Annotated in this window: 58 protein-coding genes (1 of these 58 only partly in view); 27 read left to right on the top strand and 31 right to left on the bottom strand. The window is 52.4% G+C overall.

From position 1 onward, the window contains the following. Window positions 1-216, top strand: a 216-nt coding sequence (locus ACRBCU_RS06180; RefSeq protein ID WP_431364506.1) for a hypothetical protein, incomplete at its 5' end; no start/stop codon positions are given. Window positions 217-473: 257 nt separating this feature from the next. Here the strand turns inward: ACRBCU_RS06180 and ACRBCU_RS06185 are convergent. The 10 genes from ACRBCU_RS06185 to ACRBCU_RS06230 form a co-directional block, all read right to left on the bottom strand. Further along, window positions 474-1,553: an EscU/YscU/HrcU family type III secretion system export apparatus switch protein gene (locus ACRBCU_RS06185; protein ID WP_431364507.1), complete on the bottom strand. Its 1,080-nt coding sequence runs from the start codon at window positions 1,551-1,553 to the stop codon at window positions 474-476. Beyond that, complete coding sequence (locus ACRBCU_RS06190; protein WP_431364508.1) at window positions 1,553-2,314, bottom strand: flagellar biosynthetic protein FliR; 762 nt, start codon at window positions 2,312-2,314, stop codon at window positions 1,553-1,555. Before ACRBCU_RS06190 ends, ACRBCU_RS06185 begins: the two co-directional genes overlap by 1 nt. Next, window positions 2,311-4,338 (bottom strand): flagellar biosynthesis protein FlhA, encoded by a 2,028-nt coding sequence (gene flhA, locus ACRBCU_RS06195; RefSeq protein WP_431364604.1) that lies wholly within the window; start codon window positions 4,336-4,338, stop codon window positions 2,311-2,313. The genes ACRBCU_RS06190 and flhA overlap by 4 nt, the downstream gene beginning before the upstream one ends. 84 nt (window positions 4,339-4,422) lie before the next feature. After that, a complete protein-coding gene (locus ACRBCU_RS06200; RefSeq protein WP_431364509.1) occupies window positions 4,423-5,169 on the bottom strand; it encodes a transglycosylase SLT domain-containing protein in 747 nt (248 codons plus the stop codon). 39 nt (window positions 5,170-5,208) lie between these two features. After that, window positions 5,209-5,997: a DUF1217 domain-containing protein gene (locus ACRBCU_RS06205; protein WP_431364510.1), complete on the bottom strand. Its 789-nt coding sequence runs from the start codon at window positions 5,995-5,997 to the stop codon at window positions 5,209-5,211. Between the two features lie 9 nt (window positions 5,998-6,006). Further along, on the bottom strand, window positions 6,007-6,411 hold the full coding sequence (locus tag ACRBCU_RS06210) for a flagellar biosynthesis repressor FlbT (RefSeq protein WP_431364511.1): 405 nt from the start codon (window positions 6,409-6,411) through the stop codon (window positions 6,007-6,009). Between the two features lie 2 nt (window positions 6,412-6,413). Then, window positions 6,414-6,770 (bottom strand): flagellar biosynthesis regulator FlaF, encoded by a 357-nt coding sequence (locus tag ACRBCU_RS06215; RefSeq protein ID WP_431364512.1) that lies wholly within the window; start codon window positions 6,768-6,770, stop codon window positions 6,414-6,416. Between the two features lie 69 nt (window positions 6,771-6,839). Next, window positions 6,840-8,054 (bottom strand): flagellin, encoded by a 1,215-nt coding sequence (locus ACRBCU_RS06220; RefSeq protein ID WP_431364513.1) that lies wholly within the window; start codon window positions 8,052-8,054, stop codon window positions 6,840-6,842. Between the two features lie 206 nt (window positions 8,055-8,260). Continuing rightward, window positions 8,261-8,614, bottom strand: coding sequence for a hypothetical protein (locus ACRBCU_RS06225; protein WP_431364514.1), 354 nt, complete (start codon window positions 8,612-8,614; stop codon window positions 8,261-8,263). Then, window positions 8,611-8,997 carry a rod-binding protein gene (locus ACRBCU_RS06230; RefSeq protein WP_431364515.1) on the bottom strand — a complete coding sequence of 129 codons (387 nt, stop codon included), beginning with the start codon at window positions 8,995-8,997 and terminating at the stop codon, window positions 8,611-8,613. Before ACRBCU_RS06230 ends, ACRBCU_RS06225 begins: the two co-directional genes overlap by 4 nt. On the opposite strand from ACRBCU_RS06230, the gene ACRBCU_RS06235 reads away from it, so the two are divergent. Next, window positions 8,996-10,663: a flagellar hook-length control protein FliK gene (locus tag ACRBCU_RS06235; protein WP_431364516.1), complete on the top strand. Its 1,668-nt coding sequence runs from the start codon at window positions 8,996-8,998 to the stop codon at window positions 10,661-10,663. The two genes, ACRBCU_RS06230 and ACRBCU_RS06235, sit on opposite strands and share 2 nt — an antisense overlap. Window positions 10,664-10,667: 4 nt before the next feature. Further along, complete coding sequence (locus ACRBCU_RS06240; RefSeq protein WP_431364517.1) at window positions 10,668-11,336, top strand: flagellar hook capping FlgD N-terminal domain-containing protein; 669 nt, start codon at window positions 10,668-10,670, stop codon at window positions 11,334-11,336. Between the two features lie 2 nt (window positions 11,337-11,338). Here ACRBCU_RS06240 and ubiB read toward each other — a convergent pair whose 3' ends face one another. Then, window positions 11,339-12,874, bottom strand: a complete 1,536-nt coding sequence (gene ubiB / locus ACRBCU_RS06245; RefSeq protein WP_431364518.1) for a 2-polyprenylphenol 6-hydroxylase — start codon at window positions 12,872-12,874, stop codon at window positions 11,339-11,341. Window positions 12,875-12,877: 3 nt separating this feature from the next. Next, window positions 12,878-13,630, bottom strand: coding sequence for a bifunctional demethylmenaquinone methyltransferase/2-methoxy-6-polyprenyl-1,4-benzoquinol methylase UbiE (ubiE, locus tag ACRBCU_RS06250; protein WP_431364519.1), 753 nt, complete (start codon window positions 13,628-13,630; stop codon window positions 12,878-12,880). A 96-nt stretch (window positions 13,631-13,726) separates the two neighbouring features. Here ubiE and mutM point away from each other — a divergent pair, with 96 nt between their 5' ends. The 9 genes from mutM (at window position 13,727) to ACRBCU_RS06295 (ending at window position 24,395) form a co-directional block, all read left to right on the top strand. Then, entirely contained in the window at window positions 13,727-14,578 is an 852-nt protein-coding gene (gene mutM / locus ACRBCU_RS06255) for a bifunctional DNA-formamidopyrimidine glycosylase/DNA-(apurinic or apyrimidinic site) lyase (RefSeq protein WP_431364520.1), read from the top strand. A gap of 64 nt (window positions 14,579-14,642) precedes the next feature. Next, complete coding sequence (locus tag ACRBCU_RS06260) at window positions 14,643-15,419, top strand: acryloyl-CoA hydratase (RefSeq protein ID WP_431364521.1); 777 nt, start codon at window positions 14,643-14,645, stop codon at window positions 15,417-15,419. 97 nt (window positions 15,420-15,516) lie between these two features. Next, complete coding sequence (rpsT, locus tag ACRBCU_RS06265; protein ID WP_431364522.1) at window positions 15,517-15,780, top strand: 30S ribosomal protein S20; 264 nt, start codon at window positions 15,517-15,519, stop codon at window positions 15,778-15,780. A gap of 529 nt (window positions 15,781-16,309) precedes the next feature. Then, the gene (gene dnaA, locus ACRBCU_RS06270) at window positions 16,310-17,686 is read left to right on the top strand and encodes a chromosomal replication initiator protein DnaA (RefSeq protein WP_431364523.1); all 1,377 of its coding nucleotides are present in this window, start codon (window positions 16,310-16,312) and stop codon (window positions 17,684-17,686) included. A 112-nt stretch (window positions 17,687-17,798) separates the two neighbouring features. After that, window positions 17,799-18,917 carry a DNA polymerase III subunit beta gene (dnaN, locus tag ACRBCU_RS06275; protein WP_431364524.1) on the top strand — a complete coding sequence of 373 codons (1,119 nt, stop codon included), beginning with the start codon at window positions 17,799-17,801 and terminating at the stop codon, window positions 18,915-18,917. An 8-nt stretch (window positions 18,918-18,925) separates the two neighbouring features. Then, window positions 18,926-20,038: a DNA replication/repair protein RecF gene (gene recF / locus ACRBCU_RS06280; protein ID WP_431364525.1), complete on the top strand. Its 1,113-nt coding sequence runs from the start codon at window positions 18,926-18,928 to the stop codon at window positions 20,036-20,038. A 90-nt stretch (window positions 20,039-20,128) separates the two neighbouring features. After that, window positions 20,129-22,546, top strand: a complete 2,418-nt coding sequence (gene gyrB / locus ACRBCU_RS06285) for a DNA topoisomerase (ATP-hydrolyzing) subunit B (RefSeq protein WP_431364526.1) — start codon at window positions 20,129-20,131, stop codon at window positions 22,544-22,546. 130 nt (window positions 22,547-22,676) lie between these two features. After that, window positions 22,677-23,336 carry a histidine phosphatase family protein gene (locus ACRBCU_RS06290; RefSeq protein ID WP_431364527.1) on the top strand — a complete coding sequence of 220 codons (660 nt, stop codon included), beginning with the start codon at window positions 22,677-22,679 and terminating at the stop codon, window positions 23,334-23,336. Between the two features lie 12 nt (window positions 23,337-23,348). Next, complete coding sequence (locus tag ACRBCU_RS06295) at window positions 23,349-24,395, top strand: saccharopine dehydrogenase (RefSeq protein WP_431364528.1); 1,047 nt, start codon at window positions 23,349-23,351, stop codon at window positions 24,393-24,395. A 10-nt stretch (window positions 24,396-24,405) separates the two neighbouring features. Here ACRBCU_RS06295 and ACRBCU_RS06300 read toward each other — a convergent pair whose 3' ends face one another. The 5 genes from ACRBCU_RS06300 to ACRBCU_RS06320 form a co-directional block, all read right to left on the bottom strand. Then, window positions 24,406-24,720, bottom strand: a complete 315-nt coding sequence (locus ACRBCU_RS06300) for a DUF3775 domain-containing protein (protein ID WP_431364529.1) — start codon at window positions 24,718-24,720, stop codon at window positions 24,406-24,408. A 79-nt stretch (window positions 24,721-24,799) separates the two neighbouring features. Further along, complete coding sequence (locus ACRBCU_RS06305; protein WP_431364530.1) at window positions 24,800-25,954, bottom strand: DNA recombination protein RmuC; 1,155 nt, start codon at window positions 25,952-25,954, stop codon at window positions 24,800-24,802. Next, on the bottom strand, window positions 25,954-27,792 hold the full coding sequence (gene mutL, locus ACRBCU_RS06310) for a DNA mismatch repair endonuclease MutL (protein WP_431364531.1): 1,839 nt from the start codon (window positions 27,790-27,792) through the stop codon (window positions 25,954-25,956). The genes ACRBCU_RS06305 and mutL overlap by 1 nt, the downstream gene beginning before the upstream one ends. Before the next feature lie 103 nt (window positions 27,793-27,895). Continuing rightward, window positions 27,896-29,218, bottom strand: coding sequence for an ammonium transporter (locus tag ACRBCU_RS06315; RefSeq protein ID WP_431364532.1), 1,323 nt, complete (start codon window positions 29,216-29,218; stop codon window positions 27,896-27,898). A 25-nt stretch (window positions 29,219-29,243) separates the two neighbouring features. Further along, entirely contained in the window at window positions 29,244-29,582 is a 339-nt protein-coding gene (locus ACRBCU_RS06320; RefSeq protein WP_431364533.1) for a P-II family nitrogen regulator, read from the bottom strand. A gap of 257 nt (window positions 29,583-29,839) precedes the next feature. On the opposite strand from ACRBCU_RS06320, the gene ACRBCU_RS06325 reads away from it, so the two are divergent. Next, entirely contained in the window at window positions 29,840-32,014 is a 2,175-nt protein-coding gene (locus ACRBCU_RS06325; RefSeq protein ID WP_431364534.1) for a transglycosylase domain-containing protein, read from the top strand. Window positions 32,015-32,017: 3 nt separating this feature from the next. Here ACRBCU_RS06325 and ACRBCU_RS06330 read toward each other — a convergent pair whose 3' ends face one another. The 3 genes from ACRBCU_RS06330 to ACRBCU_RS06340 all read right to left on the bottom strand — a co-directional run bounded on the left by ACRBCU_RS06330 (window position 32,018) and on the right by ACRBCU_RS06340 (window position 35,493). Further along, window positions 32,018-32,623 (bottom strand): MlaC/ttg2D family ABC transporter substrate-binding protein, encoded by a 606-nt coding sequence (locus ACRBCU_RS06330; protein WP_431364535.1) that lies wholly within the window; start codon window positions 32,621-32,623, stop codon window positions 32,018-32,020. 3 nt (window positions 32,624-32,626) lie between these two features. After that, a complete protein-coding gene (locus ACRBCU_RS06335) occupies window positions 32,627-33,337 on the bottom strand; it encodes an MlaA family lipoprotein (protein WP_431364536.1) in 711 nt (236 codons plus the stop codon). 224 nt (window positions 33,338-33,561) lie between these two features. Beyond that, window positions 33,562-35,493, bottom strand: a complete 1,932-nt coding sequence (locus ACRBCU_RS06340) for a lytic transglycosylase domain-containing protein (protein ID WP_431364537.1) — start codon at window positions 35,491-35,493, stop codon at window positions 33,562-33,564. A gap of 153 nt (window positions 35,494-35,646) precedes the next feature. On the opposite strand from ACRBCU_RS06340, the gene dapA reads away from it, so the two are divergent. Next, a complete protein-coding gene (gene dapA / locus ACRBCU_RS06345; protein ID WP_431364538.1) occupies window positions 35,647-36,522 on the top strand; it encodes a 4-hydroxy-tetrahydrodipicolinate synthase in 876 nt (291 codons plus the stop codon). 26 nt (window positions 36,523-36,548) lie between these two features. Here dapA and ACRBCU_RS06350 read toward each other — a convergent pair whose 3' ends face one another. Continuing rightward, the gene (locus tag ACRBCU_RS06350; protein ID WP_431364539.1) at window positions 36,549-37,580 is read right to left on the bottom strand and encodes a helix-turn-helix domain-containing protein; all 1,032 of its coding nucleotides are present in this window, start codon (window positions 37,578-37,580) and stop codon (window positions 36,549-36,551) included. 128 nt (window positions 37,581-37,708) lie between these two features. Here ACRBCU_RS06350 and ACRBCU_RS06355 point away from each other — a divergent pair, with 128 nt between their 5' ends. Further along, entirely contained in the window at window positions 37,709-38,746 is a 1,038-nt protein-coding gene (locus ACRBCU_RS06355) for an alpha/beta hydrolase family protein (RefSeq protein ID WP_431364540.1), read from the top strand. Window positions 38,747-38,785: 39 nt separating this feature from the next. Here ACRBCU_RS06355 and ACRBCU_RS06360 read toward each other — a convergent pair whose 3' ends face one another. From ACRBCU_RS06360 to ACRBCU_RS06390, 7 genes are all read right to left on the bottom strand, one after another. Next, a complete protein-coding gene (locus ACRBCU_RS06360; RefSeq protein WP_431364541.1) occupies window positions 38,786-40,090 on the bottom strand; it encodes a M16 family metallopeptidase in 1,305 nt (434 codons plus the stop codon). Next, the gene (locus tag ACRBCU_RS06365; RefSeq protein WP_431364542.1) at window positions 40,087-41,442 is read right to left on the bottom strand and encodes a M16 family metallopeptidase; all 1,356 of its coding nucleotides are present in this window, start codon (window positions 41,440-41,442) and stop codon (window positions 40,087-40,089) included. Before ACRBCU_RS06365 ends, ACRBCU_RS06360 begins: the two co-directional genes overlap by 4 nt. Window positions 41,443-41,563: 121 nt before the next feature. After that, window positions 41,564-41,998, bottom strand: a complete 435-nt coding sequence (locus ACRBCU_RS06370) for a DUF3035 domain-containing protein (RefSeq protein ID WP_431364543.1) — start codon at window positions 41,996-41,998, stop codon at window positions 41,564-41,566. A gap of 163 nt (window positions 41,999-42,161) precedes the next feature. Next, window positions 42,162-42,632 (bottom strand): signal peptidase II, encoded by a 471-nt coding sequence (lspA, locus tag ACRBCU_RS06375; RefSeq protein ID WP_431364544.1) that lies wholly within the window; start codon window positions 42,630-42,632, stop codon window positions 42,162-42,164. 25 nt (window positions 42,633-42,657) lie between these two features. Next, complete coding sequence (gene purH / locus ACRBCU_RS06380) at window positions 42,658-44,247, bottom strand: bifunctional phosphoribosylaminoimidazolecarboxamide formyltransferase/IMP cyclohydrolase (RefSeq protein ID WP_431364545.1); 1,590 nt, start codon at window positions 44,245-44,247, stop codon at window positions 42,658-42,660. Between the two features lie 20 nt (window positions 44,248-44,267). Then, window positions 44,268-46,010, bottom strand: coding sequence for a heparinase II/III family protein (locus ACRBCU_RS06385; RefSeq protein ID WP_431364546.1), 1,743 nt, complete (start codon window positions 46,008-46,010; stop codon window positions 44,268-44,270). Between the two features lie 87 nt (window positions 46,011-46,097). Continuing rightward, window positions 46,098-47,369, bottom strand: a complete 1,272-nt coding sequence (locus ACRBCU_RS06390; protein WP_431364547.1) for an RsmB/NOP family class I SAM-dependent RNA methyltransferase — start codon at window positions 47,367-47,369, stop codon at window positions 46,098-46,100. 80 nt (window positions 47,370-47,449) lie between these two features. Here ACRBCU_RS06390 and ACRBCU_RS06395 point away from each other — a divergent pair, with 80 nt between their 5' ends. Continuing rightward, window positions 47,450-47,623 (top strand): DUF1674 domain-containing protein, encoded by a 174-nt coding sequence (locus ACRBCU_RS06395; protein ID WP_431364548.1) that lies wholly within the window; start codon window positions 47,450-47,452, stop codon window positions 47,621-47,623. A 14-nt stretch (window positions 47,624-47,637) separates the two neighbouring features. On the opposite strand, the gene dapB is transcribed toward ACRBCU_RS06395, so the two are convergent. After that, the gene (gene dapB, locus ACRBCU_RS06400) at window positions 47,638-48,447 is read right to left on the bottom strand and encodes a 4-hydroxy-tetrahydrodipicolinate reductase (RefSeq protein WP_431364549.1); all 810 of its coding nucleotides are present in this window, start codon (window positions 48,445-48,447) and stop codon (window positions 47,638-47,640) included. 83 nt (window positions 48,448-48,530) lie between these two features. On the opposite strand from dapB, the gene rbfA reads away from it, so the two are divergent. Genes rbfA through truB form a run of 3 tightly spaced genes read left to right on the top strand, consistent with a single transcriptional unit; the run spans window position 48,531 to window position 50,669 of the window. Further along, the gene (gene rbfA / locus ACRBCU_RS06405) at window positions 48,531-48,962 is read left to right on the top strand and encodes a 30S ribosome-binding factor RbfA (RefSeq protein WP_431364550.1); all 432 of its coding nucleotides are present in this window, start codon (window positions 48,531-48,533) and stop codon (window positions 48,960-48,962) included. Continuing rightward, entirely contained in the window at window positions 48,959-49,702 is a 744-nt protein-coding gene (locus ACRBCU_RS06410) for a phosphodiester glycosidase family protein (protein ID WP_431364551.1), read from the top strand. Before rbfA ends, ACRBCU_RS06410 begins: the two co-directional genes overlap by 4 nt. Window positions 49,703-49,760: 58 nt before the next feature. After that, entirely contained in the window at window positions 49,761-50,669 is a 909-nt protein-coding gene (truB, locus tag ACRBCU_RS06415; protein WP_431364552.1) for a tRNA pseudouridine(55) synthase TruB, read from the top strand. Window positions 50,670-50,672: 3 nt separating this feature from the next. On the opposite strand, the gene ACRBCU_RS06420 is transcribed toward truB, so the two are convergent. Further along, window positions 50,673-51,041, bottom strand: a complete 369-nt coding sequence (locus ACRBCU_RS06420) for a VOC family protein (protein WP_431364553.1) — start codon at window positions 51,039-51,041, stop codon at window positions 50,673-50,675. An 85-nt stretch (window positions 51,042-51,126) separates the two neighbouring features. Here ACRBCU_RS06420 and ACRBCU_RS06425 point away from each other — a divergent pair, with 85 nt between their 5' ends. The 5 genes from ACRBCU_RS06425 to ACRBCU_RS06445 all read left to right on the top strand — a co-directional run bounded on the left by ACRBCU_RS06425 (window position 51,127) and on the right by ACRBCU_RS06445 (window position 53,925). Continuing rightward, on the top strand, window positions 51,127-51,645 hold the full coding sequence (locus ACRBCU_RS06425; RefSeq protein ID WP_431364554.1) for a DUF1643 domain-containing protein: 519 nt from the start codon (window positions 51,127-51,129) through the stop codon (window positions 51,643-51,645). Next, window positions 51,638-51,922 (top strand): DUF5665 domain-containing protein, encoded by a 285-nt coding sequence (locus ACRBCU_RS06430; RefSeq protein ID WP_431364555.1) that lies wholly within the window; start codon window positions 51,638-51,640, stop codon window positions 51,920-51,922. The genes ACRBCU_RS06425 and ACRBCU_RS06430 overlap by 8 nt, the downstream gene beginning before the upstream one ends. 75 nt (window positions 51,923-51,997) lie before the next feature. Further along, window positions 51,998-52,984 carry a calcium-binding protein gene (locus ACRBCU_RS06435; protein WP_431364556.1) on the top strand — a complete coding sequence of 329 codons (987 nt, stop codon included), beginning with the start codon at window positions 51,998-52,000 and terminating at the stop codon, window positions 52,982-52,984. A gap of 159 nt (window positions 52,985-53,143) precedes the next feature. After that, entirely contained in the window at window positions 53,144-53,413 is a 270-nt protein-coding gene (gene rpsO, locus ACRBCU_RS06440; protein ID WP_348495409.1) for a 30S ribosomal protein S15, read from the top strand. A 167-nt stretch (window positions 53,414-53,580) separates the two neighbouring features. Continuing rightward, window positions 53,581-53,925, top strand: coding sequence for an antibiotic biosynthesis monooxygenase family protein (locus ACRBCU_RS06445; RefSeq protein WP_431364557.1), 345 nt, complete (start codon window positions 53,581-53,583; stop codon window positions 53,923-53,925). 17 nt (window positions 53,926-53,942) lie between these two features. Here the strand turns inward: ACRBCU_RS06445 and ACRBCU_RS06450 are convergent, their stop codons facing one another. After that, window positions 53,943-54,371 (bottom strand): RrF2 family transcriptional regulator, encoded by a 429-nt coding sequence (locus ACRBCU_RS06450; RefSeq protein WP_431364558.1) that lies wholly within the window; start codon window positions 54,369-54,371, stop codon window positions 53,943-53,945. A 79-nt stretch (window positions 54,372-54,450) separates the two neighbouring features. Here ACRBCU_RS06450 and ACRBCU_RS06455 point away from each other — a divergent pair, with 79 nt between their 5' ends. The 3 genes from ACRBCU_RS06455 to pnp form a co-directional block, all read left to right on the top strand. Further along, window positions 54,451-54,606: a hypothetical protein gene (locus ACRBCU_RS06455; RefSeq protein WP_431364559.1), complete on the top strand. Its 156-nt coding sequence runs from the start codon at window positions 54,451-54,453 to the stop codon at window positions 54,604-54,606. Continuing rightward, window positions 54,607-55,005 (top strand): group III truncated hemoglobin, encoded by a 399-nt coding sequence (locus ACRBCU_RS06460; RefSeq protein ID WP_431364560.1) that lies wholly within the window; start codon window positions 54,607-54,609, stop codon window positions 55,003-55,005. Window positions 55,006-55,178: 173 nt separating this feature from the next. Beyond that, window positions 55,179-56,568: the 5' portion of a polyribonucleotide nucleotidyltransferase gene (gene pnp / locus ACRBCU_RS06465; protein WP_431364561.1), read on the top strand. 752 nt of this gene lie beyond the right edge of the window; the window shows 1,390 of its 2,142 coding nt (coding positions 1-1,390); it begins with the start codon at window positions 55,179-55,181; the stop codon falls past the right edge of the window.

Below are 56,568 nucleotides of genomic sequence, written 5' to 3' on the forward strand. Positions count from 1 at the left end.
TCTCAAAAAATCAACAAAATCAATGAGTTGGAGGGAGGGCAAAGCTTTGAAGGTCCATCCACGCGCATCCAACACAAGGCTGAATTCTACATTTGGTATGCACAGCCCCAAGACTCAGCCATATCCAGTGTTTTACTGAGTCTCTTTTCGAACGAGCGCCTCTGTTACACTTTTCCGACCAAAGGCTTTTCGCATTTCCGGCATATGAATCTCTAACAAGGCACGCGCCTTTGCCTCTTCCATGCCTAGGGCACGCACGTTTCGGCCCACCCAAGTTTGCCAAAGAAAATCACCATCATGCCAATGAGCCGGATGCGGTTGAGAAAAGTCACAAAGGGCTTGCTCGTTCATCTTGTTCAAACTCTGGCGGCGCTCAGCCAAGCTTTCCAAGTTTGTGCGTAACTCTGCTGTCTTCTTTAACTCTTGCTCATATTTGAGATTCGCGAGTGTCGCGAGCGAGTGCCACTTTGAAATCACCGTTCCAGTCCCTTTCCTCGTCGCAAGGTTTCCGCAAATCTGATTGCGATGGCTACGGCAGCGTAATGCTCAGGTTTGATTTCGCTTCCGATCTCAACGACCGCAAACAGCGCCCGCGCCGTTGGCGGATCAGAATGTATCGGAACCTGCGCGTCTTCAGCGATAGCGCGAATCCGTAATGCAATTTCATCGACACCCTTAGCCACGCAGATAGGCGCAGCGTCGCGCGCGCCTTCCCATTTTAGTGCCACAGCATAGTGGGTCGGATTTACGATAACGACTTCAGCGAAAGGAACATCAGACATCATCTGGTTCATCGCAACCTCTTGAGCACGACCTCGGCGGGCTTGTTTGAGATGCGGGTCGCCTTCGCTATCCTTCATCTCGTCACGCAGTTCTTTATGTGACATTCGATTTTTGCGTTGGTGTTCATAGACCTGCCATCCAAAGTCGATCGCAGCGATGATCAAGGCAATCAAAACGGCTAAGCCTAGGAAGGATTTCAACAGATCAAACAATACAAGAAGTGCATTACGATCACTACCGGCGGGTGATCCGACGATGACATCGAGATTCGCGCGCAAGAAAATCGCCAAACACATTGAATAGACCATCAGTTTCACAAAACTCTTGGCGAACTCAAACAACCCACTACGACCAAATTTGTTCTTGGCATTCTTTAGGATCGAAATCCGTGAGAGCTTGGGCTGCAGTTTACTAGGTGTGAACAACAAGGCTTTCTGCCCGATCAACGCCAGCACGATCAAGCTCGCAGGCAATGCCGCAAACATTGCCACGAAACGGCCAGCATCCAATAAGAACGGTGCAAAGTAGCCCGCGCTAAAGTTCAGAGGAGAATCCATGGCAAACGCTGTATTCAATGCCATCTGGAGACTAGCCGCGAGATCATTCGATTGCGTTGCAGCGAAAGTGCCCACAAATATCCAGACACCAAAGTAGGAAAGCGCAACATTCAGATCGTTGGATCGAGCGACCTCGCCCTTCTTTCGCGCATCATCCAGCTTTTTCTGCGTTGGTTCATGGCTTTTTTCGGCGCTGTCATCTTGGCCCGACACTACTGCAGGTCTCCCGTCGCGATAAAGCTGAAGAGTGCGGTCGCCCAGCTACTTAAGATCAAAGGCAGGGATACAGTTAATAATATAAGTGCGCCTGCCGTGATCACCGGAGCGCCGACAAAGGCGACCATCAGCTGCGGCATCGCACGGTTAATTACGCCCAAAGTCAAATTATAGAGCATAGAGAGGATGAAAAACGGAGCGGCAAGCGTAAACGCAAAGCGAAACCCCCAAGCGATTTGCGTGACCCCAGCGTCTACAAGGTCAGAGGCTTCGGGCAACGCGCCAAGGGGGAACATTTCATATGATCCGATGAGATACTTGGCTGCGCTCACATGCAGTCCTAAAGCCAAAGCCAGGGCTAACCCCGCCATTGTCATTATGTGCCCCATAGCAGGCAAAGGTTCGACCCCAGCGGTTCCCAGTATCTGAGAGAGCGAAGTAGATTGAGCTGCGATTGAACCCGCCGTCTGCAAGCTGAAGACAAAAACGCGCAACATCAGCCCGAACCAAAGACCAATGCCAATTTCTGAAATCACGAGTACGAACACGGTACTGTCATTCAAATCTTGGGCAGCAACTGGGGGAACCAAAGGGAACACGATTAGGGTCAAACAGATTGCGACCGCGAGCTTTACGCGTGTGGGGATTGAAACCTCGCCCAGCGCGGGCAGCAAAGAAACCAATGCTGCCACACGAAATAGAACTAACATGTAGCCCAAGATAAGTGGTTCGCTATAGATCGGCACAACCCAATTCACGCGGCGGCAACTCCGACAATCGCGGGTGCTGCATCCGTCCCGATCTCTTCAAATGAAAGCACGGGCGCGGTAATGCCTCGCGCAGCGATAATAGTACGCAAGAATCTTCGGCGCTGGGTGGATGTTACGATGGCAGACTGAACGCCCCGCTCCGATTGTTCTGATACCTGCTCGGCAACCGATGCAACGAGCTTGCTGAAAAGATCTGGTGGGAGCGCGACATTAGCGACCCCTTGTTCTGCATCTAATTGGTAGGTGTTGAACGTCTGTTCCCACTCAGGAGCGAGTTGGATCAGGGGTATCGTCCCGTCTTTCCTCTTTAAATTCGCGATCAGTTGGAAGCCCAACGCTTGGCGCACAAACTCACAGGTCGCTTCGGGGCTGCTATGGATCGGCCTCGCTTTTCCAATAGTCTCGATAATGATTGGAAGATTTCGGATCGACACCTGCTCAACAAGCAACAAACGAAGGACCGAGTGCAATAAATCCAAGGGAACTTTATCCGGAATAAGTTCATCTAGTAACCGCCGATTAGCGGCCGTGCGGCGCGGATCGCTTAGATTAACCAGCTCATCCAAAAGACGTTGCAAAGCCTTAAAGGTTAAAAGCCTGCCTAGGTTCGTGCGAACGCACTCCAAAAGATGGGTCGCGAGAACTTCGCACGGCGATACGACCGTTTGGCCTGCAAGTGACGCCGTCTCTTTTTCAGCGTTATCTATCCAAAGTGCCGGCGCGCCATAGACAGGCTCTTCAATAGAACCTTCGATTTTCCCCGGATCCGCATCATCCACCAGAGCCAACAAGCGATTGGGTTCCAATGTGCCAGACGCCTGTTCGACCCCGTGGATGTTTATTCGATACGTTCCAGATGCGAGTGAAGGATCATCTGTCAGTCGAATTTCAGGCATCACCAGCCCGAATTCCTGGGCGACATGTGTGCGCATATTTCTAATACGCGCATCGAGACCTGTTCCTGGGTCGAGGACCATATCCACTAGGTTCGGTGCAAATTGGACATGGATGTCATCCAAATCCAAAATGTCAGCCATAGTTTCCTCAGCTTCCGACGGCTCTGTCTCACTCTCGAGAGCGGTTGCCGTCTTAGAAATCATCTCTTGTCGTTTCCGCATGGACCAAGCGGCAAAAATCAGGACGCCGCCGCCAATCAAGAATGGCAAAATGGGCAACCCCGGAACCAAAGCAAACGCAATCATGAGCAAGCCGACTGTCAGCAAGGCTGCTGGATGTCGACCAAGCTGAGCGAAAAGCGTAATGTCTGTTGCACCAATTGCCCCGCCGCGTGCCAACAATAGCGCAGCAGAGATTGAGATGATAACTGCGGGAATTTGCGACACCAAACCATCGCCAACCGTTAAGATGGCGTAAGTTTCAAATGCTTGCCCCAAAGGCATACCATGAACAACGCTGCCCATGATCAAGCCCATAACAAAATTAAGAAGCGTTATCAGGAGCCCCGCAATCGCGTCTCCCTTCACAAACTTTGACGCGCCGTCGAGGGAGCCGAAAAAAGTTGTCTCTAATTGATCTCTTTCTCGCCGCGCTTTGGCTTCGTTGTGATCAATCGCGCCAGCGGACATATCACTATCAATCGCCAACTGTTTTCCTGGCATGCCATCCAGCGCAAAGCGGGCACCTACCTCGGCCATTCGCGTCGCGCCTTTTGTAATCACCATAAAGTTGACAATCAGCAGAACCCCAAACACCACCAAGCCAAGAAACACGCTCCCCCCCATGACAAAACTTGCAAAGCCTTCAATAACGCCCCCTGCCGCACCAGTCCCTGTGTGACCCTCGCCAATGATGAGTTTTGTCGACGAAATATTAAGCGACAAACGCAACATCAAAGATGCAAGCAAAATGGTCGGAAACGATGAAAAATCCAAAGGACGTTCGACGAACAAGGTTATCGTAAAAATAAGGATCGCGAGCCCGAACGAAACAGCGAGACCCATATCCAGAACAAACGCCGGCATTGGCAAGATCATCATTACGATGACCGCCATCAAAGCCAACGCAAGTAGTATTGTTGGATTAAGTCCCAGTTTAGCCAAGGCAATTTCCTTTTTAGGTAAGTGACAGGCTTCCCATTATTGAGAAACGCCGGGAACCAGCGAACCTAGTCTTGAGGTCGCTGGTTTCGCGACCAATAGCGGGTAGTGGTTTTCGCGAGGTTTTCGCGTTGACGCTTGAGCACTCAACGCGACCTTCTCAGGTTCAGAAGGTTCCTGATAATGTCGCAAGAATTTGGTTTTGTATGATTTCGCTAAGGTTGCAGTTCGCGAATGATACGCTCCTGCGGCATCACTCCAGTCGCCAAATTCAGAATATAGTGATTTCAGAAACTTAGCTGCATAGAGTGCATTGCCGCGCGGTGAAATCATTTCATCTAGGCTATCGAAGCCCTCGCTATGCCAATGATAATTCAACTGAAAGCAACCAACGTCGAAGCGTCTTTCGCCTTTTGAAATCAGGCTGAGCGCTTGCTCCAATAGATCTGCTTCAGTGGCCAGCCAGCTCCCTTTTCCAGCAACATTTATCGCCCAAGGCCAAGGTTGAATCACCCCATCCACTTCGCGGCCCGTTTCAGTCTTTGCGATCGCAAGCATAACAGTGTTGGGAACTCCAATCTCATGCGCGGCAAATTGTGCTGCACGAGCGCAAGAATCGTTAGCTTCTGACGATGCCTTTGCCCAATTTGGAATAGCCAACAGGCCAGTCAAAATTACCAAAGTCCAACGAGACGTTTGCTTAGCAAAATTTCTAGAGCCATCAAGAAGATGTCGGCTGAAAGGTAATACGGTTCCCATGGATCCACACATTTTTTGCGATTGCAATGAATGTACGGATCAGAGCTTTACAATTGGTAACCATGTTCACGTAGATAATAGCTGCAACGCAATATTCTGAGGCGAGAACGTTTGACCTTGCGAAATTTGCTCCATCAACAAAAACCGATCAATCAAATCCGAACGGGTATCTGTCTGAGCCAGATCATCAACTTGATCTGTTCCAAAATTCGAGAGCGATTTCTCCTGAAAGACCTCAAGCTGCTTTTCAATATCTAACTGACCAAACGAGCTAGGTAGGCCCAGAGCCGATTCTACGACAGATCGAAGCGGCGCGCTGCTCATAATCAGATACCATTTCGCATCATTACTGACATCAAGCGCTCCTAGACGCTCAAATTCTGTTTGCGCGTTAAGTGCAAGACGCAAGTTTTCATCGACGTTGCCAACTGCGACAGCAAAGGCCTGTTCGGTGAATTGGTTCGTTATATTCTCAGCAGTACTTGGCAATACGCCCACAAGTGAACTAAGACCATCCATCGCAAAATCTGAGGCCAACCGCTTATATCGGCTATCCGTCATCCGGTTAGCCAAAGCATCGGAATCGCTGGTCCCCTCTGACAAAACGCGCTTGATAAAGTACCTATTCTCTAGATCATCTTGAAGCCCATAAGCACCAAGAGCGACGGTCAACACTTGACGATCTGCCACCACGCTTTCCGCTGATTTCAGTGAGGGCGCTGACTGCTCAAAGTGATCCACCAGCCGCTTTTGTTCTGAACTCTCTGCAAAGGCATCAAGTTGGGTAGGCAAGGTGCGTTGCAAATTACGCCAAGCAACAAGCCCCGTTCCAAGTACAAATGGTTGAAATGTCATTTCAACACCTCAGCAGATTCGCCGTGAAAGAAGTTCTCTTTCAATCGGCATCAGTTGTTTAAGTGCCTTTAGCGCATTGTAAAACTTGCCTTGCCCTATCGAAACTTGTGCTAGCGCCAATTGCTCTTGGCAACCTTGATCGCTCAGAATCTTCGACAGCTCGGAAATTTGACCTAAAATTTGTGGCCTCAAAGATGAAGGATCCGTGCTTCCTGCCAAGATCAACTGCAGCTGATAGCAGACTCGTGTTATTGGAGTCGTGACCGCATCTGGATGAATTGCATCTTTCAATCGCAACACATTTGCACTTGGTGTCACAATCGAGAACCTTGAACGACGATTGCCATTTTCTAGGACGGCTCCGTTTATCAGAACCCGTTCCTTTGGACTTAGCTTTATCACCAACCCTGACATAGTTAGCCCTTTCCTTTTAGTCCGCGAAGAACAGCAACGTTCATTTCGACAAGGGTTTCTGACCCTGCCTCTCCGCTTAGAATTTTGCCCGTTTGTTGGATCACGAATTCGGCCATATAGAACAAACGCGCGCGCAATGCAGGCTCAAGCTGGTTGTTTTGGTCCGCCACCTGCGTCGCTATGCCGATCCACAACCGCTCATTTTTGTTCAAAATTTTGACACGACTTGGAAAGTCACTGTCCTGTTTTGAGAGTTCACGAGTCACTCCCAAGATCAGGTCATATTCGAGATCCTTTGCATTTCGGGTGTGTTCGCCAAGTGACGAGTATCGCCGAGCTGCCGTAAGCGCGCTGGTCATCAATCTTCTCCCTGAGAAATCAAACATTAGAGTGCGAGAGCGCCTCTTGCGGCGCTCTCATTTGGTTGATTAACGGAAGAGCGACAACAAACTCTGAGGCGATTGGTTCGCTATAGACAAGGACTGCACACCAAGCTGTTGTTGAACTTGTAGAGCCTGAAGTTTGGCAGAGGCTTCTTCCATATCTGCATCTACCAAAGAGCCGATGCCCGCGCGCAAAGAATCTGTCAGCTTGGAGACAAAATCACTTTGCGTCGTGATACGGCCTTCGACAGAACCCAAAGAAGACGCTGCATCAATAGCTGTATCGATAAGCGTCTCGATTGTGCCAAGCGCACTATCCGCACCAAGGGCTGTCGAAACGTCGATACTATCTAACGCGCCCAGTCCCCCAGATCCAGCATTCTGAAATTGGCCAGTGACAGCCATGTCAGTACCCGAATTGTTCGTGAAATCTAGCGTTCCTGGGCTACCGCTATCATAATCGACAACCAGATCTTCGATACCCAAGGCGTCAATCGCGTTCTTCAACCCGACCGCAACCATATCAGATCTCGAAGTCGCTACAGCATCGTCAGCAGTTACAGTATAGGACGCGGTTTGATCACCAATTCTGATTGTGACCCGATCACCTTCAGCAAAGTTGTCTTGGGCAGTATCGTCGATCACGATCGTGTCGGTGCCACCTGTATTATCAAGCGACAGCGCGACTGTATCGCCGTTCGTAGAAGGCGCACCGCCAGAGGACCCAAAGATGTCGTTCGCACTATATCCGCCAACAGCCAGATCTTGGCCTGTTACCTGAATGGTTGAAGCGCTCACTGCTCCTGTCGAATCGCGATCGAGCGAAGACAGGATATCCACGTTGCCGGACACACCATCAACAAGGTTCAGACCATTGAACTGAGCCGCCGCAACAACGGATTCGATTTGCTCACTTAGCGCGGACACATCTTCGTTGATCTTGGTGCGATCGACGTTATCTTCCTGCGCAGCAACAATTTTACCTTTCATTTCAGTAAGCAGTTCCGTGACAGTTTCCGCAGCTTGGCGCGCGACAGCAACTGTCGATTTTCCGAGCGACAAGCTGTCAGAAATCGCGTTGAAACCTTTCACATCAGATTCCATGACGCGTGAAATCGCCCAGACTGCCGAGTTGTCGGCTGACGATGCAATCGATTTGCCTGTAGAAATTTCGCTTTGTGTCTTGGCAAGGCCAGAGTTGATCGATTTGAGAGTTTGCAACGCAACCATGGCGCTGTTGTTTGTCAGAATACTAGACATTCATTTATCCTTTAGGCTTCGGCGCTTTGCGCCAATTCTTGTTCTCCGCCCTGAAGGGCGGCCAAAAGGTCGTACTGACGATGCAAGCCTTGCTTTGAGCAATCCTTGCGCCACTTGGATAACCAAGCGCATCGACCTTTTGGCAGACGAAACCTAACGGAAGCCTAAACACTCACCGCCAATTCCAAGCGTTTTAAGTCGAATTTTCAACTCCGCTTGAACAATGATCTCTCAGACTTAACTGCCACCATGCTCTTTTTGCCGCTCGGCTCATAAGTACGTAAATTGCAGGAAACGTCATTTATATCTTTCGCGCGAGTGATGGCAGCGCGCATCCCTTCGATTGCACTATAGGAGAGCATTTGGTTACGGGCCAACTTGCTACGAAGAGGATAAAATTTTTCGATGTTTCGCAATGAAGTCGAGCCGATTTCTTCAAGCATTTCAATTTTCTCGACCCCCATCCGCTCAATCATATTAATATCGCCCTTCAAAAGCCCTCGGTATTCGCTCTCCAAGTGACGCTCCAACTTTGCGACTAGAACCGAAAGCTCCTTCATCGCTTCGCACTTTGAAGAGCTTGCTCAAAGTGTGCGGCCAACCCTAGACCACCTGCTTGCACCATTTCTCGCGCCTGAGCTTCGCGCAAAAATGAAGCAAATTGATCCTCACCCGTTCCACCTCCAAACGCGTCCGGCGTCTCTCCTACGCCTGCGGCTTTCAGCATCTCAGCCAAGAACGCGGCCTCAAGTTTCTGTGCGGTATTGAAGGTCTTAGTCGGACGCACGGCATACGAATCTGTTGCAGCGGTCTCCGTTCCAGTTGGAAAAATCATAACAATTCGCTCTCTTTTCATTCGATTTTTCCAGAAATAGAGGATTGCGGTAAACAACTGGTAACTGCTGCCGAGTAAAAGCAGGGCATCCACTTTTGGAGTTGCCATGAATATTCTGTCAGACCTGCCTACAATTGTAGAAAACCGCCCGAGTGGCGATGCCTTGACGAAAGGCCTTTTGTTGATCGGCGAAGACCTATCGAGCCAAACCACCCGCGATTTCTCACATGTTTTAGAGCGTCTGAGGGGAGAAATTGATAGCGATCCAGTTCCGCCTTCAGAACCTTCGTTTACTGAAGACGAGCCTGTTCAAGAGGCAACGTTGCTTGAAATGCCTGAAGAAGTTGCCATGCCATTTCACCCCGGTCCGAATGCCAAGTTGGAACGGGAAGACCTGAACCTTAACATTACAGCCACCGTTTCCTCTCAAACGCTAATTGCCCAGCCAAAAGATCAACATTTTGTAATCGCGCCAGCGCCCCCGCATTCGAATAGAGAGGCAATCGAACTAAGCGGTTCGACAGCAAAGAAAGAAACGATTCCCGCAACACTCCATCAAGAGTTACAGCCTCAGTTAGTAGCCTTGGATTTTTCTCGAGTGGAACAGGCGCAAGCAGCAGAACCGAACGCGCAAAAGGAAGGCATTCGACTCGGCCGAGAGCAATTCCCTGCTGAAAATGTTCAAGCAAGAGCTCTAGCCCACAAAGGCTCGGATATGCCTTTCACCTCCATTCAAGCAAACACATTGTCCGAAGCGGAAAAGACTGCCGACCTTAATTCTGCAAAGATTGAAGATGTGCTCGCACCCACAGGTAGGCTCTATTCTTCAGAAAGTAGGTCGATCGTCGATGTCGCCGAGAATTTAGAATTGCAGCCGGAAAAGCTAAATCAAGACCCCAAAGCCGTCCATACAAAAGGTTTTGAAGACACGTCAAATCCGACGACAAAGCTAGGCTTTTCAAATGAGCGCTTGAGCGAAGAAAAAAGTATCGAGACATTTAGCTTCACGCAACTCAGCAGCAAGAACCTGAGCAAACCTGAAGCCAATGGAACTCAAATTGGCAGATTTGGAGCATACCAAAAGATGGCGTTGGAGCCTTTTTCTAATGAGAATCGCCCCAAACCCGCAACGACAGCTACATCTCATTTTGAACCGAGTTTCGACCACCCAACGGCAGTCAAAACAAGTGAAAATGTTGAGCTTAACACCCAATCCTCATTCTTGAACAACGGGGTTTTGAACCGACTCGAAAAGCTAGAAACAAGCAACGACTCACAAATATCGGCCCCGTTTATCAAGACTGATCCAACGAGTTCGGCACTGTTTCAGCCGCCAATCCACTCCATTCAGAACACCCCGACATTTACCACGCATCGTGCATTTCAGACAGCGAATGCGCATGCCATTACAGACGCCGTGGTTCATCTTCGTGACACTGGTGGTCAGGTTGACGTCGCGCTGTCGCCCGACGACCTTGGGCGCTTGTCTATTAAGCTGGAACAAACAAATCAGGGATCAGTTTTTACCTTCTCGGCAGATCGCGCTGATACCCAGGACTTAATCCGGCGCCAAATCGAACAGTTGCAAGAACAGTTTCGAGCCATGGGTTTTGAGAATTTGAATTTCGCCTTCGAGAATCAAGGTCAGGATCAATCTGCAAAGGCCTCAGAAAAATCTAACACTCCCACTGAGCAACCCAAACATGCGACGCAAGAAACGGTCCTTAAGGTTATGCTTACTGAACCTTCAAGCGGCTTAGATATTAGGATTTAGTCTAATGACCACAATCAATACCAGCACCCAAACCCAACCACTTTACTCGGGCCAAACGACAACTGACCAAAACACCTCTGCACTCAGCAGTGACTTTGAAACATTCCTGAAAATGCTGACGGTTCAAATGGAAAACCAAGACCCTTTGAACCCTGTTGATTCGGCAGACTATGCGGTTCAGCTTGCGACTTTCTCGTCTGTTGAACAGCAGGTTTTAACAAATGATCTCCTTACATCTCTGACGGCGAGCATGTCAGGCGGCGGCATTGGCGCGCTAGGGCAATGGGTCGGTATGGATGTTCGCGCTGGCGTCGCCGCCCACTATGATGGTGATCCTGTAGAATTGGCGGTGCCCGAATATGAAGATGCCGACCGACGCGTTTTGGTCGTACGCGATGGGCTAGGCGAAATCGCAACGCGCTTAGATATACCATTGGAAGGCGCGGAATTTACTTGGGACGGCGTTATGGCAGATGGCTCAAAAGCACAAAGCGGCATCTATCAATTCAGTGTCGAAGCTTTCAAAGACGGTGCCGTGCGTTCAAGCGATCCCGTATCCGCTTATAACCGCGTGCGCGAAGCAATCATTGAAAACGGCGAAACGCTACTGTTGCTGGATGGCGATATTCTTATCACCCCCAGCGAAGTATCCGGCCTAAGAAGCCCAGACTAAGGTTAGAACCAAAGCGATTCGATCAGAACAAAAAGAACAACACCAGCTGTTGCACCTGAGAGAAACCACAGGCTTCGACTGCGCGTTTTACTTGGCGAATGCGTTGGAGCTTCTTGGGATTGCCGAATCAATGCAGCTTCAACCAGCCCTGGCAATCTTGGTCCAAACCGCGCAAGAACCTTGGCTGTTTTCGCAAGATCACGACCAACCGCAACGGGGCCGATGCTGCCTTTGATGTAATCCTCAACAACGGGTTGAGCGACCTGCCAGATATTCATATGCGGGTCTAGAGAGCGCGCGACGCCTTCAACAACAACCATTGTGCGTTGCAAAAGAATCAATTCGGTTCGCGTTTCCATCCCGAACCGTTCGGTCACATCAAAGAGATAGCTGAGCAAGCTCCCCATAGAGATACGGGTCGCGTCCATTCCAAAGATTGGCTCGCCCACAGCGCGCAGCGCGCGCGCGAATTCTTCTACATCTTGATTTGCTGGGACATATCCCGCTTCAAAATGCACTTCGGCAACACGTTTATAATCACGGCGAATAAAGCCAAAGAGTATCTCAGCGTAAACACGGCGCGTGTATTCGTCGATGTGCCCCATGATCCCAAAATCGTAGGCGATAATATCGCCGTTAGGCGCGACCTTTAGATTGCCTTGATGCATGTCCGCATGAAAATACCCATCTCGCAGGGCATGTTGCAAAAACAGCTCCAGCACACGCGCCGCAAGTTTAGTGCGATCATGACCTGCCGAATCAATTGCGTCATTGTCGCCCAAAGCAACGCCGTCGGCCCAACCAAGCGTCATCACGCGCCGAGCAGATAGGTCCCACTTGATTGCAGGTAGCGAAAACCCGGCATCCTCACTGGTATTAGATGCAAATTCCGACGCCGCAGCGCTCTCGAGGCGCAAATCCAACTCGCCCAGGACCACACCTTCAAAGTGGGTGATCACGTCCATTGGGCGCAAGCGGCGCGAACTAGGCGATAACATCTCGACCATCTGCGCGCCGAAATAGAACGCGTCGATGTCTTTCTGGAACGCTTTTTCTATGCCTGGGCGCAACACTTTGACAGCGACAACCTCGCCTGTGCTGGCGATTGTTGCCTGATGCACCTGTGCGATAGAAGCCGCTGCAACCGGTTCGCTAAATTCAGTGAATACCTCATCAGCAGATCGGCCAAGTTCCTGCGCAACAGTCGCTTTAGCAACTTCAATCGGGAAGGGCGGCAACTTGTCTTGCAAAACCCGCATCTGCGCGGCCAGTTCTTCCCCAATCACATCAGGCCGCGTGGACAGAACTTGGCCCAATTTGATATAAGCAGGCCCCAGCGCAGTTAAGGCGCGCGGCGCAGGCGGCATGTTCACATCGCCCTTGTAACCGAGCCATTTGAAGGGCCACCCCAAAGTTCGCGCAGCAATGCGCAAAGAACGAGGGGCTTCCATCGCATCAAGTACGATGCCCATTGCGCCAGTACGTTCCAGCGTTGCGCCTGTCACTATAAGACGCCAAATATTGTGCGGACCGCGCATGTCTTAGATTTTCCAACCAGAATGCAAAGCGGCGATACCCATTGTTAGGTTGCGATACTTTGCATTTTCAAAACCCGCGGAACGCACCATTTCAAGAAACGTATCCTGATCCGGAAACTTGCGAATTGATTCGACCAAGTACTGATAACTGTCTGCATCATTAGCGATCAGTTTGCCCATCGGTGGAATCACGTTGAAGGAATACCGATCATACGCCCATTGCATTGCTGGGTTAGGGATCTGGGAAAACTCTAGAACCATCAACCGACCACCAGGGCGCAGAACCCGAAAGGCTTCGTTCAAAGCTTCTTGTGGCCGAGTTACGTTTCGAATGCCAAAACTGATCGTATAAACGTCAAAACTGTTGTCCTCAAATGGCAGTGCCATCGCATCACCAACCACCCAATCCAGAGAACCGGCCATTTTTCCAGCTTCGGCGCGCTTCCGACCCTCAATCAACATTGGCTCGGTTAGATCCAAAACGGTTGCATGGCCTTGTCCAGCACGGCCTAGAAACTTGAACGAAATATCGCCCGTCCCACCAGCAACATCCAACAATTGTTGGCCTGCTCGCGGCGCGAGCCAATCCATCATTGCTTCTTTCCAAATGCGGTGAATGCCCATCGACATGACATCATTCATGATATCATATTTGGACGCGACCGAGTTGAATACGCCTTGGACGCGCCCAGCCTTCTCGGATTCGGGCACCGTTTCAAAACCGAAATGGGTGGTATCTTGGATCTGATCGCTCATGAGGCCTTGCCGTCCTTTTATTTGCCCCTTCTTATAAAGCGCCGCGCACTCGTTACAATGCGCCCAATTGGACCGCATAGCTTGAAGGGACAAAACATGCCTGAACTGCCGGAGGTGGAAACAGTTCGTCGCGGCCTTGCGCCTGTCATGGAAGGCGTACGCATAGCAAAGACTGACGTAAACCGCCCAAATCTGCGCTGGCCCTTCCCTGAAAACATGGGCGAAAGGCTAACGAATGTGCGGGTTGAACGACTGCGTCGGCGATCCAAATACATTCTCGCAGACCTCGAAACAGGCGAATCGCTTTTGATTCATCTCGGCATGTCTGGACGCATGCTAATTTCTGGTGCCAAGCTTGGTGCGTTTGTTCACGATCACCCGAAGCCCGAAAAGCACGATCACGTGGTCTTTCACATGGAATCAGGTGCGCGTGTGACCTTCAACGATCCACGCCGATTTGGTGCAATGGATATTTTGGACACAAAAACAGCGGATCAACACAAGTTACTACGAGATATCGGGCCAGAGCCGCTCGGAAATCTATTTGATGAAGCCTATCTGGTTGAGGCGTTAGCCACTAAGAAAAGCCCGATAAAGACAGCGCTTCTCGATCAGAAGATCGTGGCTGGCCTCGGAAATATCTATGTCTGTGAAACGCTTTACCGCGCTGGTATCTCGCCCTTGAGAACAGCTGCGCAACTATCGAAACCGCGCAGAGCGGCCCTTGTTCCCATTATCAGGCAGGTCTTGAGCGATGCGATCGAAGCAGGAGGCTCATCGCTCAAAGACTTCCGACAAGCAGACGGTGACTTGGGGTATTTCCAGCATAGCTTTGATGTCTACGGACGCGAGGGCGACGCCTGCCGCACCCAAGAGTGCACTGGCCTCATCAAACGTGCAGTGCAATCGGGACGATCGACCTTCTATTGCGCGAAGTGTCAAAGATAACTTGAAACGGTTTGTGCACGTGGTAAGCAAACAGGTCTGAGCGCAACAACAAAGAGCATCGCACATGGCCTATGAAACGCTGATCGTCGACATCGAAGATCACGTCGCCCTTATTCGCATAAATCGCCCTGAAGCGATGAATGCTCTCAACTCTCAAGTATTGGGAGAACTCAGCGTTGCTCTTCAGGATGCAGACAAGAACGACAAAGTGCGTTGCATTGTGTTGACTGGGTCTGACAAGGCATTTGCAGCAGGCGCAGATATCAAAGAAATGTCTGAGAAGACCTTTGTTGAAATGTTCTTGTCCAACTTCTTTGCTGATGAAGGCGATGCCGTTAGCGCGACTCGCAAGCCTATTATTGCGGCTGTTTCTGGCTATGCCCTGGGTGGCGGTTGTGAACTGGCGATGATGTGCGATTTCATCATTGCATCTGATACGGCCAAATTTGGCCAGCCCGAAATCAATCTCGGCGTTGTCGCAGGAATCGGCGGCACACAGCGCCTGACACGTTTCGTCGGCAAATCCAAATCCATGGACATGCACCTGACGGGCCGGTTCATGGATGCGGAAGAAGCAGAACGAAGCGGCCTCGTAAGCCGGGTCGTTCCCGCGAAAAAGCTGAAAGAAGAGGCGCTTAGCGCTGCTCAGAAGATTGCTGAAAAGTCTGTTCTGACTTCTATGGCCGTCAAAGAAGCTGTTAACCGTAGCTATGAAACGACCTTGAGCGAAGGGATTCTCTTTGAGCGTCGTTTGTTCCACTCGCTCTTTGCGACAGAAGATCAAAAAGAAGGAATGGCAGCGTTTCTTGAAAAGCGCCAAGCACAATTCCGAGACAAATAGACCCCCATGCCCTTGGGGCCTGTTGACAGGGACGCGAGTCGGCCCTAAGACGCGGCTTCGAGATTAGAATGCAGCCCAAATAGCGGGACGATGAATTATGGCCAATACGCCTCAAGCAAAAAAGCGCGCCCGTCAAAACGAAGCACGCTTTCAAGTAAACAAAGCGCGCCGTTCGCGCATCCGTACTTTCCTACGTAAAGTAGAAGAGGCGATTACATCCGGTGACAAAGAAGCGGCAACTGCTGCTCTGCGCGCAGCTCAGCCTGAAATGATGCGTGGCGTGACCAAAGGTGTTTTCCACAAGAACACAGTGGCGCGGAAGATGTCCCGCCTTTCCGCTCGCGTTAAAGCGATCGGCTAAGTCTAGCTTTTTAGCTAAACTCTATAGATTTGATGCTAAGCGCCGCCTGTATAGGGTCGGCGCTTTCGTCGTTTGTACGCTGCCGTATTGATTCTACCAATCAATGAGCCACAACGCCCGTCAACTCCACAAAATGTAAATTGTCAGGTTGTGGGACTTCTGCTGCAATTCTCCCGCCCTCTGAGATTCTTTTCAGCCAATCAATGAGTCAAGGCTAATGATCTGTTGCCGCCCTGCACAGCGACTTGCTAGCAAGGACAAGCGATTCACATCGCCTTGGGATAGTTTGAAAATCACTGCTTTAACGGCATCAAATTTCTGTTGAGTTTGATGGCAAGTTAACTGTGCGTTTCAGCCTGCCTAGAGGACGAGAAACACAATGCTGTGACGTTAGAGGGACCTAACTGAAACACCGCGTGTATCTTGGCTTGGTTTTGGCATCACTCAGCCAGATCTAAGCGATGCGGAGCGCTCGGAATCTGCTCCGAGCGAAAAAATCGCGTGGGACTGTGGGTAAGAAAGAAGATCTATGACGGACGACGATTGGGGACTGCTGCAAGATTTGCTTCGCGCATCGGTAGGCAAGAACAACTACACAAATTGGATCGCCCCGTTGTCATATGTTGGCTCAAAAGATGGCATAGCCAGCTTTAGCGTTCCGACCAATTTTCTTGGCAATTATGTCTCGCAAAACTTCGGCGATCTAATCGTATACCAAGCACAGCAGGCTGGTCACAAAATCCAACGTGTTCATTTCTCGGTTTTGAAGAACGCACCTTCAAGCGTGAGCAAGCCGCAAGTAAGCACGCAGCCCAAGCCAGCCCAAGCCCCTGCAAAAACGCAATCGGCGACGATTCCCGACGCCCTTACAAGCGCTCCACTGGATAACCGCTTCACCTTTGACAGCTTTGTCGTCGGCAAGCCAAACGAACTCGCACACGCTGCTGCGCGCCGTGTTGCCGAAGGTGGCCCTGTAACGTTCAATCCGCTGTTTCTGTATGGCGGCGTTGGCCTTGGCAAAACCCACCTGATGCACGCAATCGCGCATGAGCTGAAAACAACGCGCCCGGACCTGAAAGTTCTATATCTCTCCGCCGAGCAGTTTATGTACCGCTTTGTTCAGGCGCTACGTGAACGCAAAATGATGGACTTCAAAAGCCTCTTCCGAGCAGTTGACGTACTTATGGTCGATGACGTGCAATTCATTGGCGGCAAGGGCAGCACGCAAGAAGAGTTCTTCCATACCTTCAACGCGCTGGTCGATCAAAACAAACAAATCATCATTTCTGCTGACCGCGCTCCTGGCGAAATCAAAGATATGGAAGATCGTATCAAGTCCCGTTTGCAATGTGGCCTTGTTGTGGATCTGCACCCAACTGATTACGAACTGCGTTTGGGCATCTTGCAATCGAAAGTCGAAGTTCAGCGTGCGCAATACCCGACCCTTCAAATCGAAGAAGGGATTCTGGAATTCCTCGCCCATCGCATAAGCACCAACGTACGTGTTCTTGAAGGTGCGTTAACACGCCTCTTTGCCTTTGCGTCACTCGTAGGCCGCGACATTACGATGGATTTGACGGTTGATTGCCTGTCGGACGTGCTACGCGCATCTGAGCGCAAGATCACCATCGAAGAAATTCAGCGCCGAGTGTCAGAGCATTACAATATCCGCCTTTCCGAACTCATCGGTCCTAAGCGTGTACGCAATTTCGCCCGCCCCCGTCAGGTCGCTATGTACCTCAGCAAACAATTGACCAGTCGGTCTTTGCCAGAAATCGGGCGTCGATTTGGCGGCCGCGATCATACGACAGTCATGCATGGCGTTAAACGTATTGAAGAGCTGAAAATTCAAGACGGCCAGATCGCAGAAGACATCGAAATGCTACGTCGCTCGCTCGAAGAATAGGGCGCACGTAACACATAACGCCCTTCACGCGCGCCAATGCGTGAAAAGGGCTTGAGGGGCGCGTTTTTTCAGGTAACTTGGCGCTCCAGAATGTCTTTCAGGAGCGAGACACATGAAAATCAGCATCGAACGCGCAACGCTGCTAAAAGCCGTCTCGCACGCGCAATCTGTCGTCGAACGTCGGAACACAATTCCGATCCTTGCTAACGTGCTTATCGAAGCCGAAGGAAGCGACGTTCGCTTTCGAGCAACCGATCTAGACATTGAAGTTGTCGACAAAGTCGAAGCGATGGTTGAGCGCGCTGGCGCAACGACTGTTTCGGCGACCACCTTACACGAAATCGTCCGCAAGCTGCCTGATGGCGCACAAGTTACACTGAACGACGATGGTACGTCTGGCCGTCTAACCGTCGAAGCTGGCCGCTCCAATTTTTCTCTCGCCACGCTGCCAAAAGAAGACTTTCCGGTCATGGCAACGTCCGAATACACCGCAAACTTTTCTGTCGTGGCAAGCGTTTTGCGCCGTCTATTCGACAAGTCAAAATTCGCGATCTCAACCGAAGAAACCCGCTATTACCTCAACGGCGTTTACATGCACATATCTGACGCTGAGGGCGGCAAGGTGCTGCGCTGTGTGGCAACAGATGGCCACCGACTCGCTCGTATTGATGCAGACTTGCCAGAAAACGCATCAGACATGCCGGGCGTGATCGTTCCCCGCAAAACTGTTGGCGAATTGCGCAAGCTCTTGGACGAGGACGACATGGAAATTGCCGTGTCCGTATCTGAAACCAAGGTTCGTTTTGCGACGCCAGAGATCACTCTGACCTCAAAGGTCATCGACGGCACGTTTCCCGATTACACACGCGTCATTCCACAAGGCAACACGCGTAAGCTGGAAGTCGATGCCGCTGATTTCGCCAAAGCCGTTGACCGCGTTGCAACTGTTTCGTCTGAACGTTCGCGCGCCGTAAAGCTCTCGCTTGATGAGGACCGTTTGATACTATCCGTCAATGCCCCCGATAGCGGCGCTGCGGAAGAAGAATTGGCTGTGGCCTATGGCGACGAGCGTCTCGAAATTGGCTTCAACGCGAAATACCTTCTCGAAATCGCGAGTCAAGTGGACCGCGAGAACGCTGTGTTCCTGTTCAACTCGTCCGGCGATCCGACATTGATGCGCGAAGGCAACGACACAAGCGCTGTCTATGTCGTCATGCCGATGCGCGTTTAAGGGTCTCAATGACCTCGCTCGCACTCACCGAGCTGACGCTTTCTCATTTCCGCTCGCACAAGCTGGCCCGCATTTCCTGCGGGCCTTTGCCTGTTGCGATCTACGGACCCAATGGGGCGGGCAAGACCAATATTCTTGAAGCTGTCTCGCTCTTTTCCCCCGGCCGCGGAATGCGGCGCGCCAGCGCTGAAGATATGACGCGCCGCCCTGAGGCATTGGGTTGGAAAGTGACGGGTCTGCTGCAAGCGCAGGATCAAACCCACGAGATAGAACTTTGGAGCGAAAACGGCGCTGCGCGCAGTACCAAGGTCAACTCCAAGCCCGTCCCCCAAAACCGCCTTGCAGAACTGACGCGCGTGCTCTGGCTCATCCCCGCGATGGATCGTCTGTGGATTGAAGGGGCCGAAGGGCGTCGCCGCTTCCTTGATCGCATGGCGCTTTCGTTTTTCCCGAACCACGCCGAAGCCTCGCTCACCTACGAAAAGACCATGCGCGAGCGCAACAAACTGCTGAAAGAAAACGTGCGCGATCCGATGTGGTATGGCGTTCTGGAGGCCCGTCTCGCGGAAACAGGCGCTGTGATCCACGAGAACCGCGTTCAAACGTTGGCATTCCTCAGCGGTGCGCAGATGCAAGCCGAAACGGCCTTTCCTACTGCGGACCTTGAATTGATCCACGCCGAAGATGCCATGCCAGAGAATAGCGCTGATCTCAAAGACGCGTTCGAGGCCAGCCGTTTTCGCGATCTCGCTGCTGGGCGTACCTTGGTTGGCCCGCATCGCGCTGATCTATACGGCGTGTTCACCGCTAAAGGCGTGCCTGCCAAGGACTGCTCGACGGGTGAGCAAAAAGCGTTGCTCATCTCCCTTATCCTCGCAAACGCGCGCGCGCTTGCTGCTCAGATCGGAGCGCCGCCCATTTTACTGCTTGATGAAGTCGCTGCGCATCTCGATGCAACCCGCCGCGCTGCGCTTTATGAGGAGATCAGCGCACTTGGCGCACAAGCATGGATGACGGGCACTGGGGCAGAGCTTTTTGACAGTCTTTCCAGCCAATCCGTGCATCTGGAAGTCACTGAAACTAGTGGCATTAGCGAGACTGTAACAAAGCACCCGAACTAACCTATATCCAAAGCACAAAATATAGGCGCAACGCGTGACAACCCCCCCAAATATCCGTATAAAACCTACAAATAGATAGGGGAGTTTCGGATGTCCGAAACGGAGCAGAACAACGCCGAATATGGCGCGGATTCCATTAAAGTTCTCAAAGGCTTAGAAGCCGTGAGAAAACGTCCAGGCATGTATATCGGTGACACCGATGACGGCTCTGGTTTGCACCACATGGTGTATGAGGTCGTGGACAACGGAATTGACGAAGCGTTAGCTGGTCACGCGGACGCTGTGACCGTGAAAATTCACGCCGATTCCTCTGTTTCCGTACACGATAACGGACGCGGTATTCCTGTCGGCATCCATGAGGAAGAAGGCGTTTCCGCCGCTGAGGTCATCATGACCCAACTTCATGCGGGCGGTAAATTCGACAGCAATTCCTACAAGGTATCCGGCGGTCTGCACGGCGTTGGTGTTTCCGTAGTGAACGCTCTGTCGAATTGGCTGGAACTGCGCATTTGGCGTGATGGCAAAGAACACGTTGCTCGGTTTGAACATGGCGATACCGCTGAACATCTAAAGGTCGTCGGCGATGCCGAGGGAAAGACAGGCACCGAAGTTCGTTTTCTGGCCTCGACCGAGACGTTCTCCAACCTCGATTACGTTTTCGAAACGCTCGAAAAACGCCTGCGCGAGCTCGCCTTCCTAAACTCTGGCGTGCGCATTATCTTGATGGATGAACGCCCAGCCGAACCGCTGCGCACAGAACTTTATTATGACGGCGGCGTTAAGGAATTCGTCAAATACCTTGACCGTTCCAAATCCTCTATCATGCCTGAACCTGTCTACATGATCGGTGAAAAGGATGACATCGGTGTCGAGGTCGCGATGTGGTGGAACGACAGCTATCACGAGAACGTGCTACCCTTTACCAACAACATCCCCCAGCGCGATGGCGGCACCCATATGGCGGGTTTCCGCGGCGCGCTGACACGGACCATCAACAACTATGCACAAACCAGCGGCATCGCAAAACGTGAGAAAGTGAATTTCACAGGCGACGATGCGCGTGAAGGTCTTACTTGTGTTCTATCCGTCAAAGTACCTGATCCAAAGTTCAGCTCGCAGACGAAAGACAAATTGGTCTCTTCCGAAGTCCGCCCCGCTGTTGAAAGCCTCGTGAACGAAAAGCTGGCCGAATGGTTCGAAGAGAACCCCAATGAAGCCAAAATTATCGTCAGCAAAATCATTGAAGCGGCCCATGCCCGCGAAGCTGCACGTAAGGCGCGCGAGTTGACCCGTCGCAAGACCGCGATGGATGTGAACTTCCTTGCCGGTAAACTCAAAGATTGCTCCGAAAAAGACCCGTCCAAAACCGAAGTCTTTCTCGTCGAGGGTGATTCCGCTGGCGGCTCTGCTCAGACGGGGCGCGATCGTCAAACTCAGGCGATCCTACCGCTCAAAGGTAAGATTCTAAACGTGGAACGCGCGCGCTTTGACAAAATGCTGAACTCACAAGAGATCGGCAACCTGGTCATGGCCCTTGGCACAGGAATTGGGCGCGACGAGTTTAACATCGACAAGCTGCGCTATCATAAGATCGTCATCATGACGGATGCGGACGTCGACGGCGCGCATATTCGCACGCTTCTATTGACGTTCTTCTATCGCCAAATGCCTGAACTGATAGAAGGTGGCTTTGTCTACATCGCCCAGCCGCCGCTCTATAAAGTGTCGCGCGGCAAGTCCGAAGTATACCTGAAAGATCAAGCCGAGATGGACGATTACCTGATCGAACAAGGCATCGACGGCGCAATTTTGCGACAGGGCAACGGCGAAGAAATCAGCGGCCAGGATCTGCGACGCATCGTGGATGAAGCACGTCAGCTCAAGCGCGTACTTGATGCATTCCCAACCCATTACCCGCGCCACATTCTTGAACAAGCGGCTATCGCAGGAGCCTTCGTTCCAGGCGTTGTGGATAGCGATTTGCAGGGCACCGCTGATCGTGTTGCCGAGCGCTTAAACCTGATCGCACTGGAATATGAGCAAGGTTGGCAAGGCCGCATCACGCAAGACCACGGCATCCGCCTCGCCCGCATTCTACGCGGCGTTGAGGAAGTGCGCACGCTGGACGGCCCAATGCTGCGTTCAGGCGAAGCGCGCAAAACGGGCAGTTTCACAAAGAGCCTGCAAGACGTTTACAACATGCCGGCGACGCTCATGCGCAAGGATCGCAATCAAATGATCTTTGGCCCGCTTGATCTGCTTTCTGCCATTCTGCAAGAAGGCGAAAAAGGGCTAAGTCTACAGCGCTACAAGGGTCTTGGCGAAATGAACCCTGACCAACTTTGGGAAACCACACTTGATCCCGACGCACGTACATTGCTGCAAGTCAAAATTGGCGATGTGGCCGAGGCGGATGATCTCTTTACCAAACTGATGGGCGACGTCGTAGAGCCACGCCGCGAGTTCATTCAGCAAAATGCTTTGAATGTCGAGAACCTCGATTTTTAAAAGACAGTTTCTTTCAAACATGCACAGGGCCGATCAATAGATTGGCCCTTTTGCTTTAAAACCGAACGTAACGCATCTTTTAACCCAGTCGTTCGAGCGCTACATTTCAAACCAACAAGCAGGGATACGCATGGCACAGATTACTTTGGTGCGACACGGTCAGGCCAATTCGGGCAGCACGGATGAACACAGCTATGACAAGCTTAGCCCGCTTGGGCACGAACAAGCCGCGTGGCTGGGGGCACATTTGCGCGACACGCACCAAACGTTTGATAGTGTCTATTCTGGGACGCTGCGCAGGCACGTTGAAACTGCTAGTGGCATGCAGGCCGAACAATACGCCCCAGTCAAAAACGATCCTCGATTGAATGAATTGGCCTATTTCGATCTATCCGTTGCGTATGAAGCATATAGCAAGGAACCTCTTCCTACGACACGTGAAGGATTTGTGCTCCATATGCCTCGGCTGTTCACAGCTTGGCAAGAGGATCGCCTCAAAGACATTCCAGAGAGCTTTGCTGCATTTGAAGACCGTGTGAACGCCGCTCTCGAAGATATAGCAGCCCGCTCCGATCGCGCGCTGGTTGTCACATCTGGAGGCCTCATTGGAATGGTAACGCGTCAGATTTTGGATTTAGATCTGCAAGGTTATGCACGCATGTGCCTGTCGATCATGAACACCTCGACCCACCGCGTAACCCGCATCGGCGAAACCCTTGCATTGACGCAATTCAACAACATTGCCCATCTCGAAGAGACAGGGCGCCATCATGCCCAAACTCATATTTAGAAAGCCGTTTGAATGACACATCTGTGGGTGCGCGCAGAGCAGCGCGAGAACGAAGAGCGCGTTGGATTAACGCCAGCCGGCGCGCAGGCACTGATCAATGCAGGCTTCCGCGTCAGCGTTGAAGAAAGCTCTGTTCGCGCCATTGGAATCGACGGATACAAAGATGCTGGATGCGAAATCGTCTCAGAAAACAGTTGGCCAAACGCGCCCAAAGACGCAATCATCTTTGGCCTTAAAGAGCTTCCTGAGGACGGCACACCGCTAGAACACCGGCACATTATGTTTGGCCATGCCTATAAAGGGCAACCATCGGGCCGTGTGCTGTTGGATCGATTCAAGGCGGGTGGCGGAACGCTCTATGACCTAGAATATCTAGTCGACGAGATCGGTCGCCGCGTTGCCGCTTTTGGCTATTGGGCAGGTTACGCAGGCGCAGCCGTTGCCATGCGCTGCTGGATCGCACAACAACAAGGTTCCGTTGCCGGACCCGTCGATGTTTTCAATAGCGCCGATGCGCTACTGGTCGATCTTAAGGCCCATCTAAATGTGCTGGAAAAGGAAACGCCCAGCGCGCTCATCATTGGGGCATTAGGGCGCGTCGGTACAGGTGCCGCCGATCTTCTCGAAGCGATTCAAGTGCCAGTCACAAAATGGGATATAGACCAAACCGCACGCGGTGGACCGTTCCCAGAAGTGCTAACGCATGAGGTGTTCCTAAATTGCATCCTTGCACGGCCAGGCACGCCAGTGTTTGTGCCACAATCTGCGATGACCGCGCAGCGTAAACTATCAGTCATCGGAGACATCGCATGTGACCCTGACAGCGATTTTTCCCCGATCAAAGTCTACGACAGAACGACGACATGGGCGTCGCCAGCCTCGCGGGTTCATGACGCGCCGCCCCTGGATGTGACCGCAATTGACAACTTGCCTTCCATGCTTCCGCTTGAAAGCTCAGAAGACTATGCAGGTCAGCTTTTGCCGTCTCTGCTCGAACTAGGTGCTTTGAATGCTGGGGTTTGGGCGCGTGCGGAGCAAACGTTCCAAGACAATATCTAACTGCAATTCCCTACATAAGCTCGTTTTCAAGCTCCATCGCAGACACATTTAGCGCTTCCAAAGCGGTCTCCAAATGGTCTGAAAGATGCGGTGTCCCTAGCAAATAGCTTGCTGTGGGCGTGCTTGCCTCTGCAAATGCCATTTTAATCGCTTCGCCGAGATCTTCGATCTCATAGCTTCCGCGTCCGACCCACATAAGCGCTACCAATTCAGCCTGCTCATCCTCGCTTAAACGATCAACAAAGGCGATAAACTCTCCTTTTGCACGATCCAATTCACGAGCTAAAACAATAACTTGTGCGACTTTCGTTGTGCTGATCTCCATATCACTCTCCAACTTTTTAGGTTGGGTTTAGAATGACATACCTGTGAAGGTCGTCTTTGATCTGGCGCAATGCCAATAGTTAGACCTTCGGTGCACTCAATGGCACGATCTTGCTATCTGACTCAGGCGCCAATTCTTCGAAGTCAAAGTTATCTAGCCGCCGCGCGCGGCGCCCTGCTTTATCCGCACTGATTTTGATGTCCGAAATATCTTTTGCGGCCTGCCCAAAATGGCGATCTAGGTTTTCAACCCGCGTGCCAAGCCGCTCAACATCCGCAAACAATAGCCCCAACTCTCGCCTGATAGCGCCAGCTTGTTCCTGCATTCGAGCGTCTTTGAGGATAGCGCGCATAGTGTTTAGCGTTGCCATACAGGTGGTTGGCGAAACGATCCAAACTCGCGCAGCGAAACCTTCGCGCACCAATTCTGGGAAGTTGGCGTGTAGCTCTGCATAGACCGCCTCTGACGGTAGGAACATGAGCGCCCCATCTGCGGTCTCGCCGTCAAGAATATACTTCTCCGAAATCGCTTTGATATGCGCCTTTACCGCTGCGCGCATCATGCGCGCCGCGTCATTAAGTTGCTGTTGCGTTTCAGAATTGCGCAGCGCCTCATAAGCTTCCAAAGGGAACTTGCTATCTACGACAATCGGACCCGGTGGATTGGGTAGATGGATCAAACAATCCGCGCGCTTTCCGTTAGACAAGGTTGCTTGCCATGTATAGCTATCTGCCGGTAACGCCTTGGAAACAATGTCTTTCAATTGAATTTCGCCAAAGGCACCGCGCGTCTGTTTGTTGCTCAAAATATCTTGAAGGCTAAGAACGTCGCCAGAAAGTTTGGTAATGTTGTCCTGCGCTTTGTCGATCGCTTGCAGTCTTTGTTGCAACTCTCCGAGGCTCTGGGCAGTGCGCCGCGCAGAGCCTTGAAGGTTCTCATTCATAGTTCCGCTCACTTGCGACAGTCTTTGCTCCATCAGTTGCAACATATTGGCTTGGGACGCGGCCTGCGCTTCAGAGACGTGATTGAGGCCGCCAGCAAGTTGCTGTTGCCCGTCCGAAATTGACTGAACGCGCTGACCCAGCATGCCCATTTGATGCGAGAGCGGCTCAGCCAAGCGCGCACTACGTCCAGCCGCTCGCATAACGACGATAAGCATGACAAAGATCAGTAAAAATGCTGCGATTCCTGCAATCACAGCCAAAACGAACGGGTCTTCAAAATCTATCGTCATCAGGTCCGTCCAAACAGTCGCTCAATGTCAGCGAGCTTTAGTTCCACATACGTCGGGCGCCCATGATTGCATTGCCCAGAGTGCGGCGTTGCCTCCATTTCTCGCAGAAGTGCGTTCATTTCTTCGCCCCGCATTCGACGCCCTGAACGAATCGAACCATGACAGGCGACACGACTTAGAATTGCCTCCACCTTAGCTTGCACCAGTTGGCTTTCGCTTTGATCGGCCAGCTCGTCAAGAATATCCAAAAGCATCGCTTTCGCGTTTACTTCGCCCAAAATGGCAGGCGTTTCACGCACAGCAATGGCGCTACCTCCGAAAGGCTCGATGCCAAGCCCAAAGCGGGATAGCTCATCAGAAATATCCATGAGGCGCGCGCAATCTCCAACGGACAGCTCGACGATCTCAGGGATCAATAGTGCCTGCGCCGCGACGCCATTCTCGGCCATTTGTTTTTTCAGTTTCTCATACACGAGCCGCTCATGCGCAGCATGCTGATCAACGATCACCATACCATCTGCGGTTTGTGCAATGATGTAATTTTCGTGCACTTGTCCGCGCGCTGCGCCGAGTGGGAACTGCTCAACAGGCATATCTGGCGCTGCGGGCTCGACCACATCAACGCGGCCAAACACGCCTGCTGTTTCTGCAAATCCGGGCGCTTGCGCTTCAAAGCTTGATCGCAAAGCACCCTGCGAAGGTCGCTCCATTTGATAAATTCGCGCTGGTCCGCTTGGTTCGGGCCGCATAGCCCCCAAAGTCGCACCTGCAACAGTTGACGAGGCGCGATGCCCCGCTTCGGCCAAGGCGTGCCTTAAGGCTGAAACAATCAACCCGCGCGCCATTCCTGGATCACGAAAACGGACTTCGGACTTCGCCGGATGCACGTTCACATCGACCAAATGCGGATCACAATCTAGGAACAAGGCCGCCGCAGGATGACGATCCCGCGACAGGAAATCAAAATACGCCCCACGCAACGCGCCAACCAGCAACTTGTCCCGAACGGGACGTCCATTGACGAACAAATATTGCGCGATTGCAGAACCTCGGGAATAGGTCGGCAAAGCTGCAAACCCCGTTAGATGCAATCCTTCGCGCTCTGCCTCAATGCGCAGTGCGTTTTCCGCAAACTCGGTGCCAAGAATGCGTGACAATCGCCCATGAAGCGCATCAAACAAATCGCCACTTTCAGCGTCAGCGCGAAAGCTTACGCGTCCTTCGCCGCCACCAGAAACATCGCGCAACGTGAACCCGATGAATGGCTCAGCCATTGCAAGGCGTTTGACAACATCGGTGATCGCCTGCGCCTCTGCGCGGTCAGTGCGCATAAACTTCAAACGGGCGGGTGTTGCGTAGAATAAATCGCGCAATTCAACAACAGTGCCCTGCGAAAGAGCAGCTGGCTTAACCGCGCTCATTGCGCCGCCCGAAACCGCAATTTCAAAAGCATCGTGCCCGCTCGCACGCGATGTAATCGTTAACCTTCCAACAGCGCCGAGCGAAGGCAGTGCTTCGCCGCGGAAGCCAAAGGTGTGGATATTTAACAGATCAGATCCATCAATCTTCGACGTCGCATGGCGCGATAGCGCGAGCGGCAATGACTCTGGTGTAATTCCGCATCCATCATCGACAACACGGATCAATGTTTTTCCGCCATCCGCATAAGCGACTTCTATTCGCTTTGCACCGGCATCAATGGCATTTTCGACCAGCTCTTTAACTGCGGAGGCCGGGCGCTCAACCACTTCACCCGCTGCGATACGGTTAATCGCAGCATCGTCCAATTGCCTAATTATTGGCTGGGTATCGCTTATTTGGGGGGCAGCATCATTCATGCCGCAACACTTAGCATATGCTAACGCGATTCTGCCACGCACCTTACAACAAATAAGGCCCGGGCATTTCTGCCCGAGCCTCGCTTCATGAAATTCTTAGAATTTAGCTACGGCCAAACTCTGGGTAGGCTTCCATACCAAGCTCGGACATGTCCAAACCTGTGATCTCATCTTCTTCGCTAACACGGATACCCATGATCGCTTTGAGGATGAACCATACCACACCAGACGCTACGAAGGTAAAGATACCAACTACAACGATGGAATAAAGCTGCGTGCCAAGGCTCGCGTCGCCGTTTGTAAGAACTACCGCGATTGTGCCCCAGATACCTGCGAAGAGGTGAACAGGGATCGCACCAACAACGTCGTCGATCTTCAGCTTGTCGAGGAAAGGTACACCGAAGACAACGATTACGCCGCCGATACCACCGATAAGTGTCGCCATACCAAGGGAAGGTGTGAGCGGCTCAGCAGTGATGGAAACAAGACCAGCAAGTGCGCCGTTCAGAACCATCGTAAGGTCAGGTTTCTTGTACATTACCTGCGTCAGGATCAGAGCAACAATTGCACCGCCTGCAGCAGCAGCGTTTGTGTTAGAGAAGATGCGGGATACGTCTGCGATGTCGCCAACTGAACCCATTGCCAGCTGTGAGCCACCGTTAAAGCCGAACCAACCCATCCACAGGATAAACGTACCCAGTGTTGCAAGTGCAAGGTTTGAACCTGGCATCGGAACAGTGCGGCCATCTTTGTATTTGCCGATACGTGGTCCAAGGATCAACGCGCCAGCCAAAGCTGCCCAGCCACCTACAGAGTGAACAACTGTAGAACCCGCGAAATCAAGGAAACCCGCTTCGTCAAGGAAACCACCGCCCCATTTCCAAGATGCTTGGAATGGATAGATAACGCCTGTCAGGATGACAACGAAGACAAGGAAAGGCCAAAGCTTGATGCGCTCAGCAAGTGCACCAGAAACGATAGATGCTGTCGCCGCACAGAACATCAACTGGAAGAAGAAGTCAGAACCGGTGGAGGCATATTCGCCGTCATCTGCACCAGCAAGATCGATGCCAACAGCTTCGAGAACACCAGGACCAAAGACACCAGAAAGCACACCTTCAACAGCCCAGCTGCCGAGCGGGTACATTAGGTTATAGCCAAATGCCCAATATGCGATTGTCGCGAGAGAAAAGAGAGCGACGTTTTTTGTCATTTGCATTGTTACGTTCTTGGAACGAACCAAGCCACCTTCGAGCATCGCGAAACCAGCCGCCATGAAGAAAACGAGGAAGCCACCGATCAAGAACAAGAGCGTGTTCATGATCCAGACCATCTCTGCCGAGACGGCAGCGGCGTCTTGCGCCAAAGCAGCAACAGGCATCGCTGAGATGACCGCCGCGGTTATAAGAAGTTTAGTTTTTGTCATTTCCGTATCCTTCAATTCGCGCGATTTAAATCGCGTCGCCATTGGTCTCGCCTGTTCGCACGCGTACCGCTTGGGCCACGTCCAGAACAAAAATCTTGCCGTCACCGATTTTCCCGGTCCGCGCAGTATTTGTGATCGTTTCGACCGCTTGATCCGCCATTGCAGCGCTCACAACGAGTTCAAGCTTCACTTTGGGTACAAAGTTCACTGCGTATTCAGCGCCGCGATAGATCTCTGTGTGACCTGACTGCGCTCCGAAGCCTTTGATTTCCGTGACCATCAAGCCGCGAACGCCGATATCTGTGAGCGCTTCACGCACGTCCTCGAGCTTGAAAGGTTTGATCGTTGCTATGATGAGTTTCACCTGAAGTGCCTTTCGTTGGAATGAGGGAAAGCACCCTCGTGTTTGCACCTGCAGAAAAACGTTTCGATCGAGAGTATGGAAGGCAAGCGCCGAATTTCGGAGCAGTTCGGCAGTGGCGATGATCAAAAAACAGGCATGCGCGCCAAAGCGCCTAAAATTTGCGCTCAATGATGTTTGTACTGCATCGAAACGCCCCTAAACTTCCTCTTAGGTTCCCTTTAAGGTACTAAAAAATGGGTACCGAGCAGGTTCGATAAATGGTCAAAAAGAAACGCGCTTCATCCAAGCTTGTTGCGGACAAGCGCTATGGAAGCGCTAAAAAAGCAGCGCAACCAGCGCGCAAAACGCGTAAAAAACAGGCGGCGCGAAAACTTCCGCGCGGCCCAATTGGTTGGATATTGGGACTGTTTAGATGGATTTTTAAGCTAATCTGGGGTTTCACATGGCGCATTGGCTTCGTCACTGCCGTGATTCTTGGCCTTGCCGTCACCTATTTTGCCCTTCAACTGCCTGACCCGAACGCATTGTTAGATGGTCGCGCGCGAGGTTCCGTGACCCTGCTTGATCGCAATGGCGAAGTTTTTGCATGGCGCGGTGACCAATTTGGAGGAGCAATCACTACTGACACCGCCTCTCCACATTTAAAGAACGCAATCATTGCGACAGAGGATAAGCGCTTTTATTGGCACATCGGCGTCAGTCCGCGCGGCATCGCAAGCGCGGTACGTATCAATTTGCGCGAAGGGCGCGGTCCACTTTCAGGGCACGGTGGCTCTACGATTACTCAACAAACGGCCAAGCTTTTGTGCCTAGGTGTTCCTTTTGATCCTAAGGTTTGGAAAAGCGAAAAGGAATATGAAGCGGATTGTCGACGAACAACCATGTGGCGCAAAGCCAAAGAAGCGTTGTTCGCAATGGCGATGGAAGCAAAGTACACAAAGGATGACATTCTAAATATCTACATGAACCGCGCCTTTCTCGGCGCGGGTGCGCGCGGTTTCGAAGCTGCAAGCCAGCGATATTTTGGTAAATCCGCCGCAACTGTAAACGCCGCCGAAGCAGCGATGCTTGCTGGCTTGCTCAAGGCACCGACCCGCTATGCTCCGACCAACAACCTAGCGAGATCGCAAGACCGCGCCTCTGTCATCATCGGTCTCATGGCAGACCAAGGATACCTAAGCGCCAAAGAAGCAGATATCGCGCGCATTGCACCCGCGCAGCTTTCCAAGGCCGCTGAAGCCAAATCTGGTGGCTACTTTGCAGATTGGGTGATGGATAGCGGACCAGAGTTCTTTACCCGCGATACCACCGAAGACGTCATTATAAAGACGACACTTGATCGACGACTTCAGGCTGCATCAGAAGAGGCGATGCAGTTCATCTTTGAAAACAAGGTCCGCACAGGCTCAAAGGCCCAAGCCGCGATTGTGGTCATGAGCGCGGATGGCGCAGTGCGCGCGATGGTGGGGGGGCGGAAAACCAAGGTGTCCGGCGCGTTCAACAGAGCGACGCAAGCCCTTCGCCAAACCGGATCAGCCTTCAAACCCTTTGTCTATGCGACCGCAATCGAACTTGGCTACAGTCCCAGTGATCATATTATTGACGCCCCTTTGACCATCAACATTCCCGGTTCTGGCCCTTGGTCTCCGAAGAACTATACAAAGGAATTCAAGGGGTCTGTCACGCTGACGGACGCACTTAAACAATCGTTGAACATCCCGGCTGTAAAACTATCCGAAGCCGTTGGACGTGAGAATGTCCGCAATGTTGCAAGTGATTTTGGGATTGATAGCGACCTCGCAGCTGGCCCAGCTTTGGCGCTTGGGGCGTCCGAGAGCACATTGATTGAAATGACTGGTGCCTATGCTGGCATCCTTAATGGCGGTTCTTCGGTCACTCCTTATGGACTTGTCGAGTTAAGCCTGCTTGGAGATAGCGAACCTTTGATGGGATCAGGTGGCGGTATCGGCGAGCGGGTCATTCGCGATGAAGCAGCAGGGCAACTCATCTACATGATGGAGAAAGTTGTCAGCCAAGGCACAGGCAAGCGCGCCGCTCTCGCAGATCGCGAAGCCGCAGGCAAAACTGGAACCACACAAGCCGCACGTGATGCTTGGTTCATTGGCTTTACCGCTGACTATGTTGCTGGTGTTTGGATGGGGTACGATGACAACACCCCACTCACTGGCGTGACGGGTGGCGGCTTACCTGCCGAAATTTGGCATGAAGTGATGACCCGTGTTCATCTTGGCCTACCTTCGCGCCCATTGCCTATGGCCACACCAAAGGCACCGACACGCTCAGGGGATATCGAACCGATCCCTGCTGACGACATTGCAGATACCGTGCTTCAACGTGTTTTGCGTGGATTCGGTCAAAGCAATGGATCTAAAACCAATGACCTCATCAAAAATGGCAGTGAAAATCGCTAAAAGCTATTTGGCGGTTCTTAGATCGGCGATCATCTTATCCAAGTTTCCGCCGCGCCGATCAATCATCGCACCAATTTCGGTGCGCTCGGTAAGCAACAAATTAATCCCCTCAATGAACATATTGAAGAATTTGTTGCGACCCGTTCTGTCCGAAACAAGGAAAGTGACGGTAAACGGAGAGTCCCCGCGCAAGAACGCCGTGGTCTTGACCTCGTACCAGCTTTTCACAGGCCGCACGCTTTTTACTTCCAAGCGGCCGCCGATAAATTCACGAAAGCGGGAACCATATTTTCTAGAAATATATGTCTGAAACTCTTTCGAGAACTTCTTCTTCTGGCTTGCACTCGCGCGCCGTCCGTCATTACCCATCGCATAGGCAGAAATGTAAGACGTGTCACCGTATTTGGCGAAAACCCGTTCAAAGTCGCGGTACATGGATGTCTCTGATTTACCAGAGGCGATGATCTTATTGATGTCACCGACCAGAGCATCAACCAACTTTTTTGCACCCGCTTCATTCAAGGCAAGCGCTGCATTTGGCGCAACAGTAAATCCAGCGATCGCCGCACCTAAGAGGCTAGAAGCTTGACGTCTCGTGATATTTTTCATGTCTTAAAAGCCCTCTGTATCAAGCTCAAATGGATCTATGTCTTCCGCAGCATCGCCATCGCCGAGCTTAAACCGTCGGTTTTGCAGATAGAGGCCCTGCGCTTGTGAATAGCTATCAGCGCTATTGTAGAGAATTGAATCAATCGTATCGGCATACCGGCCACGATCGCCAACCTTTGATGCAACGCCAGCCGCTGTTCCAATATACTTCTCGGGACTTGGCAACACATAGCTCAGAGGATTGGTAAACAGATCAACTGCTTTACCAACTGCTGCGCGTTCAGTTGAAGGACCAAGCACAGGGAGCTCTACATAAGCTCCCTCGGGCACGCCCCAAACATAAAGCGTTTGACCAAAATCGCCGTCGATTTCTTCAATTCCAAAGTCGCTTGCAGCATCAAACAACCCGCCGAATCCTAACGTCGTATTTACTACAAACCGAACAGAGTTGCGGAAGGCTCCTTCAATATTGCCCTGCAATACATTGTTTACGACCGTTCCAGGCAAACCAAGGTTAGAGGCAAAATTTCCAACACTGTCTTCCAGATCATCCGGAAGAAAGTTTGAATACCCAACACCAACGGGGCGCACAAATTTTCGATCAAGCGCTCGGTTTAGCTCATGGTTCTGTCGGTTCACTGTCTCGTGTGGATCATACACGCCATCTACAGTGTCATTGGGGCCGGGCCGCGAACAACCCGTCGCTACAAGCATTGACGCCACAAGCGCCAAAATAGCTCTACGCGATCTACGATGTAGAATATGCTGACTCACAATGCCCACCAATGCCAAATTCTCAAGTCGTACCTAATGCCACTTTCCAAAAGAACCAGAGTTGATCCCGTCTAACAGGAGCGATGTGACTCTGGCGTGGCAACAATTTTCAAATGCGTTGCGATATCGTCGCATATTCGCAGACAAAGGTGAAGGTTTGAAAGTTAACGTATCTGTATCAGTTCCTTCGAAAAGGGCACTGGTAGCGGCTTTTTCCCTAATCTTGCGCGATAAACAGGCAGGCTTTCGCTTACCCTCATCGCGTAATTGCGGGTTTCGCGAAACGGAATGTGTTCAATCCAATCGACGATATCGATGTGGCCACGACGCGGATCACCATAGGTCTTCATCCAAGATACGGGGCGACCTGGGCCGGCGTTGTAACCAGCTGCCATCATAACAGGATTACCGCCAAATTGCTTTTCCAAACGCGCAAGATACGCCGTTCCAAGACGCGCATTGTATTGCCAATCGGACGTGAGCTTTTCTTTGGCGTACCCTATCCCAAGTTCGTTTGCGACGTTTTGGGCCGTGGCAGGCATCACCTGCATCAAGCCTCGCGCACCGGCACCCGAAATTACGACAGGATCAAATTCGCTTTCACGTCGCGCAATCGCCAATGCAAACTCCGTCGCAATTGGGTGCTTGGATTTCGCTAGGTCGTGGATTGCATAGTAGGGCGCAGGGATCGTTATGCCTTTGCTCGCCGCTCTCTTACCTATCATGACAGCGATATGAGGCTCATTCAAATCAATTGCGACCTGCCCTAGCTGTGCAGCTTCAAGTGGGCTGAGGCTTTCGGTCAGATGAGTCAGGAAACGCTCCGATACCGTTAACTCGCCTGCTTGAAGCGCAAGAACCGCCGCTTGAAACACGCTTGAACCCATGAAGGAAGCGCCGCGCCAATCAGGTACGACTGCCGTGCCGGCAAGACTTTGATCGAACGAAACACCAGCGCGTTCCGCAGCCAAAAGGCCATAAAAGCTAGATTGGTATTCCGCCCCATCCGCATATGAGAGGTTAGCTGCCTTTGAATCGCCCAAGGCTTCATGTGCGCGTCCTATCCAGTACCCTGCGCGACCACGCGAAATAGGTGTTACCACAGCGCCTTGATGGGCTTTGAAGTGTGTTAGTGCTTGGCTGGGTTTATTCAAAAACCGCAGCGCAATATAGCCGCTGAGCCATTCCAAATCCGCAAAGGACGACCCTTCTTGCAAATGATGTTGGCTCGCAAGTGCGTACGCGCGCTTGTATTCCTTGTTTCGCATCAATTGACGCGAAAGCGATCTGCGCCGGTTGGCCCATTGCTCTGGCTCGCCCAGAGATTTTGCGCTCTTGCTTGCACTCAAGGCGAGATCAACGGCGTCTTTGGTTAACCCTTTGCGCGCGCGCCAAACGAAACGCTCGTAAGACAGACCTGGGTCGTCCTTGAGCGATGCAGGAACCGCCGAAACCAAACCATCAATGCCCTTCACGCGCTTGCGCAATCCTTGCCTCGCTTTTGCAAGCTTTTGGTAATCCTCAGAAACCAGCGGAAGCATGCGTTCTGTGTTGCTGTTCCAATCGTTCCACAGAACCATATCAAGGCGTGCAACATGGTGATCTTTGAGCAGATTGCCGTACTCCCGCAACATGCGCGCATGCGTGCTAGGCCCGATCGCCATGCTGCGCCACGCAAGCACCAAACCTGCTTCAGCGCTGCCATTTTGACCATTGGCCTTTAAAGCTCGCGCATGTGCCAACGCGCCTTGCGCTGTTTGAGGGAGTTCATTCTTGAAGAACAGTAAAACATCTTCATTGCTCGCATCCTCCATCGCCGGTTCGCTTTTTTTGCGCAGCCAAGGCAAACCCGGCCAATCTGGATTGAGGTCAAGGAAAAGCATCACCTCTTCCGCTGTTCCCTCACCCGCCCGCAAGCGATGCCACTCGATAAGATCGTAAGCGATGGGGCTAACATCGCTAGAAATAGTACGAGCACTCGCCCAATCACCCGCACGCATTGCTTCAAAGGCGCGGGTTAGCGGAGCATGGCTATCCGCCTGCGCCAATAGTGGCGCAAATATCGTAAGAAAAAGCAAAAGGGTAAAACGTATCATGACTTGCAATTCATTTGATGACAAAGGATAGACACCGAACAACCTAGTCTTTGCAGCGCGAACCGCAATTCACAATTGCAACATCATTTGCGCCGCAAGCGAACTGTTATTCTATCTGGGCTTTACGCCTGCCAAAACGAAAAGGAGCGTGTCATGTTTAAAGGTTCTCTAACCGCACTGATTACGCCGTTCAAGAACGGCGAGCTGGATCTGGATACGTTGAAAAAACTTGTTGAGTGGCATGTTGGTGAAGGCACCCATGGCTTCGTTCCTGTTGGGACGACAGGCGAAAGCCCGACATTAACCCATGATGAGCATGATACAGTGGTCGAAACTGTTGTGCGTGCTTCAGCAGGTCGTCTGCCTGTTATCGCGGGCGCAGGTAGCAACAATACGCTTGAATCCATTCGCCTAGTGCAAAGTGCGCAAAAGGTTGGTGCGGATGCCGCTTTGGTTGTTACGCCTTACTACAACAAACCCACACAGCGCGGGTTGATTGCACATTACACTGCGATCCATGACAGCTCGGATTTGCCGATCTTCATCTATAATATTCCGGGCCGTTCTGTGGTTGATATGACTCCAGAGACAATGGGCGAGCTGGCAAAGCTACCTCGTATTGCGGGCGTAAAAGACGCGACCGGTGATTTGGCGCGCGTGCCTTTGACCCGCCTAACCTGCGGAACAGAGTTCATCCAACTATCTGGAGAAGACGCGACCGCGCTAGGCTACAACGCGCACGGCGGTGTGGGTTGCATTTCTGTGACAGCAAACGTCGCGCCAAAGCTCTGCGCACAGATGCAAGAAGCAACGCTTAAGGGTGACTTCGCGACCGCATTAGAGATCACTGATCGCCTGATGCCGCTTCACAAAGCAATCTTTACCGAGCCGGGCCTAGTAGGCGCGAAATACGGATTGTCCAAGCTCGGCCTTTGCAGCGACGAAGTACGTTCGCCTTTGACCAGCCTGACCGACGAGACCAAAGCAATGATCGACGCGGGCATGCGCCACGCGGGCCTGATCAACTAAATCACTTAGGGCAGGATAACCCTGCCCTATTTGCCTTGGCGGTACGCGGCTGGCGTTTGCCCATAAACCCTTTGAAATTCACGGTAGAAGTTTGAGCGCGTCAGAAAACCTGATTGCGCCATGACTTTCGCAACACTTTCATCAGTTCCGCGCAGCAAGTCTGCCGCATGTTCCATGCGAAAGCGGTTTACGTACTGAGACACATTCATATCTTGGGTTTGATTGATCGCCACTGACAACGCGCGAACTGGAACGTGAAGTCTACGCGCCAAGCGTTGAACCGAAAGATCGGGTTCCAAATAGAGCTGCGTTGCGTCCAGCAACTCACGCGCCTTTTGCTCTAACGCTTCGTTGTCATCGCCCTCTCCTTGCAAAAGCACAGCGCCCCTATTGCTTGGCGCGGCTATCATCGACGGCAACACAAAGATGAAGCCCAACAACAACAAGATAAACGGAATCGAAGCGAGTGAGATGAGAGCTTTGGCGTTGCGCCCACCATTTAGCATAAAATCAAAGGCGATGACGGTATCCGTCAGCAGGATGATCGAAAGCAAGACAATGCCTCGCAACATCCAATTTGATACTTTCTGAACGACATCAAAGTGGGCGTGGACCAAATAATCTGGCCCCTTTCGCCACAGCCTCCAAAGCAGAACAAGATAGCAAATGTAACTTAGCGAAATCACCCAATCGAACGCATAGATTGGTCTTACGGACAGTATCACAACGGCGATAACGCCAAAGGCAATGCCGAAATGCAAGATGACAGGTCGGTTAAAACGTTCTTTCGGCAAAGCGAAGGCGGCAAACCCTAGATACAACAGTGGCCCGACCAACATCGGAGCAGCGCGTTGGACGAGAATGAGATCGTCCATACCGTACCCAAAGCGCAGGCCAACAAGCAGCGAGCTAAAGCTAAGCAAAGCAAAGAGCAACGAGAACAAAACCGTTGCTTTCCGACTCCCTAAATCAAGCCGAAGGATCAACAACGCTATCGCGCCGCCCAGCAATGCAGTCAAAATTGGAAGCGGTAGAACCAACATCGCGTTGTCCTGCATGTGTCCTCTTTCACGTTTTCTCTGTCCTAGATCAAGTTTCAGGACAGGTTTTGACCTCTGACGCCGTTGCTCACGAGGGCCACGCCGCGCAATTCCATGGGTATCACGCAAACACATCGGAGTTCGATATGAAACATTTGATCCACACCCTTGCCCTGACACTTTGCATTGGCGCTGCCCATTCCGCGACAGCCGGCGAAACCTATGCCCCAGCTATGCGCGACATTGCGATTAAAGACGGCAATACACGCGCGCTCGATGGCATTCTTTGGTATCCGGCGGAAGCTGGCACAGCGTTAAAAACACAGCACACAAATGCTGTTTGGGCTGGTGTTCAAGCCGCAGCAAATGCAGAGCCTATAGCCGGAAACTTCCCGCTCGTTGTGCTGTCGCATGGCATCTACGGAAACGCGCGCAACCAAAACTGGTTGGCTGTTGAATTGGTAAAGCAGGGATATATGGCTGTCTCGCTCAATCACCCGGGGTCATCCACTTGGCTGCGCGATCCGGACGATGCGCGTCAAATTTGGCAGCGGCCAAAAGACGTGACGCGCGCAATCAGTTTTCTTCTGGAGAACCCAGACACCAAGCAACTCATCAATCCGGAACGCATCTATATGGCAGGCCATTCGCTTGGTGGGATGACTGCAATGCAATTGGCAGGTGCACGCTATTCTCCCGAGAAAGTAGACGGGTTCTGTGAAGCTAACCCCGACGATTTGCTGTGTGGTATCGTGCAGATGTGGCAGCTAGGCCAAACCGTTGAAGACAAAGACGCGATCAAGCAAGACCTGCATGATCCGCGCCTCAAAGGGATCGCTGTTTTTGATCTTGGCGCCACGCAAACTTTCTCACCCGAAAGCTTACAAGCCATAAACGTTCCGTTGCTTGTTATCGGTGCCCCACAAGAAAACGCGGGTAGCCTTAATCTTGATCTGGAATCGCGCGCTCTGGTGGCACACCTACCGAAAGCCACGACCACCTACATGGAGCCTAGCTCTTTGTCGCACTTTGATTTCTTAGGGAAATGCACCGACAAGGCTATCCCAATTCTTGAAAGCGAGGTGCCGGGTGACGGTATGATCTGCGAAGATGGCGTTGAAGAACGCGTTATTGATCACGCTTTGATTACTGAGGCAGTGCTCGAATTCTTCGCAGCGCATTGATTAGCCAGCGCGCCACGTTTCCTCGTGGCGCGCTGATTTCTAAAGACCTTCTGGCTGGCCAACGACAGTGAAATGTAACTCTTCCGGAAGGTAGATTTCTTTGATCACGCGATTGATTTCATCCAAAGTGACTGCGTTCACCTTGTCGTTTCGCGTATTGATATAATCAATCGACAAGTCCTGCATTTGCATTCCCTCAAGAATGTTTGCAATCGGACCGTTACCATCAAATCGTAGCGGATAAGCACCCGTCAAATATGTCTTGGAATGATCCAGCTCTTCTTGGGTCACACCTTCGTTTGCAATGCGCGCCCATTCTGCTTTGATCACCTCAATTGCTTCTGCGATCCGATCGTTCGCAGAGGCGACCTGACCAACAACCAGCTCGGCATGATCTTTCGTCGCAAGATACGAATACACACCGTAGGTTAACCCGCGCTTATCGCGAACCTCGTCCATCAAACGGCTTTCAAAACCGCCGCCACCTAGAATGGTGCTTGCGATATAAGCAGCAAAGAAGTCCGGATCGTCGCGCTTGATCCCGCGATGTCCGAACAAGGCCACAGACTGCGGTGTCTTATAAGGAACAACGTTAACGCCCGCTTCCAACCCTATCTCAACGCGCTCGGTCATGGGGGCACCGGTCTGAGGTAGATCCGCCAAAAGCGTATCCATCAGCGCGCCAAGCTCTTGCGGAGAGATATCGCCAACTGCGCTCACGACAACACGATCCTGCGCCATGCTATCGCGGTGCGCCGCCAGTATATCGTCTCGCGTGAGCGCCTTAACGCTCTCAACAGTTCCACTATGATCACTCCCATAGGGATGATCCGCAAACGCCGCTTTATCAAATGCCGCGCGAGCGATTTTGTTAGGGTCTTTTAGGTCAGATTGCAGGATCGAAAAAATCTGCCCTTTGACCCGATCAATTGCGACTTGATCAAAGCTAGGGGCCGTCATCGCACCTTTCAAAAGGGCGACAGCTTGGTCTCGATTTTCGGTCAGCATACGCGCGGAAATGCTGACGGAATCGTCGGACGTATCAAACTTGAAAGTCGTAGAGAGTTCATCCACCGCTTTCGCAAAGTCACGAGAATCCATCTCGCCTGTACCTTCCTCAAGCAAAGCCATCATCAAGGAAACAGCCCCGCGTTTCTCAGGTCGATCCAGCGAAGCGCCACCCTTGAAACCAACGCGCAGCGCCATGAACGGTATGGTGTGATCTTCAACAAGCCATGCTTTGAACCCCATTGGTGAGGTGACTTCTTGAATCTCCACGTCGGCACGCAAAGGAGCAGCGAGAATGGACAGCATCGTAACGAGACTTAGAAAAATACGGTTCATTGTGACACCTCCACACCTGACGTCAGCCAGCCGGTCACCGAAGTACGCTCTTGGAGCACGTCTTTAAGAGCCGCTTTTATGTCCTCTTCCGTCACGCTTTCAACAACATCAGGCCACTCGAGAATGTCCTTTATCGTCAAGCCAGAGGTCAAAGCGCGACCATAGCGATTGGCGAGCCCCTGCACGTTGTCTTTGGCGAATATGTCCTGAGCGCGAAGGTTACGTTTGATCCGATCAAGGTGTTCCAGATCAATTGGCGTTGCCATGAACTCTTGCAATACGCGATCCATGCTTGCTTCCGCTTCGCTCAAGCTCACGCCAGGAACAGGCACGACAATTGTTGTAAAACGCGTGTCATCTAAAGCTGTGCCGCGATAGTAGGCGGTTGAGTACACTGCACTTTTTTCTTCAAATTCAAGCTTTTGCTTCATGAACGACGTTTGCCCATCGCCTAACAATGCCGCCCCTAGCATCAAAGCCGCGGCCGCCTTTTGATCACCGCTATCGCGTTCTGGCGCAAGATATGTGCGACTAACATATGGCTGGGCGACGCGCGGATCTTTGTATTCCAAACGGCGCGCTGCGTTATGCTGTGGCTCTTGCGGGCGCGCGCGTTCTGGCAAATCCGGGTTTGCAGCCAATGGCGCGTAGTGGCGCATCGCTAACTCTTTAACCTCGTCGGGCGTTACATCACCTGCGACAATCAAGATTGCGTTGTTAGGCGCATAGTATTGTTTGTAATAGGCAAGCGCATCTTGCAGACCGAGCGTTTCCATCTCGTGTCGCCACCCGATAATCGGAACGCCGTAACGATGATTTAGATAGAGAGAGGCGCTTGCTTGCTCGCCAAACAGTGCGCTTGGATCATTTTCCGTGCGTTGATTTCGCTCTTCAATAATAACTTCGCGTTCCGTCAGAATATCTGCTTCGGACAAGCGAAGATTAACCATACGCTCCGCTTCCATTTGCATCATCAAATCGAGGCGATCCGCGGCGACGCGTTGGAAATAGGCAGTATAGTCATATGACGTAAAAGCGTTATCAGAACCCCCGTTGGCCGCGACGGTCTTGGAAAACTCACCGCTTTCCATGTTGTCCGTCGCTTTAAACAACAAATGTTCGAGAAAATGCGCTACACCTGACACTCCGGGTTTTTCGTCAGCTGAGCCAGCGCGGTACCACATCATATGAACGACTACGGGCGCACGGTGATCCTCGATCACCACGACCTCCATCCCATTGTCCAATTCAAACGTGCTCACCTGATCGTCCCAGCGCACGGTCTCAGCAATAGACAAACTTGGTATTGCGATCAGCGCAAACAGCCCAACCACACGACGTCCGAAATGCATAAAAGCTCCCCACAAATGGCCAATTAGTACAACGATCTGGGGTCGGCCCAGTCGATCTTGAACTCAACCTACGCGCAAGAGGTCATGTTTCAAGCGCGTTGACAGCTTCGTGAAAGAATATTCAGTTTGCGGGCGGCGCTGTCGGCGTTTTGCGACCAGCGCGGCGGTGCGCATCCAGCGTCCGTTCGGCATCCAGAACATGACGCTTGTAGACTTGCGTATAACTGTCAGTCTTAAACAAACGGATGTTCGTCAAGCGCCCTCGCCGCTTGCGGAAAGCAGCATCTTCAGCCGTGGTCGTTTCGCGAATATTTCCTGGCACACCATAACGCGATGCACTCGCAATAAGCGCGCTATCGCTGCGCGGCACGCTTTTATCGTTCAAACGCGCAGGATTTCCGCCCAGCGCTACGATTGCATCTTGCTTAGGCGTCGCATCAACCAAATTTGCTTGGCCCGGCGTAGGCGTTGGCAAAGTCTTGTAATTGTCAGGCTTTTGCAAAGGTTTGTTTGGCAATACGTCAAACTCTTCCGGACCTGCCGTAAGATCGGTCATATCGCGCAAACCCTTGTTGTCCCCGCAACTTGCGAGACCAAGGGCCAAAATTAGTATCAAACTGCTCGCCGGTCGCATGGTTCAACTCCGCTCCGTTCGTCGTGCTTTTACCCTATAGAAAAGGCGGCGTCACCTATGCTTTTCAAAAGTCGCAAAACGACGCCTATTTCTCTTCGCTTTCGCCTGCAAACAACACCATTCCAAACGCACCTGCAAAGATCGCGATGTCAGCAATGTTGAACGAAAACGGATTACTAAAGCCGCAGCAACTCATGTTGAGAAAGTCAGCAACGGCACCATAAAGAATACGGTCGATGATATTGCCCAAAGCACCGCCAACAAGAATGCCTGCACTAATGAGGCCGACGCGCCCGAAATTCTCCTTGCGCAGCCAATAGAGAACAAAAGCAACAATCATCAGCGCAATGCCAATGAGAATCCAGCGCGTTGCGTCCGTATCGCCAGAGAACAATCCGAAATTGATCCCATAGTTCCACGCCATACGCAGGTTCAACAATGGGGGCAGCACATCAATGCTGCCCACTTCGCGCAGGTTCATCCAGTGAACCACAAGATATTTGCTCGCTTGATCCGCGAGAAACACCCAAAACCCTGCCCAAAAAACCAGACGCATCTGCGTCCTCCTTTAGATTTCCACCTTAGTGGCGGAAGTGGCGCATACCAGTAAATACCATCGCAAGGCCAGCCTCATCCGCTGCTGCAATCACTTCTTCGTCACGCATCGAGCCGCCCGGCTGAATGACGCAGGACGCGCCAGCGGCAGCGGCTTCCATCAAACCGTCCGCAAACGGGAAGAACGCATCCGACGCAACTGCGGAACCAACACTGAGAGGTGTTTCAAGTCCAAGAACCTCTGCCATGCGCTCCGCCTTTTTCGCAGCGATCAGAGCACTATCAAGACGGTTCATTTGACCTGCGCCAACGCCAACCGTTGCGCCGTCCTTCACATAGACAATCGCGTTGGATTTGACGTGTTTTCCGACTTTCCAAGCGAAGAGAAGATCCCGCATTTGCGCGTCAGTTGGAGCAACCTTAGTCACAACCTTCAGATCATCCATGCCAACGAAACCAACGTCTTTGTCTTGCACCAGCATACCGCCTGCAACCTGACGATAGGTCAGACCACCTGCGCGATTGTCTGGCAGGCCGTCGGTTGTCAGCAAGCGCAGGTTCTTCTTGGCCGCGAAGACTTCGCGCGCGGCATCGGATGCACCGGGCGCGATGACAACCTCGGTAAAGATGCCAACGATCTCTTTCGCGGTTTCCTCATCCAAGGGTTGGTTCAACGCGACGATACCGCCGAACGCAGAGGTGCGGTCACAATCAAAAGCGCTCTTATAGGCTTCGATCAGCGAGCCGCCCAGCGCAACGCCGCAAGGGTTTGCGTGCTTGATGATCGCGCAGGCTGCGCCATCGGCGGGATCAAACTCAGCGACCAATTCGAACGCCGCATCCGTGTCGTTGATGTTGTTATAGCTCAGCTCTTTGCCTTGATGCTGAACAGCTGTCGCGACGCCGGCACGCTCGGTACCATCCGTGTAGAACGCTGCCGTTTGGTGCGGGTTCTCACCGTAACGCAATGTCTGAGACAGAGTGCCCGCGAACGCGCGGCGACGCGGCGCAGTGTTGCCCAGCGCATCGGCCATCCACGTGGAAACCGCCGCGTCATATGCTCCAGTGCGCGCATAAGCTGTCTGTGCCAAACCTTGGCGGAAGGCATAAGTGGTTTGGCCATCGTTAGCATCAAGCTCTGCTAAAAGCGCGTCATAGTCTTCTACGTCCACAACGACGTTCACAAAGGCATGGTTCTTCGCAGCCGCGCGGATCATCGCTGGGCCGCCAATGTCGATGTTTTCGATGCAATCCTCGTAATCGCCGCCCTTAGCAACCGTCTCTTCGAACGGGTAGAGGTTCACAACCAGCAGGTCGATCGCGCCGATGTTGTGTTCGTCCATTGCCGCCACATGCGCATCATTGTCGCGCAGTGCCAGCAGACCACCGTGAACCGCGGGGTGCAGCGTTTTCACGCGACCATCCATCATCTCAGGGTAGCCCGTCACATCCGCAACATCACGCACCTCAAGGCCAGCATCGCGCAATGCTTTTGCGCTTCCACCTGTTGATAGTAATTCAACTCCGCGCGCAGACAGCGCACGGCCAAGATCAATCAGCCCCGTTTTATCAGATACAGATAGCAAAGCGCGGCGAATGGGGGAAAGATCGGTCATGGCAGTCAGGATCCTGAACTCTAAAATTGCATTTCGTCATCCGGAACGAGATCACGCACGCCAACCGCAGTATCTTGGGTTTTCGAAAGCGACCACCGGATGCGGGTCGCATAGTCCATTGCGCGCCCAGTTAAAACAATCTGTTTTGTCGCGCGTGGCTGCAAACGGCCTTTTTCGAGAAAAACACTCGGTTCGAGGCTAAGTTTGGCCACTCCATCGTGGCGAAACACCCAAAGTTCCCCGCTTTTTTGCGCCATCGACACGGCAGCGCCCCCCATATCAAGCGCGGCGTCCACGTCAGGATGCAAATGGAATCGGATGGAGAAAGCAACGCCTTGCAGGCTCAACTCATCCATGCGCGCGTCAAAACGCTTCTTGGACGAATCCTCTAGCGCAACAAGCATATCTTCGCCAGCGAGGCCGCGTCCGTTAAACGTTAGCTCCAAGGTACGCGCATGGGTTAATCCGTGCGTGCTGTCATATCCGTCATGCCCTGCTTGCAAGCGAACGCCATCAGGCGCTTGGCTAACCTGCGCCGGAACATGTTTGGGCGTATCGACAAGCAACTCAAGTTTGCGCTTTTTGCTGCCCGACGCCGCGAAACGCGCGCTGGAATACCCATCAATCGACAGAACCGAATGCGATTGGGTCGCCCGCCCTGCACGACGCCATTCTTCACCAAAGGCTTTTCCTGATCCGCAATTCACAATTAACGGCCGACGACCCGAAGTTAACTCAAAAGCGAGCGTCGATGCATGGGCATTATGTGACGCCAATCCCTTTGGGGGCGCATTTGCATCAACGACAATGCTGGTTCTACCGCCAGAAAGACGTGCAAAGCCCATCGAAAGGCCCTCCGACTGAGTCCTTCGCACTTCCGAATTAACGAGCGATTGATCAAGTCGCCCATCAACGCCGCGCCCTCCCCCATGAAACCGCGCAAGGCTCCCGTCTGAATGCCGCAGTGTTCGCAACGTCGGCGCGATTCGCTCAATCGCGTCCAAATGCGCTTGGGATGGGGTTATTCCCGCCTCTCGCAAGCTTACAGCGGCCCAAGTGATCAATGTGAAAACATCCAGCAATTCTTCTGGATTGCGGGTGGGAATGCCACCTTCAACGTCAATTTGATCTTCGCAAGCCTGCGCGAGTGCTTTCACCGCGGGGGCAACATGTGCCTCCATGCCGCTCAGCGACAATCCCGCATAGATCATTCCTGTCAGTGCCTCAAAACGCGCCAAACCCGGTTCCGTCTTATGCCATCTACGCGCAAGGAACTTGGTTTGTTGCGTAAGCGAGCGGTAAAACTGCTTTGCTTCCTCAGCCTCTTGGCCGCGCAGCAAAAACAATGCGTGATTGATCCAACGAATAAGACGGCGCCCCGTCAAACCCGGCACCCAGCCCGGGCCTTTTCCGCGCCCATAGGTGTCTATCCAGTCCCAAACCCATGTCTGCGCCGCTTCACGCGCCGCAAGATCGCCAACGGCTGCAAGATCATCCAGCCAGCTAAAGCCATGTGCCTCATCGGCAAAAGCCGCATCAGGGGATGTAATTTGCCAAAGGCTCATCTTGGGCGCTTCGACCAAGTGTCCCGCGAACATGATATTGCCCGCGCTGAGCTGACGTCCTTTTGCAAAGCTACCGATTGTTCGAGGTTCGGGCTGCGAGACGAATCCGTTCGCCGCCGTTTGACGGGTCACAAGACGCGCGTGAACGCGGTGCATGGCACGGTTAACCCGCGCTGACCATTTATTCCCTCTGGACATCTGCTCTGCCTTTTACGCTCTTGTGGCGCGTTTTCTCGACAGCACTCTACCGCGCGCGCGGTCCAAAGTCACCGCCGAAATCACGCGCTAGAGAGGTTTGCGAAGCAGTGCGATGTAAAATCCATCCATACCGCCCTGATCGGCCCAAAAGTCAGGACGCAGGCGCAATCCACCTTCTTCGGTGATCCATTCTTGGCTTATTCCGTCCATCTTCAGCGCTTCGCGATCAACTTCGAGCTCTGGATGAACCTCCAACAGATCTTCGATTTGGCATTCGCCTTCATCAGGAAGCAAAGAACAGGTGCAAAAGAGCAAACGCCCCCCAGGTTTGAGCAACGTTATCGCATGCGCCAACATCTGCGCCTGCAATTCGATCAATTCACCGAACTCTGAACCATCTTTAACCAACGGCAAATCTGGATGGCGACGAATCGTTCCAGTCGCTGAACATGGTGCATCAAGCAGAACCGCATCGTATTGCCCCTCCACTTCCAACGCGTCACCAACGACCAATTCTGCGTCCAACTTGGAGCGATCCAGATTTTCGCGCACGCGCTGCATCCGGCGCTCGGATGTATCAACCGCCGTTACATCAGCGCCACTTGCAGCAATCTGCATGGTCTTTCCGCCGGGAGCGCAGCATAGATCAACAATCTTCTCGCCCTTTTGTGGTGCGAGGATATGCACGGGCAAAGCCGCAGCAGCATCTTGCACCCACCAATCGCCCTCTTGATAGCCCGCAAGGCCAGACACTTGAACCGCGCTATCAATACGCACAGATCCCGTCGGCAAAAGCGTACCATCAACCGCTGCGGCTAAGGCAGAAGCATCCTGTTTGGGCGTCAAATCCAAAGGTGCGCCAGCAAAGTGAACCCGTTCAATGCGTCCAACATTCTCCGAGCCATAAGCCTTGGATAGAGGGCCACGCAACCACTTTGGCAGTCGTGGAACGCGTAGTTTTGCCCATTCCTCTGGCCCTTTTTCAACGACCTTACGCAGAACAGCGTTCGTTAGCCCCTTTAGCTTAACCGTTCGGCTATTCGCACCAACACTGGTCACTGCATCATTGACAACGCCATGCGCCGCGCCGCCTGTGCATAGCTCGTAAGTGGCGATGCGCAGCACATTATGGACCGCAAGCGGGGGCGCTTTACGCATGAAAGGCTTCAAAATACGGTCGACCCGCTCAAGCGAACGTAGCGTTTCTGTAGCTAGGCGCTGCGCGCGTGCGCGCTCTTCATAGGGAAGTTTCAACATGAATGAAGCGCCCAGCGCCTCTGACAACATCACCTGCTCACCTAGGACTTGTCCCAGCAATCCTGCCGCCGCGCGCCGCGCCGCTACACCGTTATCTGCCATCGTGTCGCCCTTTGCGCCGCTTGCTGTTTGTGTCTGGCGGCGTATATCAAGGGGAACACGCCAAGGAAAGGAGCGCAAAAATGAGCGCTGAGAAAGACATGCCAGACGCTGCCAAACGCGCGCTAGCGGAAGCGGAAGAGCGCCGCAAAAAGGCAAAGGACCTTGGTCTTGCGACAGAACTAGGTGGTCGTGATGGCCCTGAGCCGGTTCGATTCGGCGATTGGGAGAAAAAGGGCATTGCGATAGATTTTTGATCTATCGCTCTTTGTTACAGACCCAAAACATCCAACATATCATATTCACCCGGCGCTTTGCCCTGCCCCCAAATCGCAGCTTTGAGCGCGCCTCGAGAAAACACGCGCCGATCCGTCGCCATGTGCCGCAAGACGATTCGCTCGCCTGCGGAGGCGAAAAGCACATCGTGTTCACCCACTATGTCGCCGCCACGAATTGCCGTGAAACCGATGTCACCACGCTTGCGCGCGCCAGTTATTCCGTCACGCCCGCTATCGCGTACATCCGCCAAAGCAACACCGCGACCTTCCGCAGCGGCCTCGCCGAGCATCAACGCCGTACCAGAAGGCGCATCCACCTTCATGTTATGGTGCGCTTCGATCACCTCGATGTCGAAATCCTCATCCAATGCAGCGGCCACCTTTTTCGTAAGCTGGGTTAGCAAATTAACCCCAAGGCTCATGTTCCCTGCGCGTACAATTGTTGCATGATGAGACGCCGCTTTTATTGCCGCAAGGTGACTGTCGTCAAAACCGGTTGTACCGATAACATGCACGGCACGTGCTTGCGCAGCCAAGCCAGCAAATGCAACCGACGCGGCCGGAGCCGTGAAATCAATCACCGCTTGCGCTTTGGAAAAGGCTTCAAGCGGATCGTCCGTAGTAACAACACCAATTTCTGTGCCACCCATCGCAACACCCACATCGCGACCAACCCAATCATGGCCTTCGCGTTCTAGAGCGCCGACCAAACGCGCCGCTTTGCTTTCCAAGATCGTTTGGATCAGCATTTGGCCCATTCGGCCTGATGCGCCGGTTACGACTATTCCTGGGGTGTCACTCATCGGGATATTCCTTGTCTCTTTGGCCCTGCATAACCCGCAAGCCACAGCTTGGCAAAGACGTCGATAGCCCTTAGATGGGTCAGATGGCTAAGAAATCTTCCTCCCGCGGCTCCGGCCCTTCGCAACGTCAACTTCGTGTTGGCGAATTGATCCGTCGTGCTTTGTCGGAAATCCTTCAGCGCGGCGATGTTCATGACCCTGATCTGAACCGTTTGTCTGTGACAATCGGCGAGGTTCGCGTTTCACCTGATTTGCGTGTTGCGACGGTCTATGCCCTTCCTCTTGGCGGCGAAGGCAAAGACGAAATCATCGCGCTGTTGGCCAAGAACAAATGGGAGCTACGCCAGTTAATCAACAAAAAGCTGGCGCTCAAACATTCACCAGAGATGCGCTTCCGGCTTGATGAAACCTTTGACAAAATGGACGAAACACGTCGCTTGTTCGAACAAGATCACGTGCGCAAAGACATTGCGCGCGCTGAAGATCGCCAAGCTGATGAGGCATCCGAAGAATGATCTTGCGCCTTGCGGCCATATTGACCTTCATTGCAGCGCCCCTATTGGCCGCTGAGTGCCGCGAGACGAAATACAATGGCAATCGTTACGCTATTTGCGATGTTGATCTCGCCAAAGAAGACCTCCGTCTGTTTTTGAAAAACGAAGACGGCGACTTTCATGGGCATTTTTCCGCGCTAAATTCCGAACTCGCGAAAACTGGCAAAACCCTTGGCTTTGCGATGAACGCGGGCATGTATCACGAAGATCGTGCGCCTGTTGGGCTATACCTTGAAAACGGCGAGCAAGCGCAACGACTTATAACATCCGATGGGCCCGGAAATTTCGGGCTGCTGCCAAACGGTGTTTTCTGCGTTGATGAAAGCCGGGTTCATATCGTTGAATCGCGCGCGTTCGCTAAACGACCGCGCAATTGCAAATACGCCAGCCAATCAGGCCCGATGTTGGTTATCAACGGTGCCTTGCACCCGCGTTTTTTGATCGACAGCACATCACGCTATATCCGCAACGGCGTCGGCATCAATGCAGACGGAACAAAAGCGCGCTTCGTGATCTCCCGCAATACGGTGACTTTCCATGAATTTGGTTCTTTCTTTCGTGACGCCTTGCAAACACCGAACGCGCTCTACTTCGATGGCAACATTTCGCGTCTCTATGCGCCAAGCATCGGCTCATCGGGAGCAAGCTGGTTGATGGAACCTCTGGGACCGATTGTTGGCACGGTTGTCCCTGCTGAGTAATTGACGCGCGCGTATCAATTGTTTAGGCGGCGCCTTCAAACATTCAAAGGGCAGTCCCATGGCACGTAAACGCAAAGGTCGCGATATTTCTGGCTGGCTTGTGGTTGATAAACCCGCTGGGCTCACCTCGACTGCTGTCGTAAATAAAGTGAAATGGGCGCTAGAAGCGAAGAAAGCCGGCCACGCCGGTACGCTTGACCCAGAAGCGACAGGCGTTCTTGCTGTCGCATTGGGTGAAGCAACAAAAACCGTTCCTTACATCACCGATGCTCTCAAGGCCTATCGCTTTACCGTGCGTTTGGGCCAAGCGACAAACACCGACGACGCAGAAGGCGAGATCATTCAAGAAAGCGATCTGCGTCCCGATGACGCCGAGATTGCTGAAGCGTTACAGGGTTTCATCGGCGATATTGAGCAGGTTCCCCCAAAGTTTTCAGCCGTAAAAATTGACGGTCAACGCGCGTATAAGCTTGCGCGCGATGGAGAAGATATTGAACTGGCAGCCCGCCCGCTATGGGTGGAAGAGCTCTTGCTCATAGATCGCATCGATCAGGACCATATCGAATTGGAAATGACCTGCGGTAAAGGTGGCTATGTGCGCTCCATCGCGCGCGACTTAGGTGCTGCGCTCGGCTGTTATGGTCATGTTTTGAAGCTCCGCCGAATTTGGTCTGGCCCATTCGAAGCCGAGAACGGTATTTCGCTCGAACAAATAAACGAACTCGCCCGTACCCCTGAATTAGATGACCATATCCAGCCGTTGGAAATCGGCCTTGATGATCTTGTTGAACTCAAATGCTCTGAAGAAGGTGCCGCCAAATTGCGAAACGGCAACCCCGGAATGGTCTTCGCAGCGGACGGCATCGAGTATGGCGACGAAGCTTGGGCCTCTTTAGATGGCAAAGCCGTTGCCGTTGGCATCTATAAAGCAGGTGAGCTACATCCCTCACGCGTTTTCGTTCGCTAATCTTTAGCGGTGTTGATCAATCAAGATCGGATTACCGTCCAGGTCAGTGACGACAAAACTAGCTGGGCCGCTCTCGCCTCCACCTTCATGCTCAATGGTATGGCCAGCTTTGGCAAGAGTTTCCCTTAGCGCGCGAACGTCCTCAAATGGGTCGATCTCAGCAGCGTTCTGATCCCAACCGGGGTTAAACGTCAGCATGTTCTGCTCGAACATCCCTTGAAACAGCCCAATCAATGTATCGCTATTCTTCATAATCACGTAGCCATGATCTTGGGTCCCGCTAAAGTTCGAAAACCCTAAATCTTCATAGAAGGCTATAGACTTAGATAGGTCTTTGACCGCCAAACTGATCGAAAATGCTCCTAGCTGCATCGTGTTCCCTTTCCTTTTGCAACACCAAGCTAACACGTTGCTCTCGAACATTTGCACCTTTGTGGGTTTAAGGCATAAGCAGCATATGATTACCCGAACCCACACCAAAGGTGATGCGCCCTCTACTGCGATCTATTCTGATTGCGAACGCTATCGGTATGCTTTGACACGCGTCTGGGATAACGCTGGAACGCGCGTTCATTTTGTGATGCTCAATCCATCCACCGCAACAGAAGTACAAAACGATCCAACCGTCGAACGTTGCGAAAGACGTGCCCGTGCGCTGGGATGTGGCAGTTTCACTGTGACCAATATTTTCGCATGGCGCGACACTGATCCGCGCATGATGAAGGCGGCCCGCGAACCTGTTGGCCCCGCCAATGACGAAATGATTCTCAAAATGTGTAATGAAGCGGATCAAATCATCGCAGCTTGGGGAACGCACGGCGCTCATCTAGACCGCGGCGCGGCGGTTGAAGCGCTTTTACGCGAACATGGTAAACCACTCTACCACCTCGGTCTCAGCAAAGCAGGCCACCCCAAACACCCCCTTTACATCGCGTACACCGAGCAACCAAAACTTTGGGAAGCCCCAGATGAATGATGACACGCAACAGCGCTTGGATAAACTTACAAGCGAGCTGGAAACCTTAAACAAGCATCGCTTTATCCGCATTCATAACTCCTTGTGGAAATTGATTCTTTTCCAATTCACACGGGGGTTGGCTTTTGGTTTAGGCTCCGTTCTGGGCGCATCCATTCTCGTTTCGTTTCTCGTATGGTGGTTGTCGCAATTTGAGTTCATCCCGATCATTGGCGACTTCACAAGACAGCTTATTGATTGGATCGAAGTTCCAACCACGACGCCCCGAGGCCGTTAACCAATTGATCTAATGAGCTTTGCCTGAAACCTTTGTTTCTGGAACACTTTCGGAAAATGAAGGCCGAGGTGTGCAATGCTGATTTTAGCAGGACTGTTGGGAATGATGGCGCTTGGCTCGATCATGCTGATTGAACCAAGCAGCGACCACAGTGAAGACGAAGACGCTGAGCAGCGCGACGCCGACAATCTCGATGCTGATGGCTCTTTCCAGCAGGTCGGTGATACCTCAACCGATCTTTTGTCTTTCATTGATGACAATGGCGACACCCAAACCCTTCCAAACCAAGAAACCGATGGCGATGATCTGCTGATCGGCACGAACACCGCTGACGACATTTCTGGTGGCGAAGGCGATGACAATGTTATGGCCGGGGGTGGGTCCGATACGCTTGATGGGGGACGGGGAAGCGATGCGCTCCACGGCAACGGCGGCGATGACTTCCTTAACGGCGGCGCAGGTTTTGACGCCCTATTCGGCGATCAAGGGTCTGACAACCTAGCTGGCGGAAAAGGGGATGATACCCTCGCGGGAAACGCGGGTAACGACCTTCTTTCGGGCGGGCTTGGCAATGACAGTCTTTTTGGCGGTGAAGGAGAAGATGTCCTATTTGGAGGCGCGGGAGATGACACGCTAATTGGCAGTTCAGGCAACGACCTGTTCAGCGGTGGCGCGGGGCAAGATTTGATCTTTGCTGGGACTGGTGACGATGTGTTGGAGGGTTGGGAAAACGCAGATCATAGTGCTGACTCACTTAACGGCGGCGATGGCAACGATACGATCTTTGCTGGTGCCACAGATGAAGTTTCTGGTGGCGATGGTGCCGACTCGATCGTTCTTCAACCAGATACGCCAGAGCAGGTTCGCATTTGGGATTTCGAAAGTGGGTTGGATACCCTGGTCGTTCTCTATGACGCAGATAGCGATGCCCCTGATCTCACAATATCGGAAAGCCCTGAAACAGACGATGAATGGTTTGTGCAAGCAAACGGTGAAACCGTCGCGCTGGTTTCGGGAGACGCGCCAGCCATGTCAGATATTACCTTGATGCAACGCGCCTAAATCGCGCAGGTCTTTTCCTCTTTCAAATCTGCACGAATTGGCCTAAACGCGCCCATCCCTACTTGCCGTAGGGCGATTCTAAAGAACGACCTCCATGGGCCTTGCTGGACGACATCCCGGCCTGCGCCATCAACCCTTAACCTTTTAAAGGAGACCCCGATGTCGATTACACCAGAAGAAAAAGCACGTCTGATGAAAGAATTCGCCACCAAAGAAGGCGATACAGGTTCACCAGAAGTTCAAGTTGCTATCCTGTCCTCGCGCATCGCGACACTGACAGAGCACTTCAAGACACACAAAAAAGACAACCACGGTCGCCGCGGTCTGCTGAAGATGGTCGCGCTGCGCCGTAAGCTGCTGGACTACACACGTGCCAAGGACGAGGCACGTTACCAAGACCTCATCAAGCGTCTGGGTCTGCGTCGCTAAGCGCGCTCCAAGCCCTCGAATTCGAAACACCCGCCTTGAAAAAGGCGGGTGTTTTGCTTTGTGTGACTCGCTGGGTCCAGTGATATGTTTGCCCTTGGGCCGCTTACACTTTGCGAGTAACCTTTAGTAGCAATCAACGCAGGCTCGCTCCCGCAAGGAATTCGACAATGAACGATCGTTTCGCGAAAACGCCCCAGCCTCACTACTATGCTGTCATCTTCACCAATCAGTTAAGCGAGGATGATGCGGGTTACGCAGAAATGGGTGCTAAGATGTTTGAGTTAGCTTCAAATCATCCGGGCTGCTACGGAGCCGAAAGCTCGCGCGATTCTTCTGGGCTTGGGATAACCGTCTCCTATTGGAAAGACGAAGAGAGCATCGCAGCGTGGAAGGCTGACGCGAAACATTTGGTTGCGCAAAATAGTGGTATTGAACGCTGGTATTCGCACTACGAGTTGCGCGTGGCAAAAGTCGAACGCGCATACCAAGGCCCAAAGGGTCGCTCTGTTTGAGAACAATGCGAGAAACGTTAAAGTTCTAACAGCACCTTTAGGCGTTCCTTTGACCCAGTTGCTGTAAGCAAGGATGTTTTATCAAGCGTAGCAAAAAAGGCTTCTTGCGCAGCTTGCAACGGACCTCGCAATCCACATGCCGGCAGGATTTTGCAAGAATTGTTGGACCCGAAACATTCTGCAACAGGCTCATCCTTTTTCAACGCGCGCAGGACCTCTCCAATGAAAATTTCTGATGGCGGCAGCGCCAATTTCAAACCTCCGCCGCGTCCGCGTTCTGAAACGACAAATCCGTTCTTCGCTAATTGCGTGGCGATCTTTGACAGGTGATTTTCTGAAATCCCATACATCTGAGCAATTGTAGAGGTCGCGAGCCTATCTGGCGCATGAGCGGCAAGCGCGATGAGAATGCGCAAAGCAAAGTCTGAGAACTTATCTAACTGCATGCGACATAATTAGCATTTGAAATACGCATTTAAAAGATGCAAATATTGCGCATCAGAAATGCGGATTTAGGAGCACCCCATGAACTTCGCCGATATTGTCCTTTGGCCCGGTACGAAGATTTGCGAAATGATGGGGGTCGATCCTTCTGCTGACGCTGGGTTGATCCGCTGGATGATCAACACTTTGATCTATCTCGTTGTTGCTCTGATCATTGTCTGGATCTTGGCTGTTTAGATGCTCGCTCGGTTTGATGTTACTGCCCAGCAGATCCGCGACGTCACGACAGCGTTCTATGCAAAGGTGCGCCAACACCCGACGCTTGGCCCAATTTTTGCCCGCCATGTCACGGATTGGCCAAGCCATGAAGCAAAGATCGCTGGATTTTGGCGCAATGCGATTTTGCTGGAACGTTCATACGATGGTAATCCCATGCAAGCACATAAGACGGCTGGCAATGTTTTCGCCAAGCACTTTCCAATTTGGCTTGCGCTGTTTGATGAAACCCTATTGCAGATGCTTCCCATTGAGACCGCCCAAGCATGGTCTGCACTGGCACATCGGATTGGGCGAGGTTTGAGTATGGGGTTAACGCCAGTATCTTCAGCGGGCGATGCGCCACCAAAGCTCTTTTAAGTCAAGAATCATACCCCTTCCCAAACGGCCCCTTTTCCGATATGCGCGCGCTATCTGAGACGTGACGCTTTGGCCTTGGCGCACAAAACGATGGAAAAGGCCGGTGGCAATGGGGCCACTAAATGAACGGAAGACCCGGAGCGCCGGGTGTGCTTCCAACTAGGAAACGATATATGTTTAACGTTACGAAAAAATCTATCGAGTGGGGCGATGATACGCTGACACTTGAGACGGGCAAAGTTGCGCGTCAGGCAGATGGCTGTGTCATCGCCACACTTGGTGAAACATCGGTTATGGCCGCGGTTACATTCGCCAAGAAACAAAAGCCTGGTCAGGATTTCTTTCCTTTGACCGTGCATTACCAAGAAAAATACTACGCTGCGGGTAAAGTCCCAGGCGGTTTCTTCAAGCGCGAAGCGCGTCCGAGCGAAAAAGAAACACTGACAGCACGTTTGATCGACCGTCCGATCCGTCCGCTGTTCGTCCCTGGCTTCAAAAACGAAGTTTTGGTGATGTGTACTGTTCTGTCCCACGATCTCGACAATGACCCAGACACACTTGCGATGATCGCAGCCTCTGCGGCATTGACGATTTCCGGCGCACCATTCATGGGCCCAATCGCCTGTGCGCGCGTTGGTTTCGTTGATGGTGAATACACGCTGAACCCATCTGTTGATGACATGCAGGACCTGCGTTTGAACCCTGAGCAGCGCCTCGACCTGGTTGTTGCCGGGACCAAAGACGCGGTCATGATGGTTGAATCCGAAGCGTATGAGCTTTCCGAAGCAGAAATGCTCGGCGCCGTAAACTTCGCACACCAGTCCTTCCAGCCTGTGATTGATCTGATCGTAGACCTGGCAGAGGATTGCGCGAAAGAGCCGTTCGACTTCGCACCTGCTGACTATTCTGAGCTGTCTGCTGCTGTTGCAGCGGCTGGCGAAACAGAAATGCGCGCAGCCTTCGCGATCACGGACAAGCAAGAGCGTACAGCAGCGGTTGCTGCGGCGCGTGCCACTATCCAAGAAGCGCTTTCCGAAGAGCAACTGGCCGATGCGAACCTTGGTTCTGCGATGAAGGGCCTCGAAGCAGGCATCCTGCGCGGCGACGTTGTTAAAACGGGCAAGCGTATTGATGGTCGCGACACAACAACGATCCGTCCGATCGTTTCCGAGACTGGCATCCTGCCACGTACACACGGCTCTGCCCTGTTTACACGCGGCGAGACGCAAGGCCTTGTTGTGACGACACTCGGCACCGGAGACGACGAGCAGTTCATCGACGCGCTGCACGGCAACTTCAAATCCAACTTCTTGCTGCACTACAACTTCCCTCCCTATTCTGTGGGTGAAGCTGGTCGCGTTGGCCCTCCCGGTCGCCGCGAAATCGGTCACGGCAAATTGGCTTGGCGTGCGCTTCAGGCGGTTCTGCCTGCGGCCACCGATTTCCCATACACCGTGCGCGTTGTGTCCGAGATCACAGAATCAAACGGTTCGTCCTCTATGGCGTCTGTTTGCGGCGGCTCCCTGTCCATGATGGACGCGGGTGTTCCGTTGAAATCTGCGG

Source organism: Planktotalea sp. (genome assembly GCF_050633725.1).
In the GTDB taxonomy this organism is placed as follows: domain Bacteria; phylum Pseudomonadota; class Alphaproteobacteria; order Rhodobacterales; family Rhodobacteraceae; genus Planktotalea.

Coding starts and splice junctions, on each gene's coding strand:
- purH (WP_431364545.1), bottom strand. CDS start 44,247: ATGACCGATCTTTCCCCCATTCGCCGCGCTTTGCTATCTGTATCTGAT.
- ACRBCU_RS06365 (WP_431364542.1), bottom strand. CDS start 41,442: ATGCATTTCGGACGTCGTGTGGTTGGGCTGTTTGCGCTGATCGCAATA.
- mutL (WP_431364531.1), bottom strand. CDS start 27,792: ATGAATGATGCTGCCCCCCAAATAAGCGATACCCAGCCAATAATTAGG.
- dapB (WP_431364549.1), bottom strand. CDS start 48,447: ATGAGTGACACCCCAGGAATAGTCGTAACCGGCGCATCAGGCCGAATG.
- rpsT (WP_431364522.1), top strand. CDS start 15,517: ATGGCCAATACGCCTCAAGCAAAAAAGCGCGCCCGTCAAAACGAAGCA.
- ubiE (WP_431364519.1), bottom strand. CDS start 13,630: ATGAGCGATCAGATCCAAGATACCACCCATTTCGGTTTTGAAACGGTG.
- ACRBCU_RS06340 (WP_431364537.1), bottom strand. CDS start 35,493: ATGATACGTTTTACCCTTTTGCTTTTTCTTACGATATTTGCGCCACTA.
- gyrB (WP_431364526.1), top strand. CDS start 20,129: ATGTCCGAAACGGAGCAGAACAACGCCGAATATGGCGCGGATTCCATT.
- lspA (WP_431364544.1), bottom strand. CDS start 42,632: ATGCGTCTGGTTTTTTGGGCAGGGTTTTGGGTGTTTCTCGCGGATCAA.
- ACRBCU_RS06215 (WP_431364512.1), bottom strand. CDS start 6,770: ATGACCAGCGCGCTTACGGCAGCTCGGCGATACTCGTCACTTGGCGAA.
- ACRBCU_RS06445 (WP_431364557.1), top strand. CDS start 53,581: ATGAACGATCGTTTCGCGAAAACGCCCCAGCCTCACTACTATGCTGTC.
- ACRBCU_RS06460 (WP_431364560.1), top strand. CDS start 54,607: ATGCTCGCTCGGTTTGATGTTACTGCCCAGCAGATCCGCGACGTCACG.
- ACRBCU_RS06260 (WP_431364521.1), top strand. CDS start 14,643: ATGGCCTATGAAACGCTGATCGTCGACATCGAAGATCACGTCGCCCTT.
- ACRBCU_RS06425 (WP_431364554.1), top strand. CDS start 51,127: ATGATTACCCGAACCCACACCAAAGGTGATGCGCCCTCTACTGCGATC.
- ACRBCU_RS06325 (WP_431364534.1), top strand. CDS start 29,840: ATGGTCAAAAAGAAACGCGCTTCATCCAAGCTTGTTGCGGACAAGCGC.
- ACRBCU_RS06355 (WP_431364540.1), top strand. CDS start 37,709: ATGAAACATTTGATCCACACCCTTGCCCTGACACTTTGCATTGGCGCT.
- ACRBCU_RS06295 (WP_431364528.1), top strand. CDS start 23,349: ATGACACATCTGTGGGTGCGCGCAGAGCAGCGCGAGAACGAAGAGCGC.
- ACRBCU_RS06430 (WP_431364555.1), top strand. CDS start 51,638: ATGAATGATGACACGCAACAGCGCTTGGATAAACTTACAAGCGAGCTG.
- ACRBCU_RS06350 (WP_431364539.1), bottom strand. CDS start 37,580: ATGCAGGACAACGCGATGTTGGTTCTACCGCTTCCAATTTTGACTGCA.
- ACRBCU_RS06315 (WP_431364532.1), bottom strand. CDS start 29,218: ATGACAAAAACTAAACTTCTTATAACCGCGGCGGTCATCTCAGCGATG.
- ACRBCU_RS06300 (WP_431364529.1), bottom strand. CDS start 24,720: ATGGAGATCAGCACAACGAAAGTCGCACAAGTTATTGTTTTAGCTCGT.
- recF (WP_431364525.1), top strand. CDS start 18,926: ATGACCTCGCTCGCACTCACCGAGCTGACGCTTTCTCATTTCCGCTCG.
- ACRBCU_RS06450 (WP_431364558.1), bottom strand. CDS start 54,371: ATGCAGTTAGATAAGTTCTCAGACTTTGCTTTGCGCATTCTCATCGCG.
- ACRBCU_RS06330 (WP_431364535.1), bottom strand. CDS start 32,623: ATGAAAAATATCACGAGACGTCAAGCTTCTAGCCTCTTAGGTGCGGCG.
- ACRBCU_RS06220 (WP_431364513.1), bottom strand. CDS start 8,054: ATGTCTAGTATTCTGACAAACAACAGCGCCATGGTTGCGTTGCAAACT.
- ACRBCU_RS06390 (WP_431364547.1), bottom strand. CDS start 47,369: ATGGCAGATAACGGTGTAGCGGCGCGGCGCGCGGCGGCAGGATTGCTG.
- ACRBCU_RS06370 (WP_431364543.1), bottom strand. CDS start 41,998: ATGACCGATCTTACGGCAGGTCCGGAAGAGTTTGACGTATTGCCAAAC.
- ACRBCU_RS06290 (WP_431364527.1), top strand. CDS start 22,677: ATGGCACAGATTACTTTGGTGCGACACGGTCAGGCCAATTCGGGCAGC.
- ACRBCU_RS06240 (WP_431364517.1), top strand. CDS start 10,668: ATGACCACAATCAATACCAGCACCCAAACCCAACCACTTTACTCGGGC.
- ACRBCU_RS06335 (WP_431364536.1), bottom strand. CDS start 33,337: ATGCTTGTAGCGACGGGTTGTTCGCGGCCCGGCCCCAATGACACTGTA.
- ACRBCU_RS06410 (WP_431364551.1), top strand. CDS start 48,959: ATGATCTTGCGCCTTGCGGCCATATTGACCTTCATTGCAGCGCCCCTA.
- ACRBCU_RS06435 (WP_431364556.1), top strand. CDS start 51,998: ATGCTGATTTTAGCAGGACTGTTGGGAATGATGGCGCTTGGCTCGATC.
- rbfA (WP_431364550.1), top strand. CDS start 48,531: ATGGCTAAGAAATCTTCCTCCCGCGGCTCCGGCCCTTCGCAACGTCAA.
- flhA (WP_431364604.1), bottom strand. CDS start 4,338: ATGGCGGTCATCGTAATGATGATCTTGCCAATGCCGGCGTTTGTTCTG.
- ACRBCU_RS06235 (WP_431364516.1), top strand. CDS start 8,996: ATGAATATTCTGTCAGACCTGCCTACAATTGTAGAAAACCGCCCGAGT.
- ACRBCU_RS06230 (WP_431364515.1), bottom strand. CDS start 8,997: ATGGCAACTCCAAAAGTGGATGCCCTGCTTTTACTCGGCAGCAGTTAC.
- ACRBCU_RS06455 (WP_431364559.1), top strand. CDS start 54,451: ATGAACTTCGCCGATATTGTCCTTTGGCCCGGTACGAAGATTTGCGAA.
- ubiB (WP_431364518.1), bottom strand. CDS start 12,874: ATGCGCGGTCCGCACAATATTTGGCGTCTTATAGTGACAGGCGCAACG.
- ACRBCU_RS06360 (WP_431364541.1), bottom strand. CDS start 40,090: ATGAACCGTATTTTTCTAAGTCTCGTTACGATGCTGTCCATTCTCGCT.
- mutM (WP_431364520.1), top strand. CDS start 13,727: ATGCCTGAACTGCCGGAGGTGGAAACAGTTCGTCGCGGCCTTGCGCCT.
- truB (WP_431364552.1), top strand. CDS start 49,761: ATGGCACGTAAACGCAAAGGTCGCGATATTTCTGGCTGGCTTGTGGTT.
- ACRBCU_RS06305 (WP_431364530.1), bottom strand. CDS start 25,954: ATGACGATAGATTTTGAAGACCCGTTCGTTTTGGCTGTGATTGCAGGA.
- ACRBCU_RS06420 (WP_431364553.1), bottom strand. CDS start 51,041: ATGCAGCTAGGAGCATTTTCGATCAGTTTGGCGGTCAAAGACCTATCT.
- rpsO (WP_348495409.1), top strand. CDS start 53,144: ATGTCGATTACACCAGAAGAAAAAGCACGTCTGATGAAAGAATTCGCC.
- dnaN (WP_431364524.1), top strand. CDS start 17,799: ATGAAAATCAGCATCGAACGCGCAACGCTGCTAAAAGCCGTCTCGCAC.
- ACRBCU_RS06395 (WP_431364548.1), top strand. CDS start 47,450: ATGAGCGCTGAGAAAGACATGCCAGACGCTGCCAAACGCGCGCTAGCG.
- ACRBCU_RS06225 (WP_431364514.1), bottom strand. CDS start 8,614: ATGAAGGAGCTTTCGGTTCTAGTCGCAAAGTTGGAGCGTCACTTGGAG.
- ACRBCU_RS06385 (WP_431364546.1), bottom strand. CDS start 46,010: ATGTCCAGAGGGAATAAATGGTCAGCGCGGGTTAACCGTGCCATGCAC.
- ACRBCU_RS06205 (WP_431364510.1), bottom strand. CDS start 5,997: ATGACATTTCAACCATTTGTACTTGGAACGGGGCTTGTTGCTTGGCGT.
- ACRBCU_RS06210 (WP_431364511.1), bottom strand. CDS start 6,411: ATGTCAGGGTTGGTGATAAAGCTAAGTCCAAAGGAACGGGTTCTGATA.
- dapA (WP_431364538.1), top strand. CDS start 35,647: ATGTTTAAAGGTTCTCTAACCGCACTGATTACGCCGTTCAAGAACGGC.
- dnaA (WP_431364523.1), top strand. CDS start 16,310: ATGACGGACGACGATTGGGGACTGCTGCAAGATTTGCTTCGCGCATCG.